At 74.6% G+C, this 56,256-nt stretch carries 46 protein-coding genes, 1 tRNA gene and 2 pseudogenes (2 of these 49 running past the window's edge); 25 read left to right on the top strand and 24 right to left on the bottom strand.

Annotation, left to right across the window (positions count from 1 at the left end; translation table 11 throughout):
- The 3 genes and pseudogenes from ACZ7C5_RS31255 to ACZ7C5_RS31245 form a co-directional block, all read left to right on the top strand.
- On the top strand, positions 1-2,292 hold the 3' portion of the coding sequence (locus ACZ7C5_RS31255) for a helix-turn-helix transcriptional regulator (protein ID WP_470323958.1). Its footprint begins 507 nt before the window's first position; only the last 2,292 of its 2,799 coding nucleotides appear in the window; its start codon lies off the left edge, out of view; the stop codon is at positions 2,290-2,292.
- 231 nt (positions 2,293-2,523) lie between these two features.
- Positions 2,524-3,111: pseudogene (locus ACZ7C5_RS31250) on the top strand (sigma-70 family RNA polymerase sigma factor); the annotation flags it as partial.
- A 185-nt stretch (positions 3,112-3,296) separates the two neighbouring features.
- On the top strand, positions 3,297-4,247 hold the full coding sequence (locus tag ACZ7C5_RS31245) for a ribosome-inactivating family protein (RefSeq protein WP_470323957.1): 951 nt from the start codon (positions 3,297-3,299) through the stop codon (positions 4,245-4,247).
- Between the two features lie 72 nt (positions 4,248-4,319).
- Here ACZ7C5_RS31245 and ACZ7C5_RS31240 read toward each other — a convergent pair whose 3' ends face one another.
- Complete coding sequence (locus ACZ7C5_RS31240) at positions 4,320-5,246, bottom strand: hypothetical protein (protein ID WP_401092312.1); 927 nt, start codon at positions 5,244-5,246, stop codon at positions 4,320-4,322.
- A gap of 178 nt (positions 5,247-5,424) precedes the next feature.
- Here ACZ7C5_RS31240 and ACZ7C5_RS31235 point away from each other — a divergent pair, with 178 nt between their 5' ends.
- Complete coding sequence (locus ACZ7C5_RS31235) at positions 5,425-6,099, top strand: arylsulfatase (protein ID WP_470323956.1); 675 nt, start codon at positions 5,425-5,427, stop codon at positions 6,097-6,099.
- A 145-nt stretch (positions 6,100-6,244) separates the two neighbouring features.
- Positions 6,245-6,751, top strand: a complete 507-nt coding sequence (locus ACZ7C5_RS31230) for a transglycosylase SLT domain-containing protein (protein ID WP_188301538.1) — start codon at positions 6,245-6,247, stop codon at positions 6,749-6,751.
- Positions 6,752-6,890: 139 nt separating this feature from the next.
- Here the strand turns inward: ACZ7C5_RS31230 and ACZ7C5_RS31225 are convergent, their stop codons facing one another.
- On the bottom strand, positions 6,891-7,094 hold the full coding sequence (locus tag ACZ7C5_RS31225; protein WP_188301537.1) for a hypothetical protein: 204 nt from the start codon (positions 7,092-7,094) through the stop codon (positions 6,891-6,893).
- 106 nt (positions 7,095-7,200) lie between these two features.
- Between ACZ7C5_RS31225 and ACZ7C5_RS31220 the strand changes: the two genes are divergently transcribed.
- Positions 7,201-8,286 (top strand): DUF5937 family protein, encoded by a 1,086-nt coding sequence (locus ACZ7C5_RS31220; protein WP_470323970.1) that lies wholly within the window; start codon positions 7,201-7,203, stop codon positions 8,284-8,286.
- Positions 8,287-8,313: 27 nt separating this feature from the next.
- On the opposite strand, the gene ACZ7C5_RS31215 is transcribed toward ACZ7C5_RS31220, so the two are convergent.
- Genes ACZ7C5_RS31215 through guaD form a run of 4 tightly spaced genes read right to left on the bottom strand, consistent with a single transcriptional unit; the run spans position 8,314 to position 13,488 of the window.
- Positions 8,314-10,422 (bottom strand): xanthine dehydrogenase family protein molybdopterin-binding subunit, encoded by a 2,109-nt coding sequence (locus tag ACZ7C5_RS31215; RefSeq protein ID WP_470323955.1) that lies wholly within the window; start codon positions 10,420-10,422, stop codon positions 8,314-8,316.
- Positions 10,419-11,423 (bottom strand): FAD binding domain-containing protein, encoded by a 1,005-nt coding sequence (locus tag ACZ7C5_RS31210; RefSeq protein ID WP_401092309.1) that lies wholly within the window; start codon positions 11,421-11,423, stop codon positions 10,419-10,421. Before ACZ7C5_RS31210 ends, ACZ7C5_RS31215 begins: the two co-directional genes overlap by 4 nt.
- Positions 11,420-11,992 (bottom strand): (2Fe-2S)-binding protein, encoded by a 573-nt coding sequence (locus ACZ7C5_RS31205; RefSeq protein ID WP_401092308.1) that lies wholly within the window; start codon positions 11,990-11,992, stop codon positions 11,420-11,422. Before ACZ7C5_RS31205 ends, ACZ7C5_RS31210 begins: the two co-directional genes overlap by 4 nt.
- Positions 11,989-13,488 (bottom strand): guanine deaminase, encoded by a 1,500-nt coding sequence (gene guaD, locus ACZ7C5_RS31200; RefSeq protein WP_470323954.1) that lies wholly within the window; start codon positions 13,486-13,488, stop codon positions 11,989-11,991. Before guaD ends, ACZ7C5_RS31205 begins: the two co-directional genes overlap by 4 nt.
- Before the next feature lie 175 nt (positions 13,489-13,663).
- Between guaD and ACZ7C5_RS31195 the strand changes: the two genes are divergently transcribed.
- Together ACZ7C5_RS31195 and ACZ7C5_RS31190 are read left to right on the top strand one after the other, a co-directional pair.
- Positions 13,664-14,233: an RNA polymerase sigma factor gene (locus tag ACZ7C5_RS31195; protein ID WP_317620508.1), complete on the top strand. Its 570-nt coding sequence runs from the start codon at positions 13,664-13,666 to the stop codon at positions 14,231-14,233.
- Entirely contained in the window at positions 14,230-15,135 is a 906-nt protein-coding gene (locus ACZ7C5_RS31190; protein ID WP_470323953.1) for an Ada metal-binding domain-containing protein, read from the top strand. Before ACZ7C5_RS31195 ends, ACZ7C5_RS31190 begins: the two co-directional genes overlap by 4 nt.
- Before the next feature lie 88 nt (positions 15,136-15,223).
- Here the strand turns inward: ACZ7C5_RS31190 and ACZ7C5_RS31185 are convergent, their stop codons facing one another.
- The 7 genes from ACZ7C5_RS31185 to ACZ7C5_RS31155 form a co-directional block, all read right to left on the bottom strand.
- Positions 15,224-16,597, bottom strand: a complete 1,374-nt coding sequence (locus ACZ7C5_RS31185) for an FAD-binding oxidoreductase (RefSeq protein WP_401092305.1) — start codon at positions 16,595-16,597, stop codon at positions 15,224-15,226.
- 174 nt (positions 16,598-16,771) lie between these two features.
- Positions 16,772-17,470 carry a LysE family translocator gene (locus ACZ7C5_RS31180; RefSeq protein WP_401092304.1) on the bottom strand — a complete coding sequence of 233 codons (699 nt, stop codon included), beginning with the start codon at positions 17,468-17,470 and terminating at the stop codon, positions 16,772-16,774.
- The gene (locus ACZ7C5_RS31175) at positions 17,467-18,804 is read right to left on the bottom strand and encodes an ATP-grasp domain-containing protein (RefSeq protein ID WP_401092303.1); all 1,338 of its coding nucleotides are present in this window, start codon (positions 18,802-18,804) and stop codon (positions 17,467-17,469) included. Before ACZ7C5_RS31175 ends, ACZ7C5_RS31180 begins: the two co-directional genes overlap by 4 nt.
- Positions 18,805-18,843: 39 nt before the next feature.
- Complete coding sequence (locus tag ACZ7C5_RS31170) at positions 18,844-19,176, bottom strand: Rieske 2Fe-2S domain-containing protein (RefSeq protein ID WP_401092302.1); 333 nt, start codon at positions 19,174-19,176, stop codon at positions 18,844-18,846.
- Positions 19,164-20,585, bottom strand: a complete 1,422-nt coding sequence (locus ACZ7C5_RS31165; RefSeq protein ID WP_401092301.1) for an iron-containing redox enzyme family protein — start codon at positions 20,583-20,585, stop codon at positions 19,164-19,166. Before ACZ7C5_RS31165 ends, ACZ7C5_RS31170 begins: the two co-directional genes overlap by 13 nt.
- A 113-nt stretch (positions 20,586-20,698) precedes the next feature.
- Positions 20,699-21,727 carry a methyltransferase domain-containing protein gene (locus ACZ7C5_RS31160; RefSeq protein ID WP_470323952.1) on the bottom strand — a complete coding sequence of 343 codons (1,029 nt, stop codon included), beginning with the start codon at positions 21,725-21,727 and terminating at the stop codon, positions 20,699-20,701.
- 336 nt (positions 21,728-22,063) lie between these two features.
- Positions 22,064-23,200, bottom strand: coding sequence for an IS701 family transposase (locus ACZ7C5_RS31155; RefSeq protein ID WP_401092299.1), 1,137 nt, complete (start codon positions 23,198-23,200; stop codon positions 22,064-22,066).
- 354 nt (positions 23,201-23,554) lie between these two features.
- Between ACZ7C5_RS31155 and ACZ7C5_RS31150 the strand changes: the two genes are divergently transcribed.
- The 5 genes from ACZ7C5_RS31150 to ACZ7C5_RS31130 all read left to right on the top strand — a co-directional run bounded on the left by ACZ7C5_RS31150 (position 23,555) and on the right by ACZ7C5_RS31130 (position 29,296).
- Positions 23,555-25,030 carry an amidase gene (locus tag ACZ7C5_RS31150; protein ID WP_188294864.1) on the top strand — a complete coding sequence of 492 codons (1,476 nt, stop codon included), beginning with the start codon at positions 23,555-23,557 and terminating at the stop codon, positions 25,028-25,030.
- Positions 25,031-25,169: 139 nt separating this feature from the next.
- The gene (locus ACZ7C5_RS31145) at positions 25,170-26,705 is read left to right on the top strand and encodes an MFS transporter (RefSeq protein WP_401092298.1); all 1,536 of its coding nucleotides are present in this window, start codon (positions 25,170-25,172) and stop codon (positions 26,703-26,705) included.
- 54 nt (positions 26,706-26,759) lie between these two features.
- A complete protein-coding gene (locus ACZ7C5_RS31140; RefSeq protein WP_401092297.1) occupies positions 26,760-27,425 on the top strand; it encodes an HAD family hydrolase in 666 nt (221 codons plus the stop codon).
- A 150-nt stretch (positions 27,426-27,575) separates the two neighbouring features.
- Positions 27,576-28,778 carry a glycosyltransferase family 2 protein gene (locus ACZ7C5_RS31135; protein WP_401092296.1) on the top strand — a complete coding sequence of 401 codons (1,203 nt, stop codon included), beginning with the start codon at positions 27,576-27,578 and terminating at the stop codon, positions 28,776-28,778.
- 77 nt (positions 28,779-28,855) lie between these two features.
- The gene (locus tag ACZ7C5_RS31130; RefSeq protein ID WP_401092295.1) at positions 28,856-29,296 is read left to right on the top strand and encodes a VOC family protein; all 441 of its coding nucleotides are present in this window, start codon (positions 28,856-28,858) and stop codon (positions 29,294-29,296) included.
- Positions 29,297-29,370: 74 nt separating this feature from the next.
- On the opposite strand, the gene ACZ7C5_RS31125 is transcribed toward ACZ7C5_RS31130, so the two are convergent.
- A complete protein-coding gene (locus tag ACZ7C5_RS31125) occupies positions 29,371-29,562 on the bottom strand; it encodes a hypothetical protein (protein ID WP_188294869.1) in 192 nt (63 codons plus the stop codon).
- 705 nt (positions 29,563-30,267) lie between these two features.
- Here ACZ7C5_RS31125 and ACZ7C5_RS31120 point away from each other — a divergent pair.
- Positions 30,268-30,939, top strand: a complete 672-nt coding sequence (locus tag ACZ7C5_RS31120) for a polysaccharide deacetylase family protein (RefSeq protein ID WP_401092294.1) — start codon at positions 30,268-30,270, stop codon at positions 30,937-30,939.
- 7 nt (positions 30,940-30,946) lie between these two features.
- On the opposite strand, the gene ACZ7C5_RS31115 is transcribed toward ACZ7C5_RS31120, so the two are convergent.
- Complete coding sequence (locus tag ACZ7C5_RS31115; RefSeq protein ID WP_401092293.1) at positions 30,947-31,768, bottom strand: hypothetical protein; 822 nt, start codon at positions 31,766-31,768, stop codon at positions 30,947-30,949.
- Positions 31,769-31,962: 194 nt separating this feature from the next.
- On the opposite strand from ACZ7C5_RS31115, the gene ACZ7C5_RS31110 reads away from it, so the two are divergent.
- Positions 31,963-32,033: transfer RNA gene (locus ACZ7C5_RS31110), tRNA-Cys, on the top strand.
- Between the two features lie 150 nt (positions 32,034-32,183).
- On the opposite strand, the pseudogene ACZ7C5_RS31105 reads toward ACZ7C5_RS31110, so the two are convergent.
- A pseudogene (locus ACZ7C5_RS31105) lies at positions 32,184-32,303 on the bottom strand (daunorubicin/doxorubicin resistance ABC transporter ATP-binding protein DrrA); the annotation flags it as partial.
- A 64-nt stretch (positions 32,304-32,367) separates the two neighbouring features.
- On the opposite strand from ACZ7C5_RS31105, the gene ACZ7C5_RS31100 reads away from it, so the two are divergent.
- The 3 genes from ACZ7C5_RS31100 (at position 32,368) to ACZ7C5_RS31090 (ending at position 37,361) form a co-directional block, all read left to right on the top strand.
- Positions 32,368-33,009: a PadR family transcriptional regulator gene (locus ACZ7C5_RS31100; protein ID WP_470323951.1), complete on the top strand. Its 642-nt coding sequence runs from the start codon at positions 32,368-32,370 to the stop codon at positions 33,007-33,009.
- Between the two features lie 99 nt (positions 33,010-33,108).
- On the top strand, positions 33,109-36,054 hold the full coding sequence (locus tag ACZ7C5_RS31095) for a DEAD/DEAH box helicase (protein ID WP_470323969.1): 2,946 nt from the start codon (positions 33,109-33,111) through the stop codon (positions 36,052-36,054).
- The gene (locus ACZ7C5_RS31090) at positions 36,051-37,361 is read left to right on the top strand and encodes an SWIM zinc finger family protein (protein WP_470323950.1); all 1,311 of its coding nucleotides are present in this window, start codon (positions 36,051-36,053) and stop codon (positions 37,359-37,361) included. Before ACZ7C5_RS31095 ends, ACZ7C5_RS31090 begins: the two co-directional genes overlap by 4 nt.
- 64 nt (positions 37,362-37,425) lie before the next feature.
- On the opposite strand, the gene ACZ7C5_RS31085 is transcribed toward ACZ7C5_RS31090, so the two are convergent.
- Positions 37,426-38,265: a helix-turn-helix transcriptional regulator gene (locus tag ACZ7C5_RS31085; RefSeq protein WP_401092290.1), complete on the bottom strand. Its 840-nt coding sequence runs from the start codon at positions 38,263-38,265 to the stop codon at positions 37,426-37,428.
- Positions 38,266-38,494: 229 nt separating this feature from the next.
- Here ACZ7C5_RS31085 and ACZ7C5_RS31080 point away from each other — a divergent pair, with 229 nt between their 5' ends.
- Entirely contained in the window at positions 38,495-39,952 is a 1,458-nt protein-coding gene (locus ACZ7C5_RS31080) for an MFS transporter (protein ID WP_470323949.1), read from the top strand.
- A 23-nt stretch (positions 39,953-39,975) separates the two neighbouring features.
- On the opposite strand, the gene ACZ7C5_RS31075 is transcribed toward ACZ7C5_RS31080, so the two are convergent.
- Positions 39,976-41,211 (bottom strand): erythromycin esterase family protein, encoded by a 1,236-nt coding sequence (locus tag ACZ7C5_RS31075; RefSeq protein WP_470323948.1) that lies wholly within the window; start codon positions 41,209-41,211, stop codon positions 39,976-39,978.
- A gap of 196 nt (positions 41,212-41,407) precedes the next feature.
- Here ACZ7C5_RS31075 and pepN point away from each other — a divergent pair, with 196 nt between their 5' ends.
- The 3 genes from pepN to ACZ7C5_RS31060 all read left to right on the top strand — a co-directional run bounded on the left by pepN (position 41,408) and on the right by ACZ7C5_RS31060 (position 47,293).
- Positions 41,408-43,915, top strand: coding sequence for an aminopeptidase N (pepN, locus tag ACZ7C5_RS31070; protein WP_470323947.1), 2,508 nt, complete (start codon positions 41,408-41,410; stop codon positions 43,913-43,915).
- A 169-nt stretch (positions 43,916-44,084) separates the two neighbouring features.
- On the top strand, positions 44,085-45,320 hold the full coding sequence (locus tag ACZ7C5_RS31065; RefSeq protein WP_470323946.1) for a cytochrome P450 family protein: 1,236 nt from the start codon (positions 44,085-44,087) through the stop codon (positions 45,318-45,320).
- Between the two features lie 134 nt (positions 45,321-45,454).
- Positions 45,455-47,293, top strand: coding sequence for a hydroxysqualene dehydroxylase (locus tag ACZ7C5_RS31060; protein ID WP_470323945.1), 1,839 nt, complete (start codon positions 45,455-45,457; stop codon positions 47,291-47,293).
- Positions 47,294-47,302: 9 nt separating this feature from the next.
- On the opposite strand, the gene ACZ7C5_RS31055 is transcribed toward ACZ7C5_RS31060, so the two are convergent.
- From ACZ7C5_RS31055 to ACZ7C5_RS31030, 6 genes are all read right to left on the bottom strand, one after another.
- Entirely contained in the window at positions 47,303-47,446 is a 144-nt protein-coding gene (locus tag ACZ7C5_RS31055; RefSeq protein ID WP_401092284.1) for a hypothetical protein, read from the bottom strand.
- Between the two features lie 127 nt (positions 47,447-47,573).
- The gene (locus ACZ7C5_RS31050; protein ID WP_401092283.1) at positions 47,574-48,317 is read right to left on the bottom strand and encodes an alpha/beta hydrolase; all 744 of its coding nucleotides are present in this window, start codon (positions 48,315-48,317) and stop codon (positions 47,574-47,576) included.
- 230 nt (positions 48,318-48,547) lie between these two features.
- The gene (locus ACZ7C5_RS31045) at positions 48,548-49,675 is read right to left on the bottom strand and encodes an FAD-dependent oxidoreductase (RefSeq protein ID WP_470323944.1); all 1,128 of its coding nucleotides are present in this window, start codon (positions 49,673-49,675) and stop codon (positions 48,548-48,550) included.
- A gap of 191 nt (positions 49,676-49,866) precedes the next feature.
- Positions 49,867-50,340, bottom strand: a complete 474-nt coding sequence (locus ACZ7C5_RS31040) for a hypothetical protein (RefSeq protein ID WP_470323943.1) — start codon at positions 50,338-50,340, stop codon at positions 49,867-49,869.
- Between the two features lie 421 nt (positions 50,341-50,761).
- Positions 50,762-51,370, bottom strand: a complete 609-nt coding sequence (locus ACZ7C5_RS31035) for a transglutaminase-like domain-containing protein (RefSeq protein ID WP_470323942.1) — start codon at positions 51,368-51,370, stop codon at positions 50,762-50,764.
- A 108-nt stretch (positions 51,371-51,478) separates the two neighbouring features.
- The gene (locus tag ACZ7C5_RS31030) at positions 51,479-53,656 is read right to left on the bottom strand and encodes an SdrD B-like domain-containing protein (protein ID WP_401092281.1); all 2,178 of its coding nucleotides are present in this window, start codon (positions 53,654-53,656) and stop codon (positions 51,479-51,481) included.
- A gap of 250 nt (positions 53,657-53,906) precedes the next feature.
- On the opposite strand from ACZ7C5_RS31030, the gene ACZ7C5_RS31025 reads away from it, so the two are divergent.
- The 3 genes from ACZ7C5_RS31025 to ACZ7C5_RS31015 form a co-directional block, all read left to right on the top strand.
- Positions 53,907-54,251, top strand: coding sequence for a hypothetical protein (locus ACZ7C5_RS31025; RefSeq protein WP_470323941.1), 345 nt, complete (start codon positions 53,907-53,909; stop codon positions 54,249-54,251).
- A gap of 273 nt (positions 54,252-54,524) precedes the next feature.
- Positions 54,525-55,022, top strand: a complete 498-nt coding sequence (locus tag ACZ7C5_RS31020; RefSeq protein WP_470323940.1) for a beta-class carbonic anhydrase — start codon at positions 54,525-54,527, stop codon at positions 55,020-55,022.
- Between the two features lie 333 nt (positions 55,023-55,355).
- A protein-coding gene (locus tag ACZ7C5_RS31015; protein WP_401092279.1) for a patatin-like phospholipase family protein crosses the window boundary here: on the top strand, positions 55,356-56,256 show its 5' portion. It continues 161 nt past the right edge of the window; the window shows 901 of its 1,062 coding nt (coding positions 1-901); it begins with the start codon at positions 55,356-55,358; the stop codon falls past the right edge of the window.

Here is a 56,256-nt window from a genome sequence, read left to right as displayed (position 1 = left end):
GCCGAGCGGGTGGCCTTGGTGTTCGCGGTGCGCGCGTCGGCGCCCGCCGCCGACGGCGACCCCTTCCGCGGGCTGCCCGAGACCGTCGTCCGGGGGCTGCGCGAGGACGACGCGCGGGCGCTGCTGGAATCGGCGGTCCCCGGGCGGCTGGACGAACGGGTCAGGGACCGCATCGTCGCCGAGACCCGCGGCAACCCGCTGGCCCTGCTCGAACTGACCAGGGGACTGACCGCCGCCGAGCTGGCCGGCGGCTTCGGGCGCCCCGACGTCCGCCCGCTGGCGAGCCAGATCGAGCAGACCTACCTGCGGCGCATCGGATCGCTGCCGGCCGCCGCGCAGCGGCTGCTGCTGGCGGCGGCCGCGGAACCGGTGGGTGACGTGCCGCTGCTGCGGCGGGTCGCCGAGCGGCTCGACATCGACGCGGACGCCGCCGGAGCGGTCGAGGCGGCGGGACTGGTCGAGTTCGGCACGAGGGTGCGGTTCCGCCACCCGCTGGTGCGCTCGGCGGCCTACCGCGCCGCCGACCCCACCGTGCGCCGGGACGTCCACCGGGCACTGGCCGAGGCGACCGATCCCGACGTCGACTCGGACCGCCGGGCCTGGCACCGCGCCCACGCGGCCCTCGAACCCGACGAGGCCCTGGCGGGCGAGCTGGAGCGCTCGGCCGGCCGGGCCCAGGCCCGCGGCGGGATCGCCGCGGCGGCGGCGTTCCTGCGACGGGCGACCGAGCTGACACCCGACACCGTCCGCCGCGGAGCCCGGGCCGAGGCCGCCGCCCGGGCCGCGTTCGACGCCGGATCCCCCGACGCGGCGCTCGAACTCCTCGCCGCCGCCGAGCTGAGCCCGCCGGACGAGGCGCGGCACGCCCGACTGACCCGGCTGCGCGCCCAGTTGGTCCTGGCCCGCCGGCGCGGCGGAGAGGCGCTGCCCCTGCTGCTCGACGCGGCCGGCCGGCTGGCGCGGGCCGGCGACGCGCACGCCCGCGAGGCGTACCTCGACGCCATCGGCTCGGCGGTCTACGCCGGACGCCTGGCGGATCGCACCGGCGTGCGGGAGGTCGCCGAAGCCGCCCGCACGGCACCGCCCGCCGCGCACCCGGCGCGGCCCACCGACCTGCTCCTGGACGGCCTGGTGGCCTGGTTCGCCGACGGCTGCGCCACCGGGGGGCCGCTGCTGAGGTCCGCGCTGGGGGTGTTCCGGCAGGCCGCCGCACGCGAGGGCGGCGACGCCATGCGCTGGCTCTGGCTGACCTGGCTGGTCGCCGGCGAGATCTGGGACGACGAGACGTGGCACCGGCTGACCGAGCGGGCGGTCGGGTCGGCCCGTGAGAGCGGCGCCCTCAACTTCCTTCCGCTGGCGCTCGGTTACCGGGCCGTCCTGTCCGTGCACACCGGCGACTTCGACCTCGCCGCGGCGCTCGTGGAGGAGGCCGGAACCCTCGGGGAGGCGACCGGCCACTCGCCGATGGGCTACCCCTCGCTCCTGCTCGCGGCCTGGCGCGGCGAGGGCGAGCAGGCCGCGGAGACGATCCGCGGCGGCGTCGCGGAAGCGACCACCTGGGGCGAAGGGCGGGCGATCGGCGGCGAGCACTACCTCCTCGCGGTCCTGTACAACGGCCTCGGCCGCTACCTGGAGGCCCTGGAGCAGGCCGAACGGGCCGTGGCGTACGAGGACCTGGCGCTCGTCGGGTCCGCCCTGGCCGAGCACGTGGAGGCGGCCGTACGGGCCGGCGCCCCCGGGGCGGCCGCTGCGTCGCTGCGCCGGCTGGAGGAACGGGCCGAGGCCGGCGGTACCGACTGGGCCCTGGGCGTGCTGGCCCGCTCCAGGGCGCTGGTGAGCGAGGGCCCGGCCGCCGAGCGGCTCTACCGCGAGGCCGTCGAGCGCCTCGGACGCGGCCGGATCGCCGTCGACCTCGCCCGCGCCCACCTGGTGTACGGCGAGTGGCTGCGCCGCGAGAACCGGCGCGCCGACGCGCGCGAGCACCTGCGCACCGCCCACGGGATGCTCCAGCGCTTCGGCGCCCGCGCCTTCGCCGAGCGCGCGCGGCGCGAACTCCTGGCCACCGGCGAGACGGTACGGCCCCGCCCGGCCGGCGCCGGGGGCGTCCGCGAGGCCCTCACCGCCCAGGAGGGGCAGATCGCCCGCCTGGCCGCCGACGGCATGACGAACTCCGAGATCGGCGCCGAACTGTTCATCAGCCCGCGCACCGTGGAGTGGCACCTGGGCAAGGTGTTCACCAAGCTCGACGTCACCTCCCGCAACAAGCTCCGCACCGCGCTGGCCGGCCCCTGACGGCCGGCACACCGAAGGCCCGGGGGACACCCGGGGGTGGACCGGGGATTTCCCGGGCGCCCCGGGGAGGGCCCGGACGGCAGCGTGTTCACCAGGGCATCGACGGATGCCGGGTGAAACGGAGCCGTGGTGACCGAGACCGAAATACAGTCCGAAGAACAGTCCGTAGAGCAGTACGAAGAGCGGTCCGAGACGTGTACGGACCTCCGGCCGCCCGCCGGTGACGGCACCCTGGACGAGGCCGCGGCCGTCTTCGAGGGCCTGCGGCCGCACCTCTTCGGCATCGCCTACCGGATGCTGGGCAGCGCGGTCGAGGCGGAGGACGTGGTCCAGGACGTGTGGCTGCGCTGGCAGAAGACCGACCGCCCGGCCGTGGTCAGCCCCGTGGCCTTCCTGTCACGCGCCACCACCCGGCTGGCCATCAACGTGGCCCAGTCCGCCCGCTCGCGCCGCCAGACCCACATCGGCCCCTGGCTGCCCGAGCCCGTCGACACCGCCGGCGACCCCGAGGCCGGCGTGCAGCGGGCCGAGGAGCTGGAACACGCGCTGCTCCTGGTCCTGGAGGCGCTGGCGCCCACGGAGCGGGCGGTGTACCTGCTGCGCGAGGCCTTCGAGTACACCTACGCCGACATCGCCGGCATGCTGCGCCTCAGCGTCGTCAACGTCCGCCAGATCGCCAGCAGGGCCCGCCGCCGCCTCGCGGCCGGGCGGCGGGAGACGGCGGACGCGGGGGAGCACCGACTGCTGCTGGAGGTCTTCCTCGCGGCGGCCAGGACCGGCGACGTCGGCTCCCTGGAGTCGCTCCTGGCCCCGGCCGCCGCCGGGTAGCCCGCCGGGCGCCCGCACGCGGTCACCCACCCGGCGCGGTCACCGGAGGCACCGTCCACCGGCGGCCACACGGACGACCGGGCAGAACCGTCCGGTGTGACGGGCCGGCGCCCCGGCAGGCCCGCCCGCACCGACGGCAGCCGTCACAATCACACGCCCTGGGCTGTCAGTTGGGTGTGAAACCGAAACCCACCACACGACGGACCGCACGCCCGGCCGCCGCGGCCCTCACCGCCGCCCTCGCCCTCACCGCCCTCGGCACCCCGCCGGCCACCTCGGCCGTACCCCCCGACAAGGTGACCTGGGTCATCCACAAACTCGACGACGACCCCGCCCACCCCGGCGGATCCGCCGGCCGGGACCAGTACTTCTCCGTGGTCACCCAGATCCGCAACTGGATGGCCGGCCCGACCGTCCGCGGCGACGTCCGGCTGAGCCAGGCGGACACCGACGGCATCATCGGGATCGACGTCCGCGACCACACGGGCGCCCGGCTCGTCACCCTGTTCCTCAACCCCCACAGCGGCTACCTCACCGGCTTCCACGCCCGCAACGAGGTCGTCTACTACTTCAGCGACGCCAACCCCGCCATGGTCGAGGAGATGAAGAGGTACGCGAAGAACATCGGCGCGCGCACCCACCAGACCCACCTGTCCGGATCCTTCGACGCCTGGTACAGCGCGGCCACCAGCGGCGGCCTGAGCGCCCCCACCGGCATCGGCACCCGCTCCTTCCGCGACGCGGCCTCCTCGCTGGGCGGCTCGCCCGAACCGGAGTACATCGACCGCTTCCTCCCGCAGACCGCCCAGTACCTGCTGACCCTCAGCCCGGCCTACGCGCAGGCCTCCCACTACACCCTGTTCCGCGACCGGATGGGCGACGCCCTCGCCAACGACACCTCCTCGGCGGTCGTCATGGACAACCGCACCAGGGAGCTGCGCGCCAACTGGGAGAAGATCAGCAACGACACCCTGCCCAACATCCCCTTCCTGGCGAACGACCGCACGGCGGGCGGCGACGCCCTGCCCTTCCCCGTCACCCTGGGGCCCGCGAACGGCACGCTGCGCACCGTCTCCGACGTGGCTGCCGCGCTGCGCATCCTCACGAACACCCAGGGGCGGGAGTAGCGGCGTCCCCGCAGAGCAACGGAGCCCGGCCGGAGACGAACTCGCCTCCGGCCGGGCTCCGTTGCCGGTGCCTCAGTGGGCCCCCTTGAGGTACACCGTCATCCGGACCTCCCGGTGGACGTCCCCCAGGGTGTGCAGCGTCCCGTTGACCGGGCCGATCTCGATGTTCTCCGGGAGCGGCGTGGAGGCCGCCGCGTCCCGGTGGTTGCGCCACCAGACCGCGTGCCGGTCCGCCCAGTTGACCCACCGTGCCCAGGCCCGGCGGACCTCGAAGGACCCCTCGTCGTAGACCGAGGTCCTCGTCTCGTACGTCGTCCGCCCCATGGCCCGGGCGACGTCGTCACGGAAGCTGGTCCACCGCACGCCCAGCTCGTAGGCGGCGGACAGGGTGCGCATGGACTCCGCGATGGACGGGATGTCGAGGTTCTCCACCGGTCCGGGCGGGAACCGCCAGAGCTGCCAGCCGGCGCTGCCGAAGTCCGCGGCGTTGAAGTTCCGTTGCAGCCCGACGCCCGACCCGGCGATCCGCTGCTCCCATTCGTTCCACGTGCCGTTCATGGGAAGTTCGACGGCGTGGCCGTGCTGCGACAGGGCCAGGGCCCGGATCTCCGACACGACGCTGGGGGCCGCGTCCCTGAAGTAGTAGTAGTAGTTGTGGGCGGTCGCGAAACCCGCGATGTAGAGCGAGTGCGGGTTGATGAGCAGCGTGCCCCGGTGCTCGTTCAGGTTGCCCTCGAGTTCGAGGACGATGAGTCCGCCCGCGTGCTCCTGGATCTCCCGGATGTCACCGTCGAACGGGTGCCCCGCCGCCTGGCGGATGGCGGTGACGATCTCCTTGTACTCGTTCTCGCCCGAGATGTTCGACGAGGCGTCCTCGATGATCTTGGTGTGCAGGTACCTCCAGTAGCCGGGCCCGATGTCCGCGGCGGCGGGCTGCGCCCCGACCCCGGTGGCGGCGACGGTGAGCACAGCGATCACGAACACCATCAGGCGGTTCACGACCCCGCTCCAGCGGGTTCTTGTCAGCACGACGTCCAGACCTCCGGTGTCCTCGGCGATGTGACAACGTGGCACACTCCACGTTCCACCGGACTGACCGGGCAGGGCCCCGATGTGTGACAGCCGGCCACCGGAACCGGCAGGACGCGCGGCCGCCGCGGTCGCTACCATCGCGCGCATGCTGGCACTGCTCCACACCTCGCCCGTCCACGTCCCGGTCTTCGACGCGCTCCGCGACCGCGAGCACCCCGGCCTGCCGCTGCGGCACCTGGTGTCCGAAGGCCTGCTGGCCAGGGCCCTGGCCGACGGGCCCGACGCCGTCGCGCGGGACATCGACCGGGCCGTGGCCGGCGCCCTCGCCGAGGGGGCCACGGCCGTGCTGTGCACCTGCTCGACGATCGGGGGCGTGGCGGAGAGCCGGGCCCCGGCGCTGGGCGTGCCCGTGGTGCGCGTCGACCGGCCGATGGCGGCGGCGGCCGTCGCCGTGGCACCCGGGGCCGACCGGACGGCCACGCGCATCGTGGTGATCGCCGCACTGGCCGCCACCGTGCGCCCGACGGTGGCCCTGATCGAGGACGAGGCCGCCCGGTCCGGCCGGCCGGTCGCGCTGACGGCCGTCGTGGCCGACGGCGCCTGGAAGCGCTTCGAGGACGGTGACCGGGCGGGCTACCTGGCCGCGATCGCCACCGCCGTCGAGGCCGTCGACGACGCGGACGTCATCGTCCTGGCCCAGGCCTCCATGGCCGCCGCCGCGAGCCGGGCCACGACCGCCGTCCCCGTCCTGTCCAGCCCGGCCCCGGGCCTGCGCGCCGCCGCTGCCGCCGCCCGCCCGGCCGCGGGCCACCCGTCCTGACCGCCCCCCGCACCTCCGGCGCGGGACGGCAGACCCCCGCGTCGACGGGCCGGCCGTCGCGTTGATCGTCCGTCTACCAGCGCCGCATAGCGTCCTTCCCCGTACGCGGCCCGACCCCCGGGCCGTCGCCGAAGGGAGAACTCCCATGCTGCGCAAGACCCGCGCCCTGCTGGCCGGTTCGGTCGCCGTCCTGGCGCTCAGCCTCACCTCGACCTCCTTCACCGCCACCGCCGCCGGAGACCAGAGCGGCATCGACGCCTGCGCCCGCGAGGCCAAGTGGGCGGGCTTCGCGAAGGACAAGTCCGGCGAGGGCCGCAACGACGACGCGATCCACGCCGTGGCGATAGCCATGGCCGAGTCGGGCTGCAACCGCCTGGCCGTCCACACCAACCTGCCCACCGACCCCGACCCGGGCACCAAGGACCTCGGCGCCTGGCAGATCAACGAGCACTGGTACCCCGAGGTCCACGGCCACGACGCCGGGGTCGTCACCGCCGAGAACTGGCAGGACATGGGCTGGTCGGCCCGCAAGGCCTACGCGATCGACAACGACGGCACCGGCCGCGGCTGGGCCTCCTGGGCGGCCTGGCACCTGGGCACCTACCAGCAGTACCTCGGCCAGGCGCGCGACGCGGTCAACCGCGTCTGGTGACGCCCCGCCACGGGTGACCGGCCCGAACGGCCCGCACCCACCCGCCCCCGGTGCCCCCACCCGGCACCGGGGGCGGCACCCGTCGCGACGGACCCCGCGGGTGCGCCCGGCAAACACGCACCGGCTCACACGCACCGGCTCACACGCAGGGGCGCAGCCAGCGGCGCAGGGCCAGACGGAGGCGGCCGGTGGCCGGGCGGCCGGCCAGGACGGCCTCGAAGCGGCGGTGGTCGCGGGCCGCCCGCAGCACCGCGACGTCGTGGGTGCCGGGCAGGGGCGGGGCGGGCTCGTCGCGCTGGGCGGCGCGGTAGCTGTCGAAGAGGTGCTGGTGCAGTGCGTTCACGTGATCACCCTGCCCCCCGGCCGCCCCGCACGTCCCGTCGATTGACGGCCCTGGTCAAACGACGCGGCAGCGCCCCCGCGCGGTCCGGCACCATAGGGGGGTGAGCGTGACCATCGACATCACCGGACTGCCGCACGAGCGGATCGCCTTCAGCCCCTCGCCGCTGGCCGAACTCGGCAACGCGCTGCACGCGCTGGCCGAGCCCGCTCACCACGCCCGGCTGCACGCGTGGACGACGGCGACCTCCGCCGCGCTCGAACCGGAGCTGGCCGACCGGCTGATCGAGGCCGACTTCATGTGGCGCTCGACACGCTCCGACCTCCTGATGCCCGCCCAGCCCCGGGAGACCCTCGCCGAGGAACTGGACGACCTCGACCGCCTGGACGACGAGAAGTTCGTCGGCGCGGCCCTGGAGATCTCCTGTAGCACCAGCCACTACCCCAAGGGCCTGCCCTCACCGCTGGTCGACGCGTGGTCCAGGCGCCGCGCGCTCGACCTGGCCGCCGCCCGCGGCCCGCGCCAGGCGGCGTTCGTCGAACGGACGCTCGCCGACCCCACCACCACGCGCGCGTGGATCCGACGCCTCCTGGAGGACTGCGACCAGGCGTTCTTCGCCGACACCTGGCGCCGGGTCCGCGTCCAGCTCGCCACCGACGCGAGGAACAAGACCGAACTGCTGCGCCGCAAGGGCCTGGCCCAGGCCCTCACGGCGGCATCACCGGCACTGAGCCTGGAGGAGGACGCGCACGGCAGCCGCATCGTCGTCGACAAGCTGGTGCACGGCCGCACCGAGACCCGCAGCGAAACCCTCACCCTGCTGCCCAGCGTCTTCGGCTGGCCGCACCTCTTCGCCATCTACGCGGCGGGCTGGCAGCCCGTCATCCAGTACCCGGTCGCCACCCACGAGGTCGGCGGCCCCGAGCCCGTCGAGACGGTCACGCTGCGCCTGGAGGCGCTGACCCACCCGATGCGGATGCGGCTGTGCCGCAACCTCGCCCGCGGCACGTTCTCGACGAGCGAGCTGGCCGACGCCTACGGCATCACCGCCCCCGAGGTCTCCCGCCACCTCGCCGTCCTCAAGAAGGCCGGGCTGCTGCTCACCCAGCGCCGGGGCCGCTACGTCCTCCACCAGCTCGACCTCTCGGTCGTGGCCCGCCTCGGCAGCGACTTCCTGGAGTCCGTGCTGCGCTGAGCCGGGCGCCCCCGGCGCCCTCCGCGGTCATCGCCCGGGCCGCTCCTCCAGCGCGCGCAGGACCTTGTCCAGCGTGATCGGCAGGTCCCGGACGCGTACCCCGCAGGCGTGCCACACCGCGTTCGACACCGCGGCGGCCGTGCCGACGATGCCGATCTCCCCGATGCCCTTGGACCCCATGGCGTTGACGTGGGGGTCGTGCTCGGGGAGCCAGTACGCCTCGACCGCGCCGACGTCCGCGTTGGCCGTGATGTGGTAGTCGGCGAGGTCGTGGTTGACGACGTGGCCGGTGCGGGGGTCGAGCACGCCGCTCTCGTGCAGCGCCATGGACAGCCCCATCGTCATCCCGCCGACGAACTGCGAACGCGCCGTACGGGGGTTGATGATCCGCCCCGCGGCGAACACCCCCAGCAGGCGCGGCACCCGCACCTCGCCGGTGTCCGCGTGGACGTGCGCCTCGGCGAACTGCGCCCCGAAGGCGTGCATCGCGTAGCGGTCGTCGGCCGGCTCGACGGAGCCGGACGCCTCGGCCCCGTCCGGCGGCTCGCTCCCGTACCTGTCGCGCAGGGCACGCGCGGCCTCGACCACCGCCGAGCCCCACGTCGCCATGCCCGAGGAACCCCCGGCCACCGACGCCAGTGGGTAGTCGGTGTCGCCGATCCGCACCTCCACGCGCTCCACCGGCACGCCGAGCGCGTCCGCGGCGATCTGCGCCAGCGTCGTCCAGGTACCGGTGCCGAGGTCGGCCGCGCCGGTCTCGGCGACGTAGCGCCCGCCCTCCCGCCGGACCGTCGCCGTCGACCTCGGCATGCGGAAGGCCGGGAAGGTGGAGGCCGCGACGCCCGTGCCGACCAGCCAGTCGCCGCGGCGGCGCACACCGGGCCGCGGATCGCGCTCCGACCAGCCGAACCGCGCCGCGCCCTCGCGCAGGCAGCCGACGAGGTCGCGGCTGGAGAAGGGCTTGCCCGACTCGGGGTCGACGTCCGGCTCGTTGCGGATCCGCAGCTCGACCGGGTCGATGCCCAGCCGCTCGGCCAGCTCGTCCATGGCCACCTCGGGGCCGAACATGCCCGGGCACTCGCCGGGCGCGCGCATCCAGGACGGCACGGGGACGTCGAGGGCGGCGAGCCGGTGCGTGGTCCGCCGGTTCGGCGAGGCGTACATCATGCGGGCCGGGACACCGGTCTGCTCGGCGAACTCCTTGATGCGCGACGTCTGTTCGACGACGTCGACCGCGATGGCGGTGAGCGTGCCGTCCCGCCCGGCGGCCAGCCGGCACCGCTGGATGGTCGGGGTGCGGTAGCCCGTGAGGGAGAACATCTGCCGGCGGGTCAGGGCCAGCCGCACCGGCCGGCCGGGGAGCGCACGCGCGGCCAGCGCGGCCAGCACCACGTTGACCCGCGGCTGCCCCTTGGAGCCGAACCCGCCCCCGACGTACGGGCTGACGACCCGGACCCGCGCCTCGTCGAGGCCGAACAGCGACGCCAGCACGGCACGGGTCGCGTGCACGCCCTGGGTGGAGTCCCACAGGGTGAGGAAGCCGTCCCCCGCCGGGTCCCACAGGGCGGTGGTGGCGTGCGGCTCCAGCGGGTTGTTGTGGCACATCGCGGTGGTGTACGTCTCCTCGACGGTCACCTCCGCGGCCGCCATCGCGGCGTCGACGTCGCCCCGGGCGGTGTCGGTGGGAAGGCCCGGGTTCACCGTCGCCGGCGCGTACAGGTCCGCGCGGTCGGCCCGCAGCCCGACGTCGTGCGCCACCTGCGCGTAGCCGACCCGGACGAGGGCCGCCGCGTGCCGCGCCACCTCGGAGCTGTCGGCGACGACCACCGCGAGGACCTGGCCCCGGAAGGCGACCTCCGCGTCCTGGAGGACCGCCAGCTCCCTGTCCCCGGTGGAGGCCAGCCGCTCCGCGGTGCCGGGGGTGAGCACCGCGACCACACCGTCGAGCGCCTCGGCGGCGGCGGTGTCCAGCTCCGTGACGCGGCCCCGGGCGATCGTGGACTGGACGGCGTGCAGGTAGGCGGGGCCGTCCAGCGCGGTCTCGTACGCGTAGGTGGCGGTGCCCAGGACCTTGACGGCGCCGTCCCGGCGGGGCAGGTCGCGGCCGACGGCGGCCGGCTCGTCCGGGAACGTCATCGGGTGTCCTCCTCGGCCAGGCCGCGCAGGGTGGCGGCGAGGGTGCGGCGCAGCAGGGGGATCTTGAACGCGTTGCCGCCGTCCGGCCCCGCGGCCGGCCGGGCAGCGGCGAGTTCCGCGTCCGCGGCGGCCAGGTAGCTCGCCTCCGACGCCGGGGAGCCGCGCAGCGCCTCCTCGGCCCGGTACGCGCGCCACGGCACGGGCGCGACGCCACCGAACGCGACGCGCGCGTCCACGATCACCCCGTCCTCGACGTCGAGCGCCGCGGCCACGCTGACCAGGGCGAACGCGTACGACGCGCGGTCGCGGACCTTGCGGTAGGCCGAGCGGCGGGCGACGGGCCGCGCCGGCAGGTCGATCGCGGTGATCAGCTCACCGTGTCCGAGCACCGTGTCACGCTCGGGGGTGTCGCCGGGCAGCCGGTGCAGGCCGACGAACGGGACGGTGCGCTCGCCGTCCGGGCCGAGCACCCGCACCCGCGCCCCGAGCGCGGCCAGCGCCACGGCCATGTCGGACGGGTGGACCGCGACGCAGTGCTCGGACCCGCCGAGGATCGCGTGGTTGCGGGTCCACCCTCCGATCGCGGAACAGCCCGAGCCCGGCTCCCGCTTGTTGCACGGCGTGGTGACGTCCTGGAAGTAGACGCAGCGGGTGCGTTGCAGCGGATTGCCGCCGACGGTGGCCATGTTGCGCAACTGCCCCGACGCGCCCGACAGCAGCGCCTGCGACAGCACCGGGAACCACTCGCGCACCCTCGGGTGCGCGGCGAGTTCGCTGTTGCCGACACCCGCGCCGATCCTGAGGGCGCCGCCGCCGAGCTCCTCGACCCCGGCCGGCAGCACACCGGTGACGTCCACGACCAGAGCGGGTTCGACGACCCCCAGCTTGAGGAGGTCCACCAGGTTCGTCCCGCCGGCCAGGAACACCGCGCCCGGATCCCCGGCGACGCCGCGCACGGCGGCCTCGGCGTCGGCGGGGGAGCGGTAGTCGAACGGTTTCACCCGGCCACCTCCGGAACGGCAGCCCCCGGATCGCCGGCCTGCCCGGCCGCCCGCAGCACGGCGGTCACGATGTTGACGTAGGCCGCGCAGCGGCACAGATTGCCGCTCATCCGCTCGGCCACCTCGGCGCGGTCCAGCCTCGGCGCTCCCCGGCCCCCGGTGACGGCGCTCGGCCAGCCCTTCGCGAACTCGTCGAGCACCCCGACCGCGGAGACCACCTGCCCCGGGGTGCAGTAGCCGCACTGGAGCGCGTCGCAGTCGACGAACGCCGCCTGCACCGGGTGCAGGCCGCCGGCGGCGAGCCCCTCCGCGGTGACGACCTCGGCGCCGTCCTGGGTGACCGCGAGCGTGAGGCAGCCCAGCACGCGCCGGCCGCCGGACAGCACCGTGCACGAGCCGCACTGCCCGTGATCGCACCCCTTCTTGGGGCTCGTCACCCCGAGCCGTTCGCGCAGGGCGTCCAGCAGCGTCGTGCGGGTGTCGACGGTCAGCCGGCGCGCGACCCCGTCGACCCGCAGGGTGATGTCCCGCTCCACCGCGCGCGAACTCCCCGTCCCGGAGCGGTTCATGACGCCTCGTGACAGGCCCGCCGGTGCCGCAGCACGGGCTCGCCGAGGACGTAGGTCTGCCGGACGGCGCGGTCGTCGCCGAGGGTGGCCAGGGCGAAGAGGCGTTCGTGGAAGTCGCGGGCCGCCTCGGTGCGGCGCCTGAGGAGCGGGGTGGCGGCCCAGTCGAGGACCACGAAGTCGGCCTCGCGGCCGTGCCGGAAGCTGCCGATGTGCCGGTCGAGGTGGAGCGCGCGGGCGCCGCCGAGGGTGGCCAGGTAGAAGGCGCGCAGGGCGGTGAGGGTCCTGCGCTTCTCCTCCGGGACACGGTCGGGGTAGGTGTTGGCCAGGGCGACGACCTTGTAGGCCTCGTTCATGGTCTGGAGCATCGAGTAGCTGGTGCCCCCGCCCACGTCGGTGCCGAGCGCCACCCGGACCCCGGCGAGGGCGGCGTCGTCCAGGTCGAACAGGCCGTTGCCGAGGAAGAGGTTCGAGGTGGGGTTGAACGCGGCGCCGGCGCCGGTGGCGGCGAGCAGCTTGCGGTCCTCGTCGTCGATCCACACGGAGTGGCCCCACATGCTGCGGGGCCCCACCAGGCCGCACTGGTCGTAGACGTCGAGGTACGAGCGCGGGTTCAGGGTGTCACGGAACTTCGCCATCACCGCGTCCACCTCGTCGCGGTTCTCGGCGAGGTGGGACTGCACCCACAGCGGCCGGCCGGTGTCCTGGGACTCCCGGTAGAGGCGCCCGGCCATCCGGAGCGCCTCCAGGGTGGAGGTCAGGGCGAACCGCGGGGAGACGGCGTAGCGCAGCCGCCCGGTGTGGTGCCACCGGCCGATGAGCTCGCGGCAGTCCTCCTCGGCCTGTTCGACGGACCGGTCCAGGTAGTCCTCGGGTACCGTGCCGCCGTTGTCGTCGTCCATCAGCAGCTTGCCGGAGACCATCCGCAGCCTCCGCAGGTGCGCCTCCGCGAAGAACGCCTCGGTGGCGTGCGGGTGGACGGTGGTGTAGACGCACGCGGTGGTGGTGCCGCACTCCAGCAGCCGGTCGAAGAAGAACGAGGTGGCGTCCCTGGCGTACTCCGGGTCGGCGAAGCGCATCTCGGACGGGTACACGTAGTCCCGCAGCCACGGCAGGAGCTGTCCGCCCGGGCTGGCGACGGAGTCCACCTGCCCGGAGTGGATGTGCGGGTCGACGAAGCCCGGCACGAGCAGGTGGCCGCGGTGGTCGACCACCCGCCCGTGGTCGACGAACTCCCGCGGGCACGCGCTCTGGTGACCGGCCCAGACCACCAGGCCGTCCCGCACCACCAGCGCCCCCGGATCGAACAGGCGGTACGCCTCCGGATCGTCCTGGCCCTCCTTGTCCGGCAGCCACGGATCGTCCAGGAAGTGCAGGACCGTCCCCAGGAACACCGTCACCCGCCGGCCGCGGCCGTGCCCCGCACCCGCGCCCTCGCCGCCGTCCGTCACGTGTCCCGTCGGCTCGCCGGGGCGTCCGGCCCGTTCGTCGCTGTCCATGTCCGTCTTTCTCGGACCACCGGACGGCCCGCCTTGAGCCCGCCCCCGGGAAAACCCGGGAAAAGCCACCCCAACGGTTCACACCCACCCGTGTCACCCGGCCCCCGCCGAGCGGACGTCCGGCACCGGTGCAACCGTTCCGCCGGCGGTGGTGTTCTCAGAGACGATGGACGAGATGCCTCCTCCGCTCCCCGAGCTGCTCGCGGCAGACCTCGACCGTGGGTTCGCCGAACTCGTGCGCACCCACGGCGGCGCCGTGTACTCGGTGCTGCTGCGCCTCAACGGGGCGTCGCGCGACGTGGAAGACCTGGTGCAGGACACCTTCCTGCGGGCCTACACGGCGCTGCGCGACTACCCGCCGGAGCGGCGGCGGGCCCTCCAGCCGAGGGCCTGGCTGCTGGCGATCGGCACGAACGTGTGGCGCAACCACGTCCGCACACTGACCCGGCGCCCGGCCGCCGCGGAAGGGGTGGACATCATGGAACTGCCGCTCGTGGACGGCAAACCCGGCCCCGAACAGCGGGCGGAGCACGCGGACGAACGGGGGAGATTGGTGGCCGCGCTCGCCGAACTGCCCGAACACCACCGGCTGCCGGTGGTCCTGCGGCACGTCGGGGAGCTGAGCTACGCGGAGATCGCGGAGCTCGTGGAATGCCCGGTGGGCACCGTCAAGGCCCAGGTGTCACGGGGGCTGGCAGCCCTGCGCGGACAGCCCAGGCTGGCGGTAGAGGAGGTGAGAGGATGAGCGGACACCCGGACCCGGCACCGGAGGGACCGGCCCCGGACGGCGCGGCCCGGCGCACGGTCAACGGCACGGCCACGCCCAAGGCGTCCACCGCGCGGATCACGGACATCCCGCCGCCCGGCGCCGACGCCGAGCCCGGCCTCGACGCCCTGCGCGTGCCGATGCCGGCCGACCTGGCGATCCGGATCCTGCAACGGGCCGGCGTCGCCGAGCGCGAGTACGACCGGTACGCCCTGGTCGGCGGCCCGGTCACCGCACTGTTCGTCGCCCACGGACGCGGCGCCGTCGTCGGCGCCGCACCCGTCGACTGGTACCCCGACGCTGCCGCCTTCGAGGAGGCACACCTGCGCCGCACCGGCCGTACCGCACTGCCCACCGGAAAGCCGCTGCCCGGCGTCGTGGGGGCGCTGCGCACCGGCCGCGACCGGATGCTGCGCTACGACTACGGCCCCCTGCCGCAGGCGCAGCGCAGCATCCTGGAAGCGGTGCGGGCCATCCCCCGCGGCCAGCTGCGGCCCCCGCGCTGGCTGGGCCGCGAGGCGGGGATCCCGGACGCGGACGCGGCGGACCTGCTGGCGGCGGTGCGCGCCAACCCCGTTCCCGTGCTGATCCCGGTGCACCGGATCGGCGACGAGGACGGCGGGCCCCTCGACTGCGGGCTGCCCGCCGGCCTGGTCGAGCGGCTGCGCGCCCACGAGGGCATCGACGGGGAACGCCTGGACCGGTTCTCCTCGGACGGCACCCACTTCCTGGGCAGCGCCACCACCCGGATCTTCTGCTACCCGACCTGCGCCGACGCCCGCCGCATCACCGAGCGGCACCGGGTGCCGTTCGGCTCGGCCGCGGCGGCCAGGGCGGCCGGCTACCGGGCTTGCCTCAGCTGCCGCCCGCTGCCCGCCTGACCCCGACCCGCCCGACCTCCGCCCGCCCGACCTCCTTACGGCTCCCCGAGGGCTCCCGCGGGCTCCCGGGGGAGCCGGTGCCGCCCGTTCACAGGGCCTGCGGGAAGTCCAGCAGCCGGTCCGGGTCGTAGTGCGCCCGCAGCCGTTCCAGCCGGGGCAGGTTGGCGCCGTAGTACGCCCGGCGCCAGTCGGCCAGCCGCGGGTCGCGGTAGTTCTGGTAGGCGTGGCCGGAGGCGTGCGGGCGCAGCGCCTCGCGGGCCTCGCCGACCCAGCGGACGGCGGCGTCGGCGGGGCCGTCGCCGGTCCACCAGGCGTAGCACTGGGCGAGGAAGCGCGCGTCGCGGTGGACGAAGGCGGTGGCGTCGGCGGGCACCCGGTTGACGGCGCCGCCGAGGACGTTGAAGGAGATCGAGGCGCACACGCCGTCGGGCGCGCGCCCCAGCACCGCGAGGGCGTCCCGGACGGTCCGCGGGTCGAGCGCGCGGTCGAAGAAGTGCGAGGCCGCGGTGAAGGCGACGCGCTGCTCGTCCGGGCGCTCGATGACGGCCGGGCCGCCGGCGTTCGACCGTACGGTGTCCAGGTACGACCGGCGGGCGACCTGCCGTTCGCGGGCGGGCCCGGCGGCGGCGGTCAGTCCGTCCAGCCACCGGTCCGCCTCCTCCTCCCCGCCGCCGCCGAGCAGGAACCCGGCGACCTCGGCGACCGGGCCGCCCGGACGGGTCTCCAGCAGGAAGTGCGACCAGAGGCGGTCGGGGGCGCCGAACGCCCGCTCCTGCCAGTGCTCCAGGGCGGTGCCCGCCTCCCGGTACGGCCAGGAGACCCGGAACCCGGTCAGGTCGGCGGCCGGGTGGGTGCGCATCCGCAGCGAGGTGACCACGCCGAAGTTGCCGTTGCCCGCGCCGCGCAGGGCCCACAGCAGGTCGGGTTCGGTCCGTTCGTCGCAGCGCACGGTCCGGCCGTCGGGGAGCACCACCTCGGCGCCGACCAGGCTGTCGCAGGTCAGCCCGTACGCCCGGCTGACCACCCCGTGGCCGCCGCCGAGGGCCAGCCCGGCCAGGGCGACGGTCGGGCAGCTTCCGGCGGGTACCGTCACGCCGTGCCGGGCCAGTTCCTCGTAGACGGTGATCAGCGCGGTGCCCGCGCCGATCTCGGCGTGGCCGGCGCCCTCCATCCGGACCCCGGTCAGCCGGGACACGTCGACCACCAGCGGCACCCGGCTGGACCAGGCCCCGTAGCAGTGGCCGCCGCCGCGCACCGCGAGCCGCAGGCGGTGGCGCCGGGCGAACCGCACGCACCGGGCGACGTCGTCGGGCCCGGCGCAGTACGCGATCGCCCCGGGGCGGGCCCGGTCGGCGTACAGCAGGTTGCGCGGCAGCCGACCCGCCTCGTACCCGGCGTCCCCGGGCAGCACCAACTCGCCTGCCAGGTCCGCTCCGAGGGAGTGCCACCCGGGGCCGTCCACCCGCCGGTCCGCCCGCCGGTCCGGCCGGGGCGTCCGGCCGCGGGCCCCGGGGGCCGGTGCCGGCCGCCGATCCGTGCCGCCGTCCTGGCCGTTCATCGCCACCAGCCCCTCCCAAGTCCGTCGCTGTCCTCGCCGCCGGCCGTCGCGCAGGCCGTCCGGGGCCCCGCCGGCAGGTCACCGAAGGAGCAGGCCGACGGCGAGGACCAGCAGGACCAGCCCCACCACGGCGCCGCCGATCCGCTCGGCGAGCGGCGGGAACGCGGCCCGGCCGTTCGCGCCGCGCGCCGTGACGACCCGTACGCCCACCTCGGTGAGCAGCAGGAGCCACAGCGCGCCGATCGACAGGTAGACCGTCGCCAGCAGCGGCAGCGCCCCGGCCGACGGGCTGCCGGCCGGCAGGAACTGCGGGAGGAACACCGTCAGGAACAGGCCGACCTTCGGATTGCCCGCGGTGGACAGGAAGCCGAGCAGCAGGTGCCGGGGCAGCCGGTGGACGCCCGCGCCCTCCGTCCCCGTCCCCTCCGCACCCTCCGTTCCCGGTCCCGCCCCGGGGCCGGCCGGGCGGGGGCGCAGCGCCTCCCACAGGGCGCGGGCGCCCGTCACGGCCAGCACGAGCGCGCCCGCCGCCTGCCAGGCGAGGAGCAGACCGGGCCGCAGCGCCACGACCGCCATGCTGCCGGTGACCGCCAGCACCGCGTACCCGGTGCCGGCGAGCAGCATGCCCGCGGCGGCGGCCAGCACGGGCGGGCGCCGGCGGGTGCGGCTGACCAGGCGCAGCACCAGCATGCTGTCCGGGCCCGGGCTGCACACCACCGCCGCGCAGCTGGCCAGGAAGGCCGGGCTGGCGGCGACGGCGAGGGCGCTCGGGGTCATCGGGCGGCGTGGTCCGGTGCCGCGGCCACCGGTGCGGCACCGGGGGAGTCGGCGGCGGATCCGCCGGGGGAGTCGTCGGGGGTGATGACCACGGCCGCCTCCATGGCGCGGACGGCGGCCACGTCCCGTTCGACCTGCGCGGGGTCGGGGTGCGCGAGCACCGCGAAGCCGAGGGTGAGGGTGCCCAGCAGGTCGCGGGTCACCTCCAGCCGGTCGCCGTCCTGGAGCTTGACCGCCGAACGGTGGTACGACGCCAGCTCCTTGATCCCGTCCAGGGCGGCGGCGCCGGACACCGTGCCGGAGCTGCGGGCGATCAGGAAGACCACGGTCATGTGCCGCAGCAGCCGGTAGCCCTTGGGGGCGGTCTCCTCGCGGGCGAACCAGCGCACCGCGCGGTGCAGCTGGCTGTCGCCGGTGGCAGTCAGGTTGAACGCCGGGTGACCGCCGCCGTGCGGACGGGAGTTGATCTCGATGAGGCGCGGGCCCTCGTCGGTCAGCATGATCTCGATGTGCGCGGCGCCGTGCCGCAGGCCGACCGCGTCGAGCACGGCCTCGGCGTAGCGGGTCAGCGCCGGCACCGCGGGGTCGTCGGGGGAGACCCAGGTGAGGCTGTCGTAGACGGCCATCTGCTCGCCGTTGTCGATCTTGCTGTAGCGGCAGATGTCGGCCACGGTGTGCCGGCCCCGGTGGCTGAAGGTGTCGACCACGAACTCGGTGCCCCGGGCGTACTCCTGCACCATCATCCGGTCGTTGAGGTTGTGCCACTGGTTGATCCGGCCCAGCTGGGCGTCGAACGGCACCCGCCAGTCGGTGCCGGCCGGCACCCTGGTCACCCCGTCGGTGCTGCCGCTCTTGGGCGGCTTGACCACCAGGTCGCGGCCGGCCAGGCCCTCCCGCTCGATCCAGGCCTCGACGGCCGCCCGGTCGTCGGTACAGATCTGACGGATCGTCGGCACGCCGGCGGCGCGCAGCGCCTGCGCCATGGCGCCCTTGTCGCGGCGCGCCGCCGACAGTTGCGGGGTGTTGGCCTGTTCCGGGAGCAGCCGCTCGGTGAGCCGGTCGGTCAGTTCGACACCGCTCTCCGCGCCCGCCAGCACACAGCGCGGCGACAGCGGGCGCAGCTGCGCCACCAGCTTCTCCAGGTCGCCGTCGAAGGCGAGCAACTGCCGGTAGCGCGCGGCGTCCCAGGAGTCCGCGTACGCCGCGGGCACCTCGGGCAGCGAGCTGACCGCCACCGACGGGATGCCCAACGAGGCGAACTGGGGCGCGTACTGGGCACCGGAGGAGAACGGGTCGACGATGACGGCGACCTGGGGGGACGACGGGGCGGTCACGGGAGCGTCCTGTCTCCGGGGGCGGCCCCCGGGGGCGGTTCAGGCCCCGGCGAGGGCCGGGGACAGCGGGAGGTGGCAGAGTTCGGTGTCGGCGTCCGCGGGGCCCGGCAGCACCGCGGTCACGGTGTCGCCGGAGCGGACGGCCGGCACCTGGCGGCGCAGCCGGCTGAGCGAGGAGCCCCGCTCGTGCCACGGGCACACCAGCCGGCGTCCGGTGGGGTCGGGGGTGCCCAGGTTCAGCGGGCCGCCCCGGTGCGGGCAGGAGGCGGGCAGCACCGATCCGCCCGCCTCGGTGCGGATGTACACGTAGGGCAGGCCGGCGACGCGGGCGCAGTTGTCCGCGCCGCCGGCCTTGAACGTCACGACAGGCATGCGCGGTAGTCCCCCACGGAGAAGATCTGGTAGACGCACTCCTCGGACTCGATGATCGCGCCGTGCAGGCGGTTGCGCTGGATCACCGTGCCCTCGCCGGCTTCCAGGATCCGGTAGGAGTTGAAGCCGCTGACGAAGCGCATCGTGCCGCTGACGATGTGGCAGAGCTCGTCGCCCTCGTGGCTGTGGGTGTTGGACAGCTCGCCGAAGGGCTCCACGATGTCCGCCAGCGGCGGGGTGATCCGGCCCTCGGTGATGGCCGCGTACACCGGCTCGTGCAGGTCCTTGTAGCGGTCCGCGTCGTCCATCCAGGCGATCTGGGTGGCGAAGTCGTCGTCCGCGATGCCGTTCAGCAGGCGGAACTCCTCGATGCCGCGCACGATCTCCGGGATGATCTGCTCGCCGTGGCGCTCGATCAGCGGCTTGACCAGCTTCTCCAGGGCCATCCGGCCGTGGTGCTGGTCGATGTGGACGTGCTCGGAGAAGTAGCGGGCGTCCGCGCTGCCCTCGAACACGTCGGCGAGCAGGCTCTCCGCGCGGCGGCAGAAGTCCACCAGGGTGCTCTCGGTGTAGAACAGTGCGCCGACGTAGCGGAAGAAGTGCTCGTGGTTCTTGCCGAGGTAGTGGAAGTAGTTGTTCAGGGCCAGGCTGGAGACCAGGTAGTACTGCCAGTACCGGTGGACGTCGGAGCCGAGTCCGACCGATTCCAGGGTGGCCTCGAAAAGGGTGCTGTGCTTCGTTCCGTGCACGCCGTAGCCGTACTCGTCGATAAGGATCTTGAACCATTCCGACTGCTCGGCGCCGTAATATCCGAGCACGTTCCTGGCCATCGGCGAGGCCTCGGACAGGAAGTCCGGCGCGAACTGGATCAGCCACATCCTGGCCGCGCGCTGCGGGTCGGAGGAATCGCGGATCGCCTTCTCGGCGGGGGAGGCCTCGCCCTTGGCGTGGACGTCGAGGTCCTCCAGGTAGGCGAGCAGGCTCTCGGTGGTCCAGTCGCCGCTGACCTCCACCTCCTGGTCGAGGAAGCCGAAGGCGAAGCGCTCCAGCGCGGGGCGGATCAGCTCGCCGCGGGCCCGGTTGCCGGGGCTGTAGTAGTCGCGCAGCTCCTGCGCCTGGGCGCCGAGGCCCGCCTTCGGGAAGAAGACCAGGTCGGCCTCGTAGATGCTGGTGAGCAGGCGCTGGGCGGCCAGGCTGCTGTACTCCAGGATCCGGTCGCGGGGCGCGACGCGGTCGAAGTCCAGGTAGGGCAGCACCTGCGGGCGCAGCTGGCGGCGGTAGGGAGTGTCGGAGTTCTCCCACTCCTCGTTGTCCTTGTAGAGCGGGTTGGCGGCGTAGGCCAGGACCGCCTCGCGGAGCGCGTCGCCGCGCAGCTCGAACGGTTCGTAGGGAACAGGTGTGTGCGACATGTTCTGGTCTGCCTTCCGCTGATGGTGGGGCGGCGGGCCGGCGGCGGCGCGCGAAGGCCACGGGGCGCGCGGCGGCCGGGCTGGGTGGGGTCGTGCGCGGGTGCGGCGGTGCGTCAGACGAGGGAGAGGCGGGTGTCGCTCCAGGCGAGGTCGAGTTCCAGCGTGGAGCCGGCCTGCGCCTCGACGGGCTCGGCCAGCGGCAGCAGTGCCTGCATCCAGTGCGAGCCGATGTTGTCCGGCGAGTTGCGCAGGGTCACGCCGCCGCCGAGGTCCAGCTCGAACCAGGCGACCAGGGCGTGCACGGTGCCCGACTCGGTGACCGGGACGGAGAGCTTGCTGGAGCCCGGGCCGAGCGGGTCCGCGGCGAAGTCGAAGGAGGCCAGCTCCACCGTCTCCGACAGGACCCGGTGGGGCCAGGTGTGCAGCCGGATCGGGAAGTGCCCGGGCGTGGCGAAGACGTTCAGCCGTGACACGTCGAAGCCGCCGGCCCGGCTCACCCGGTTCAGGTTCACCGCGTTCTCGCTCTGCACCAGTGCCCCCAGCAGGCGGCCCTGTTCGGGGAGCATCACCCCGTCCGGGGTCAGCAGTTCGCGGCGCGCGTGCCGGATCGAGGGCAGGATGCCCTCGCCGATCAGGCCGCAGTCCACGATCTCGGAGATCACCGCGTCGACCCGGCGGGGCAGCTCCCGGCCGACCGTCAGCTGGTCGGAACGGCAGGCGAGCACGGTCACCCGGTCGGCGAAGCCCTCGTCGGCCAGGACCTGCCGGGCGACCTCCGCCATCAGCGGGTTCGCCTCGCAGCTGTACACGTGGGCGGCGCCGGCCCGGACGGCCATCATCGCCAGCAGGCCGGTGCCCGCGCCGATGTCCAGCACCGTGCCGTCCCGCGGGACGATCCGCTCCAGGGCGGTCGCCAGCGCGTCGTTGCGTTCGTGGTCGTTGAGCATGGCGAAGTGCCAGCGCGGCACCGCCTCCCGGGCGAACTCGCGGAACTCGGGGTACTCCGGGGACAGGGCGTCGGGTTCGGCCAGCAACCGGGCCGTGTCCTCCGCGATCCGGTTCAGCTCCTGGGCCCTGGCGCGCAGGCCCGCCAGGGCCAGCCGGACCTCTCCCTCAGCCGTCAGGCTGGTGACACTCGTCAAGTGAGGCATGTCGTTTCGCAGGCTCCCGGTAGGAATGGCTTATCGAAACACGCTGCATGCACAGATGAACGGACGGTGCGGGCCGACAGGAAACGCCCGAATCCGCGGCGAATTCACGGGGAACTCGCCGGGCTTCGCGGCGTTCGAGCAGAAATTCTGCTCCAGATATCGGACATGTTCTGCGGTGCGGAAAGCGAAGGCCGGGTCCGCTATTCTTGCGTGCGCAAACCGCCTTCCGTCGAAACAATTAGAACATCACCTGACTCGGAGCGGCAAGCACGCCTTAAAAGGAGCGGTACTTGCCGCTTCCGGCCGGCCCTTTCGGGCGGCGCCCCGTCACGGCGGGCCGCCCGGTCCGGCCCCGGGCGGCCCCCCGGCCGCCCCCGGCGCCGTCTCCAGGTGCAAGGTGCCCTCCAGCCGCAGCGCGGCCGCCGTCATCGCCAGCGTGGTGTGCCGGTACCAGGCCACCCAGGTGCGGACCTGATGACTGCTCAACCCGGCCCGGGTGTCGGCCTCGTGGACCGCCCGGGCCGCCGCCGCGCCCGCCGCCGCCATCGCCCGCGCGGCGGGGACGTCCGGTGCGGTGCTCGGTGTGTGCAGCAGGAAGCACGAGCTGTGCCCGGAGGGCAGCCGGCGGGACAGCAGGGTCAGCCGGAAGCCCGGCGCCGGATGCCCGTACACCGGGCCCAGGCCGCGGCCCAGCAGCTGCCAGGCCTCCTCCCTGCCCGGCTCCGTACGAACCGCCGAGGCGTCCGACTCGCTCTGTGGATAGGGGAGTTGCGGAAGTTCGACGCAGAACGGCAGTCGCCGCCGGCACAGCCACTGGCGCAGCTGCGGATCGGCGAAGTCCGGGCCGCCGAACACCCAGCCGACCGGCATCGCCGCCGCCAGGGCGCGTTCCAGCATCTCCTGGCCCAGATCGGCCATGGTGTGCGGGCGCACCCGCTCCGGCGGCACGCCGGCCCTGGCGCAGCGCTCGGGGTCCGAGGTCCACCGCGAGGGCAGGTGCAGCTCGCGGTCGATCAGCGCGGCCCGGTTCCTCGACACGTAGCACAGCAGCGCAGCGACCTGGGTGTTGCGGTCCCGGCCGGCCCTGCCCACCCCGGCCGGGGCGACCGCGACCGCGCCGGTGCCCACCCGGGCCGTCTCGTGCCGGCTCAGCACCGCGCACGGGCCGGACGCCCCCAGCAGGGGCACCACGTGCGCGCGGACGCTGTCGCGCAGCCGGTCGGCGTCCCACACCGTGCGGGTGAGCAGCCGCTGGGTGCTCCAGGCGCTGTCGGCGCCGGAGCGGGCGGCGATCCGCGCGGCGCTGTCCCGGCCGGGGGCGGCCAGCAGCGCGCGGACGTAGGCCAGCGCCCGGTCCCGCGGCTCGGCCCGGGTGAAGTGTTCGCCCAGTACCCGCAGCAGGTCCGGGTACGGGGTGGCGGGGCCACCGGATCGGACAAGGGGGGAGTGGGACGCGACGGCCATGCCGGATCTCCGATAGGTCTAGACCTGTCGATTCCATGGCGAGACTAGCCGAGCATCGGGTGCGGAGTAAGTCTTGATCGTGTAACCGACGTTGAGGTATCCGCGCGCAGCAGGAGGGGTCGCGTTCAGGGCGCACCGGGCGGAAGGCGACGTCCACCCGCGCGCCCCCGCGCGCCCCCGCCGGGCCCCTTCCGTCCCACCGGCCCCACCCGCCCGGCCGGCCCCGTCCGTCCCGCGCCGCCCCCGTACCGTCCCGCCGCCCCGCGGACGCCGTGCAACCCGGAAGCCCTGCCCGGTGTTCCCTCTCACGCCCGGCTCCTGGAGCCCACCCGACGAACCAGTGCGAGGCGTGAGATGACCGAAAGCACCGAACTGAGCGCCACCAGGCTCGCCGAGGCGATCCGCCGGCGGGAGATCTCCCCGGTCGAGGCGGTCCAGGCAGCGCTGGAGCGGATCGAGAAGACCAACCCCGCCGTCAACGCCTTCGTGACCGTCTGCGGCGAGCGCGCCCTCGAACAGGCCGCCGCCGCCGAACGCGCCGTCACCTCCGGCGCCGAACTCGGCCCGCTGCACGGCGTCCCCATCGGCGTGAAGGACCTCGACCCGGTCGCCGGCGTCCGCATGGCCCGCGGCTCCCTGGTCTTCGCCGAGGACGTCCCGCAGGAGACCATCCTCTGCGTCGAACGCCTCGAACAGGCCGGCGCGATAGTCGTCGGCAAGACCAACACCCCCGAGTTCGGCTTCAAGGCCACCACCGACAGCGCCCTGTTCGGCCCCGCCTCCACCCCCTTCAACCGCGCCATGAACGCCGGCGGCTCCTCCGGCGGCAGCGCCGCCGCCGTCGCCTCCGGCATGGTGCCGCTCGCCCAGGGCTCCGACGCCGGCGGCTCGCTGCGCGTGCCCGCGGCGTTCTGCGGCGTCTTCACCCTGATGCCCACCTTCGGCCGGGTCGCCGTCCCCGCCAAGCCCAACGCGTTCCGCCGCTACAACCCGATGGTCTGCTACGCCACCCTCGCCCGCACCGTCGGCGACGCTGCCCTCGGCGTCGACCTGATGTCCGGCGAGCACCCGTACGACCCGTACTCCTACCCCGCCCCCGACAGGCTCGTCGACGCGCTCCACGGCGACCTCACCGGCCTCACCGTCGCCTACAGCCCCGACCTCGGCGGCTACCCCGTCGAGCCCGAGGTCGAGGCCCTCGTGCGCGCCGCCCTGCCCGCCCTGCGCGACGCCGGCGCCACCGTCGAGGAAATCGACTTCACCCTGCCGCTGCCGCACGCCGACCTCACCGCGATGTGGCGCCGCTACCTGTCCGTCGCCCACGCCGAATCCGCCGCCATCTCCCGCGACAACGGCCTCGACCTGCTCGGCACCTACGCCGGCTCCATCGACCAGGCCTACCTGGACTCCGTGCGCGTCGGCGAGTCGCTCAGCGCCGTCGACTTCCGGCTGGAGGACCTCGACCGCACCCGCGTCCTCTACGCCTTCGAGAGCGTCTTCGACCGCTACGACCTGATCGTCAGCCCGGTGAACGCCGTCGCCGGCATCCCCAACTCGGCCGGCCGCGACACCGTCGGCCCCGACACCGTCCAGGGCCAGAGCGTCGACCCGTTCGTCGGCTGGTCCCTCACCAGCCCGTTCAACCTGATCGCCAGCCCCGCCGCCTCCGTGCCCGTCGGCCGGGCCGGCAACGGCGTCCCCGTCGGCCTGCAACTCGCCGCCCGCCGCCGCAACGACGCCCTGGTCATCCGGGCCGCCGCCGCCCTGGAGGCCCGCCTCCCCTGGGCCGGCAGCTACCAGGACCTCGACCTGGACGCCACCACCGCCTGATCCCGGCCACCACCCTCGCCACCACCGGCCGGTCCGGGCGCAACCCGACCGGCCCGGCCGGTGTTCCAGCAGACGAACCACCCCCCTCGGCCGACGACCCGACCCAGCCCGCCGGGGGAGCGACGAAGGGGAGACACCCGTGCAAGCCACCACCCGGCAGCCCGCCGGCCGGGGGACCGGACCCAGCGGCACCGCCCTGCTGGTCCTGTTGATCGGACAGTCGATGGCCAACATCGACCTGGCCATCGTCAACCTCGCCGTGCCCGCCGTCAGCGCCGACCTCCAGGTGACCGGCTCCGCACTCACCCTGATGGTCACCGCCTACGCGCTGTGCTCCGCCGTCCTCCTCGCCCCCGCCGCCCGGCTCGGCGAACGCCTGGGCGTACGCCGCGTCTACCTGTGCGGCCTCGCCCTGTTCACCCTCTCCTCGCTCGCCTGCGGACTCGCCACCAGCGCCCCCGTCCTCATCGCCGGACGCTGCCTCCAGGGCGCCGCCGGCTCCCTGATGATCTCCCAGGTCCTGATGGGCATCCACCGCTGGTACACCGGCCCCGCCCGGGCCCGCGCCCTCGGCTGGAACGCCGTCACCCTCTCCGGCGGCGCCGCCGCCGGCCAGATCCTCGGCGGCACCGTCGTCTCCGCCGACATCCTCGGCACCGGCTGGCGCGCCGTCTTCCTGCTCAACGTGCCCATCGGCGTCCTCATCCTGCTGCTCGGCGTCTTCCTGCTCCCGCACGACCGGCCCGCCGCCGGCACCGCCCGCCGCGGCGACAACGACATCCCCGGCACGCTGCTGCTCGCCGCCGCCTCCCTCACCGTCCTCATCCCGCTCAGCCTCACCAAGCCCGACTGGATCTGGTTCCTGCTGCTCGCCGCCGCCCCGCTCGCCATCCAGCTGGTGCGCACCGAACGGCGCGTCATCGCCCGCGGCGGCACCCCCGCGCTCGACCTGCGGCCGCTGTCCACCCCCACCGTCCGCTGGGCGCTCATCACCTCCTCCGGCTGCACGCTCACCTACATCTCCATGCTCTACCTGCTCTCCCTGCACCTCCAGGACCACCTGCACCTGCCCGCCTGGCAGTCCGGACTCGTCCCGCTCGGCTGGGTCCTCGCCTTCGGCCTCGCCGGCCCCGTCATCGGCCGCGCCTCGCACGGCCTCATCCGGCGGCTGCCGTTCCTCGGCTGCACCCTGCTCACCGTCTCCTACGCCCTCGCCCCCGTCGTCCCGGCCGGCGAGGGCACCGCCATCTGGCCGCTCACCGCCGTCCTGTGCATCGGCGGCTTCGGCCTCGGCCTCAACAACACCTCCCTGCTCAACCTGCTCACCTCCGCCGTACCGTCCCGCCACGCGGCGACGCTCAGCGGCACCGTCAACACCCTCTCCACCGTGGTCGGCGTCACCGGCGTCGCCCTCTTCGGCGCCCTCTACCCCTGGCTCAGCCGCAGCAGCTGGGCCGGGCCGGGCACCGCCTGGACCCTCGCCTGCGCCGGACTCGCCCTCATCACCGCGTTCTGCGGCTACACCGCCCTGCGCGCCGTCGCCGCCGCACCCGACCCGGCGGTCACGTCCGACCCGGCAGTCACATCCGACGCGACCGACCCGGCCGACGCAACCGACCCGGCCGCCACGGTGTTCACCACCAAGGAGCGACCCGGCGCGCCCACCGCCGGCTGAACCCCGCGCACCCACCACCGCACCACGAAGACCCGACCCAGAGGACGACCCGCCATGACCGAGCTCCACCACCTCCACGCCAAGGCCGCGCTGTTCGACCTCGACGGCACCCTGGTGGCCACCGAACACCGCAGCCGCGCCGCCTGGACCCGCCTGTTCACCACCCACCGGGTGCACTGCGACGACGCGGTCCTGGCGACCTTCGTCGGACGGCGCGGCAAGGAAGCCCTCGCCGACCACGTCCACGACTTCCCCGGCCACACCGTCGACGAACTCTTCGACGAGGCCTGCGGCTACCTCATGGGCCCCGACAGCCCGCCGCCGTACGCCGTCCCCGGCGCCGCCGACCTCCTCGCCGACCTGCACAGCCGCGGCGTCCCCCTCGCCGTCGTCACCTCGGGCCTGCGCACCCACGCCGCCGAGATGCTCGACCACGTCGGCGGCGCCGACCTGTTCCAGGTCATCATCACCGCCGAGGACGTCACCGTCGGCAAGCCCGACCCGCAGGGCTACCTCGCCGCGTGCAGCGCGCTCGGCGTCCACCCCGTCGACGGCCTCGCCTTCGAGGACGCCCCGGCCGGCGTCCAGGCCGCCAAGAGCGCCGGACTGCGCTGCGTCGCCCTCACCACCTCCCACGGCGCGGGCGACTTCGCCCACGCCGACCTGGTCGTGCCCGACCTCACCCCGCTGCGCTGGACCCCGTCCACCGACGCGAACTGACCCCACCCGCAGCACCACGTCACCGCACGCACGACGTCACCACGCGCAACACGCGCGTCACGTCACCGTGCCACCATGGCATCGCACCGCCGCGCCGCCCCGACCGCGGCAACCACCACACCAGCCCGAAACCGCCGGGGAGACACCGCCATGCCCGCTGCCCGCCCCTCCGCACCCACCGTCCTGGCCGCCGCCGCCACCAGCAGCCTGATCCTCGTCCACGACCCGCTCGCGCGCGCCGTCGCCCCCGACTACTGGGACTGGTCCGCCGACGCCCACCACACCGCCGCGAACGCGCTCACCGCCCTCGACGACGACCGGACCCGCTCCGCCGGCAGACGCCTCGCCGACGACCCCGCCGACGACACCGCCGCCGCACACCTCACCGCCGCGCTCACCGACCTGCTGGGCCGCCCCGACGGCGAGGACGCGGCGGTCGACGCGCTGCGCGCCGCCGCCGCCCGCACCGAGTCGCTGTCACGGCTGATCGTCCAGCCCGGCACACCCGGAACGTCCGCCCCCGCCGGGCCCCCCACCACCACCGAACTGCTGGACGCCCTCGGCTCCAAGCCGCACCGCGGCTGCCACCCCGTCGACGCGGCCGTGGTCATCCCGTTCCGCGCCCCCGACGACTCCACCGGCCGCGTCCGCAACCTGGCCGCCGTCCTCAACGCGCTCTCCGACCAGTCCCACCCGCGCGAGCGCTACCGCGTCGTCGTGGTCGAGAACGACGAACGCCCGCGCTGGCGCGACCTGTTCACCGACGCCTGCGACACCTACCTGTTCGCGCCCGACTCCGGCCGGTTCAACAAGTCCTGGACCGTCAACGTCGGCGTGGTCCACGGCGCGAGACCCGCCGAACTGGTCTGCGTCCTGGACGGCGACATCCTCGTCGACCGCGACTTCGTCGCCCGGGCCGTCGAACGCTTCCGGGAGCCCGGCACCCAGGCCCACTGGCCGTTCGAGGACATGCTCTTCCTCGACCCCGCCTCCAGCGCCCGGGCCGTACGCACCCGTTGCCTCGACGCCGCTCCCGACCCCGGCCAGCACCGACTGCGCGGCGTCCACCTGCGCCGGCCCCCCGGCGGCTGCGTCTGGCTGCGCGAGGACCTCTTCACCCGCATCGGCGGCATGGACGAACGTTTCTGCGGCTGGGGCGGCGAGGACCAGGACTTCGTGTGGCGCGCCGAACGCTACGGCCCGATGGACCGCCACCGCGACCCCATCGTCCACCTCCACCACGACCGCGCCGCGCACCGCGGTGACGACGGCACCCCCTTCTACGAGGAGGTCGAACGCGCCGGCTTCTGCAGCTGGCCCTGCGACTCCGACTTCGGCCGCCTCGACACCTGACCGCGTCCCCGGTCCCGGCCCTGTCCCGGTTTCGTCCGAGGGGCGCCGCTGTCCGAGGCTTGCCGTACGGTCCTGCCATGGCAGCAGTGATCGATCTGACCCTCGACTGCGCGGACGCGACAGTCCTCGCGGAGTTCTGGAAGACGGCCCTGGGGTACGTCGACGAACCGCCGCCCGCCCCCTTCAGGACCCGCGCCGAGTGGCTCGCGCAGTTCGACCTCCCCGAGGACGACAGCGCGGACGACGGCGCGTGGCTCTGCGACCCCGACGGCGCCGGGCCCCGGCTGTGCATCCTCAGGGTCCCCGAGCCGAAGACCGCCAAGAACCGGCTCCACCTGGACATCCGGGTGCCGGGACACGGCGGCCCGGCCGAACGGTGGGCCCGGATCAGGGCGGAATCCGCGCGTCTGGTGGCAGCGGGCGGGAGCGTCCTGGAGACCTTCGAGGGCCACCACGTCGTGATGGCGGACCCGGAGGGCAACGAGTTCTGCGTCGCCGCGGCCCCCGCCCGCACCTGACCGGCCCCGCCCCGCCCCCGCCTGCGGGAGCGGGGCCGGGGCGGGGCCGTACGGAGGACGGGCCTACCGGCGGCTCAGGCGCACTGGACCTTGACCTTGTGCCAGACGCCCCCGTAGTAGACCTCGACGTAGCAGCTGCGCGACCGCTCGGTCGCCGAGGCCGTGGTCGCCGTCGCCACACCGAGGCCGACGAACGCGACCAGACCGGCGAGCGCGACGGCCGCGCGCCGCCTGCCGGGACGGACGGTGGTGGTGCTGGTGGCCATGGATCGGCCCCCTTCCTGACGGGCCGGCCCCCGCCCTGGCGGGGCCGGACGATGTGCGAACAGGGGCACGCCGCCCCTGCCGCCCCCGACCCGGGGACGACAGCACGAGGATGGCCGACGGCAGGGCCGCCAGGGAGGTCACGGTCTGACCTGGCAGAGCGTCGGATGCCGTGATCGGGCCTCCTGGAAGGGAGTCGGCCGTACGACGACAACCACGGACATGGACATCGCCGAGGCGCTCCGTGACTTCCTGGTATCCCGGCGGGCACGGCTGCACCCCGACGAGGTCGGGATCCCCGTCCACGGCACCCGCAAGGTCAGCGGACTGCGCCGGGAGGAGGTCGCCGGCCTCGCGGCGATGAGCGTCGAGCACTACACCCGGCTGGAGCGCGGGCACGCGTCCCGGGACACCGACCGGCACGCCCTGACGGCGTCTGACCGCGAGCGCGCCGCGGTCAGGCCGCCGATATCCCCGGGGGACGATACCGTCGGGAAAACCCTGCTCCGGCATCCGGGTGAAATGGCGCGGCGTCGCCCGGCACTGACGGAAGCCGGGGCCGACGCTGCCACAATGCAATTTCTTCGAGGTCCACCTGCACAGGCGGTGCCACCGGACGGCTGGAGCGAAACATGCAGATCATTCGACCACGCAATAGTCCGGAAAAGGAGACCGGCGCAGGAGCGGGATCCTTCCCGTGGACACTCATGTACCACTCGGTGGCGACGGCGACCGAGGATCCCTATCTGATCACCGTCGATCCCGCACGGTTCCGCCGCCAACTGCGCTGGCTTTCCGCGCGCGGGCTGCGCGGGGTTTCGGTGGGCGCCCTGATGCGCGCCCACCGGGACGGCACCGCGGCGGGCCTGGTGGGGCTCAGCTTCGACGACGGGTACCGCGACTTCGTGGAGGAGGCCATGCCCGCCCTCGCGGAGTACGACTTCACCGCGACGGTCTACGTGGTGGCCGACCGGCTCGGCGGATACAACGACTGGGACCGGCAGGGCCCGCGCAAGCCGCTGATGACCGCGCGCCAGGTCCGCGAAGCCGCCGCCGCCGGCGCGGAGATCGGCTCGCACGGGCTGACGCACCGGCGGCTGGCGGGCCTGGACGCGCCGGACCTGACGGCCCAGGTCACCGACAGCCGCCACGTGCTGGAGGACCTCACCGGCGAGGCGGTCGAGGGGTTCTGCTACCCGTACGGCTCGCTCGACGCCGCCGCGGTGGAGGCGGTGGCACAGGCCGGCTACGGGTACGGGTGCGCGGTCAGCCCCGGCGCCCACAGCGGGGTGTACGCGCTTCCCCGCTGCTACGTCGGCGACCGGGACGGGCCGCTGCACCTGACCGCGAAGCTGGTGCGCGACCGCTGGCGGCGCTGACGCCCGTTCAGCGGACGGCGGCGGGCTCCGCGGCGGGTTCCAGGCTCAGCCAGGACTCGTGCCAGAGCAGGGCGCACCGGCGGTCACAGCCGGTGGCGAGCGGCTCGCCGCCGCAGCGCAGGCCGTGGAGGATGAACCAGCGCCCCCCGGTGGGGTGCTGCCACCAGGCGAGGGACCGGTGGCGCAGCTCGGTGGCACTGTGGCGGGTGCCGGCGTGGCGCTCCATCCCCGGCTGGAAGGGGACGCCGTGCAGGCGCCCGTCCGAGCCGAGGGTTTCGTGGATCTCCGCCAGGCTGCGCACCGTCGCCCACAGGGTGACGGGCCGGGCGGCGGGGACCGGCGCGGCGGCGGGCTCCAGCCACTCGTCCCGGAACAGCAGCGCGCAGTCCATCCCGCAGCCCTGGGTCCCGTCGGCGCCGTGGCAGGTGGCGCCGGCCAGGGCGACGGTGCCCGACAGGCGCCGTACCCGGTAGTGGTCGTCGATCATGCGGCGCACGACGCGTTCGACCTGGTAGACGCCGCCGCAGAACGACCACTGGCTGCGGGTGAACCACAGGCCGCGGTGGCGGTCCCCGGCGTCGAGGGTGGAGCGCACCAGGGCCTCGTCCTTCACCCGGACCCAGTCCCCCTCGGCGAAGCGGGAGGGCCGGCCGGGCGCCGGGACGTCGGCGCGGCGCTCGCGCAGCACCTCCCGGGCGATCCGGGCGCGGCGCACGACGCCGAGCGGGGGAAGGTCGCGCAGGGGCAGGCTCTTGTACTGGCACCGGCTCGCGGCGGATTCGCCGCGCGGCTCCGTGGTACGGGTGAACCGTGATTCCTCGACGGCCATCAATGAAATCCCATCGGGTTGGAGATATCGGCACAGGCTAGCGCAAACTGACTTTCTTCGCGCCGGCCGCCGGACCATTTCGGTGCCATGTCGAGAGAAATAACACTAGACGCATTAAGGGTCTTCTTGAGTGAAGAACGGCAATTTCCGGGGAGTTCCGGTTCATACGCGTGTAATGTTTCCACCGTTGCCGGGGTGGAGTGGCCGAGTGGCGAGGCGACGGCTTGCAGAGCCGTTCAGACGGGTTCGATTCCTGTCTCCACCTTTTCTCCCGACCGTGTGCGAAACGCGAGGTGACCGCCACCCGTCCGGTGGCGGCCACCTCGCGCGTCAGTTCCCGCGTCAGCTTCCGCGTCAGCGCCCGCGTCGCCCCGCTCGGGAGCCGTGTCCGCTAGCGGCTCAGGCGCCTGAACCGGCCGAGGATCCCCTGGACGGTCCCGCTGCGGACGGTGAGGTCGAGGCCGTCGAGGGCCTGCCTGCCGCCGTATTTCTTTCGCAGTCCCTCGACGACGATCGCCGGATCGTGGTCGGTCAAAGCGTCCCCCTTCAGTCACTAATCAAACTTGACTACTCGGGGCTCGGTCAGGAAGGATCGGATCATGTCAGCGATCCGGCTCCTGGTCCTCGGCGCCGTCCGTCAGCACGGACGGGCACACGGCTACCAGGTGCGCAACGACCTGGAGTTCTGGGGGGCCCACGAGTGGTCCAACGCCAAGCCGGGCTCGATCTACCACGCGCTCAAGCAGATGGCGAAGCAGGGACTCCTGGTCGAGCACGAGGTCGCACCGAGCGCCGTCGGCGGCCCGCCCCGCGTCGAGTACGAGATCACCGACAAGGGCACCGCGGAGTACTTCGACCTGCTGCGCGAGGCCCTGACCTCGTACGACCAGAAGATGGACGTGCTCTCGGCCGGCATCGGGTTCATCGTCGACCTGACGCGGAGTGAGGCCGTCGCGCTCCTCAGGGAGCGGATCGCGGCGCTCGAACGCTGGCGGGCCGGGGTCACGGGGTACTACATGCCGCAGGACGGCCCCGAACAGCTCGGGCACATCGGCGAGATCATGAACATGTGGGTGCACTCGGCCGACAGCCAGGCGGAGTGGACGCACAGCCTGATCGGGCGGATCGAGGGCGGCGCGTACACCTTCGCCGGGGAGGGCGAACCGTTCGTCGGGGTGCTCGCGGAGGGCGAGCCGAACCCGTACGCCACCGGGCCGCATCCCGAGGACCCCCACCACTGAGGCCGGGCTCACGTACAGGGCCGGGCCCAGGCACAGGACCGGGTGAAACGCCGGGTGGACGGCGGAGCCGACCGGACGAAGAAGCAGGGGGCGGAGCAGATGGTGTGGATGTCGCGTGAGCAGGCCGGCCTGCTGGCGCAGTGCGCGGTGGCCTTCGAGCCGGGCGATCCGGCGCGTACCGGAAGCCTCGTGTTCCGGTACCCCGACGGCCCGGCCGGCCCCGGCCTCGCGGCCCGACCGCCCCTCGGGGACGCCGACCTGGTCACCGCCGACGGCGGCACCCTCGCGGTCCGCCGCTGTCCGGTGCTGCGCCTGACCGTCGCCCAGGCGCTGCCCGTCCTCACCCTGGCCCGCCGGCTCCACACCGAAGCAGCCGCGAGCGGCACGGCCGAAGTGACCGCCGAAGCGGCCGCGAGCGGCACGGCGAACGGCACCGCGGCCGTCACCCCCAGCCCGTCCGCCGCGTTCTGGGGCGCCGCCACCGCCCTCGGCCTGCACCTCGCCGCCCGCGAACGGCTGCTCCCCGGCGTCTCCGCCACCGGCCACGACACCTGGCGGGCCGGTCCGCTCGCCCCGGAGGACGTCCGGCGCCTGCGCGAACTGGCCGCCGCGGCACCGGCCGAGGCGCTCGCCGTCCCGCTGCACGTCCCGCCGGGCGGCCCGCTGCTGCTGCCCGACGCCGCCGTCCTGCTCCGCTCCTTCGTCGACGCGGTCGCCGACACCCTGCCGCGCACCGCCGCCGCACCCGCCGCGGCCGGCCGCCCGGCCTTCGCCGCCGCCGAACCCCAGTACGTCCCCCACCTGCGCGCCTGGGCCGAGGAGATCTCCGCCGGCCTCGACTCGGGCGTACGGCTGTCCCTGCGCCTGGACCTGGTGCCCGCCGGCGACGGCGGACGGCCCGCCCTGCGCCTGGTGCCCCGGGTGTCCAGCCTGGCCGACCCGACCCTCGGCGCCGACGCCGGCGAGCTGTTCGCCACGGCCGGGGCAGCCGGGTTCGGGCCGCGGGCCCAGGCCGACACCGTCCTCGCCGTCCGGCGGGCCGCCGACGTCTGGCAGCCGCTCTCCCGCCTGCTGCCGGTGCCCTCCGCCCTGGACCTCGCCGACCACGAGGTCCGGGACCTGCTCGGTGAGACCGCCGGCCGGCTCGCCGCCCACGGCGTCGAGGTGCTCCGGCCCGCGGAGGTCATCAGTTCCCTCACCAGCCGTGCCGTCGTCGGCGGCGAGCGGACCCCGCCCACCGACCTGCGGTCCTTCTTCGGCGGGAGCGGCACGGTCGACCTGCGCTGGCGGCTCGACCTCGACGGGGAAGCCCTCACCGAGCAGGAGACGGCCGGGATCGCCGCCGCCGGCCGGCCGCTGGTCCTGCTGCGCGGGCAGTGGGTGTTCGTCGGCGCCGACCTCGCCCGCAAGGCCGCCGAACGCGACCTCAAGCCGCTCACCGCCATCGAGGCGCTCGCCGCCGCCCTCACCGGGTACACCGAGATCGGCGGCACGCAGGTACGGGTCGCCTCCAGCGACTGGCTGCTCGCCCTGCGCCGGCGTCTGGCCGAACCCGACGACGGCGAACCCGTCGAGCAGCCCGCCGCGCTCGCGGCCACCCTGCGCGACTACCAACTGCGCGGCCTGGCCTGGATGGACCGCCTCACCTCGCTCGGCCTCGGCGGCTGCCTCGCCGACGACATGGGCCTGGGCAAGACCGTCCAGCTGATCTCGCTGCACCTGCTGCGCCAGGAGCACCCGGACAGCGCCGGCCCCACCCTCGTCGTCTGCCCCGCCTCCCTGCTGGGCAACTGGCAGCGCGAGGTCGGCAGGTTCGCCCCCGGCACGCCGGTGCGCCGCTTCCACGGCCCCGACCGCACCCTGGACGGCGCCGACTCGGGCTTCGTCCTGACCACCTACGGCACCATGCGCCTGGACGCCGAGCGGCTCGGCGCGCACCGCTGGAGCGCGGTCGTCGCCGACGAGGCCCAGCACGTCAAGAACCCGCACTCCGGCACCGCGAAGGCGCTGCGGCTGATCCCCGCCGGCGCCAGGATCGCCCTGACCGGCACCCCGGTCGAGAACAACCTCTCCGAACTCTGGGCCGTCCTCGACTGGACCACCCCCGGACTCCTCGGCGGCCACGGCCACTTCCGCGGCCGCTGGACCGCCGCCATCGAGGCCGAACGCAGGGAACGCGCGGAGTTCGGGCCGCAGCCGGGGGAGGAGGGGGAGTACGGCCCCACCGCACGGCGACTGGCCGAACTGGTCCGGCCGTTCATGCTCCGCCGCAAGAAGTCCGACCCGGGCATCGCCCCCGAACTCCCGCCGAAGACCGAGACGGACCGCCCGGTCTCCCTCACCCCCGAGCAGCGGACCCTGTACGAGAGCCGGGTCCGTGAGGTCATGGCGCAGATCGGGGCCGCCGAGGGCATCGCCAGGAGCGGGCTGGTGCTCAAGCTGCTCACCGGGCTGAAGCAGATCTGCAACCACCCCGCGCAGTTCCTCAGGGAGGCGGAAGGCGCCCGGCTGGCCGGCCGGTCCGGCAAGCTGGAACTGCTCGACGAACTGCTGGACACCATCCTCGCCGAGGACGGGGCCGTGCTGGTCTTCACCCAGTACGTCACCATGGCGCGGCTGCTGGAGACGCACCTGCGCGAGCGCGGCGTCCCCACGCTGCTGCTGCACGGCGGCACCCCCGTACCGCGCCGCGAGGAGATGGTCCGTCGGTTCCAGGACGGGGAGGTACCCGTCTTCCTGCTGTCCCTCAAGGCCGCCGGCACCGGACTCAACCTCACCCGCGCCGACCACGTCGTGCACTACGACCGCTGGTGGAACCCGGCCGTGGAGGCCCAGGCCACCGACCGCGCCTACCGCATCGGGCAGACGCGCACCGTCCAGGTGCACCGGATGATCGCCGAGGGCACGGTCGAGGACCGCATCGCCGCCCTGCTCGAAGCCAAGCAGGGCCTGGCGGACGCCGTGCTGGGCTCCGGGGAGCAGGCACTGACGCGGCTGACCGACGACGAGCTGGCCGACCTGGTCGAACTGAGGAGCGCGGGATGAACGGGGACGAGACGGGCGCGCGGGGCTTTCCGGCCTTCGCCGCGCGCCGGGGCAGCCGGGCACGCGGCCAGTCCTGGTGGGGCAGGGCCTGGGCGGACGCGCTGGAGGACACCTCCCTGGACGAGGAGGCGCTGAAGAGGGGCCGGGCCTTCGCGCGCACCGGCCGGCTCGGGCCGATCACGGTCGGCCCCGGGCGGATCTCCACCGCCGGCCACGAGGGTGACACCCCCTTCACGACGGTGCTCACCCTGGAGGAGCTCGGTGCGGACGCGTGGGAGGCGCTCTGGGAGAAGGCCGCCGAGCGGCCGGACGCCGCCGGGGAACTGCTCGCCGGTGAACTGCCGCCCGACCTGCTGGAGGCCGCCGAGGACGCCCGGGTGCGGCTGCTGCCCGGCTACGGCGACCTGGAGGCGGACTGCGACTGCGACGCGTTCGAGCACCCCTGCGAGCACGCGGCCGCGCTCTGCTACCAGGTGTCCTGGCTGCTGGACGAGGACGCGATGCTGCTGCTCCTGTTGCGGGGGTGCGGCGCGCAGGAGGCGCGGGAGGAACTCCGGACCGCCCTGCTGATGCAGGCGATCGGCGGCCTCGACGGTCCCGGCGGCCTCGGGGATCCCGGCGGTCCCGGCGGTCTCGGGGACGAGGACGCCGAGGGGGCGGAGGAGGAACAGCCCGGTGCGGCGCGGCTGCCGGACGGCACTCCCGCCGAGGAGGTCTTCGGCCGTGAGCCGGCGGCGCTGCCCGAGCTGCCGCCGCTGCCAGGGCCGCCCGTGCGCCAGGACGCCTCCTCGGTCGGGGCCGGGGCCGATCCGCTGGAGCAGCTGGTCACCGACGCGGCCGTGCGCGCCCGCGAACTGCTCGCCTACACCCACGGTTTCACCGCCGAGCCGCCGGCGCCGCTCGACCTCTGGCGGGACTGCGTACGGATCGCGGCGACCCGCCCCGGGGCGCGGGTCCTGGCCCGGGTGCGGGAGGCCTGCGGCAGCCCGGAGCGGCTGGACCGGGCGGCCGAGGCGTGGCGGCTGGGCGGGAGCGCCGGGCTGGACGTGCTGGAGGAGGCGTGGACGCCGCCGCGGCAGGACACCGCCCGGGCGAGCACCGCCCTCACCGCGGGCTGGGAGCGGAGCGAACTCCCCGAACCGGAGGTGCGGGAGAACCGCTGGACGCTGGCCGGCCGCGGGCTCCAGCTGCGCTACGGCCGGGACGGCCGCTGGTACCCCTACCGGCAGGAGGACGGCCGGTGGTGGCCGGCCGCCGCACCGCACCACGACCCGGCCGAGGCCCTCGCCGAACTCCTCGACGGCTGACCCGCCGCCACCCGGGCCGTACCCGGGCCCCGTTCGGACGAGAGGCGCCGCGCGGAGCCGTTGCTCAGCGCCCCGCCGCGGCCCGCTCCAGCGCCCGGTGGGTGGGGGAGCCCTCGTCCGCGGTCAGGACCACGAGCTCGAGGCCGTCGGTGCCGGGGATGACGTAGGCGGTGTAGTCCAGGTCGAGCCGGCCCGCCTCAGGGTGACGGAACCCGTGGCTCCCGGTGGCCGGGCCGCGGACGTCGTGCTCCTCCCAGATCGCGGCGAACCGGCTGCTGCGCGCGGTCAGATCGGCCACCAGCCGCCGGCCGCGTTCGTCGTGCGGATCGGCGGCCAGCGCGTGACGCAGCCGGTGCACGTTGCCGCGGGCCGTCTTCTCCCAGTCCGTGAGGAGCCGTGGCGCCCGGGGGTCGCAGAACACGAACCAGGCGAAGTTCCTCTGCCCGGCCGGGAGTTCGGCGTAGTCGAAGAGCAGCCAGGACTCGGCGTCGTTCCAGGCCAGGATGTCGCGCATGGGCGTGACCACGTGCGCGGGCCACGGGGTGAGCGAGTCGAGCAGCCGCAGGGTCGCCTCCGGCACGGCCGGGACCGCGGTGGCAGGGCCCGGCTGCCGCACCGGGCCGCCGGCGGCGAGGCGGTGGAGGTGCCGGCGGGCGTCGGCGTCCAGTTGCAGGGCGCCGGCGAGGGCGTCCGTGACATCGGGCGAAGGGCGGCGCTGACGGCCCTGTTCGAGCCGGGTGTAGTACTCGGGGCTGATGCCGGCCAGGACGGCGACCTCGGCCCTGCGCAGCCCGTTCAGCCGGCGGGAGCCGGTCCTGGGCAGGCCGGCGGCCTCCGGCGTCAGCCGGGCCCTGCGGGTGCGCAGGAAGTGGGCCAGTTCGGGGATCGCCGCTGATGGTGCCATGCCCCGAGTATCGGGCCGCGCCCGCTGCCGGGGGTAGCCCTGCCGGGGCCACCCCCGGCGGTGCCTGCCCGCGGCGGTGTCTCGTCGCGGTGCGCGCCGCGGCCCAGACTGGCTGCCGCCGGGGACCGCACGACGCGGGCGGGCCCGGTCACCGACGGGCCGGAACACCGGGCGTCGGTGCGTCCGCGCGTCCGCCTGTCCGTTCGTCCGTCGTTCCTGGAGCCCGCAGATGCCCGTCCGCCCCGGCGAACCGCTCTCGCCCGCCCGCACCCGTCCCGACGCCCCGACACCTGACACCCCGGCGCTCGCTGCTCCGGCGCCCGCCCGGTACGCGCCGCTGGCCGTGCTGAGCGCGGCGGCGGGCCTGGACGCCGGCGGCGTCGCCGTCCTCAACAGCGCCCTGCCCTCGGTCGGCGAGCGGTTCGGCACCTCGGCGCAGAACCTGTCCTGGGCGGTGACCGGCTACGCGCTCGCGTTCGCGGGCCTGCTGCTGTGCGGCGGGGCCATGGCGGACCGGCTGCGGCGCCGGCGGGTGCTCGTCGGCGGCCTGGCCCTGCTGGCGGCGGGCGCCGTCCTGGCGTTCACCGCCCCCGACTTCCGGCTGGTCGTGGCCGGGCGGGTGCTCCAGGGAGCGGGGGCGGCGATCACCATGCCGGCCGCCACGGCCCTGCTGACCTCGGTGTACCCCGACGGGCCGGTGCGCTCGCGCGCCCTGGGCGTCTTCTCCGCCGCGCAGGCGGGCTGCTACGGAGCCGGCCTGGTCCTCGGGGGAGTGGTCACCGGCACCCTCGGCTGGCGCTGGGTGTTCGCCTTCCAGGCCCTGGCCGCGGTGGTCATCGCCGCGGCCGCCGTACGGTGGCTGCCGCCGGGCGCGCGACAGCGCCGCGGCCCGCTGGACCTGACGGGAGCCGGCGCGCTGGTGACGGCCATCACCCTGACCGTCCTCGCCGCGGACCTCGCCTCCCGCCCCGGCGGCGGCCCGCTCGCGGCCGCGGTGGCGGCCGGCACCGCCGCCGCCGGCTGCCTGTGGTGGCGCCGCGGCCGCACCCGCGGCGGGGACGCGGTCCTGCTGGACCGGGACCTGCTGCGCACCCGCGGCGTGCGGACCGCGGCGGTGGTGGCCGGCGCGTTCTACTTCTGCGTCACCGGCTCGCTGTTCCTGCTGCCGCTCTACCTCCAGCAGGTGCGCGGGATGTCCCCGGCCTCCTCCGGCCTGGCGGTCCTTCCCGTCAGCCTCGCCGTCGCCGGTGCCGCGCTGGTCTCCGGGCGGCTGATGAGGACCCGCGGACCACGCCCGCTCCTGGTCCCGGGCCTGCTGCTCACCGCCGGCGGCGTGCTGATCTGGTGCGCGGCGGGGGAGCACAGCCCCTACGCCGGACCGGTCCTGGCCGGCCTGGTCGTCACCGGCGTCGGACAGGGCCTGGCCTTTCCCGCCCTCACCGCCACCGGCCTGCGCCACGTGCCGGACCGGGCCCACGGCACCGCCTCCGCGGTCACCGCCACCGCCCTGCAGATCGGCAGCGGCATCGGGCCCACCGTCCTGGCCGGCCTCGCCCAGGCCGCCGGCCCGGCCGGACCCGGCGACCTGTCCCTGCCGGGCCACCACCTCGCCTACGCCGTGGCGGCCGCGCTGCTGCTCGTCGTCGGCCTCCCGGCCACGGCTCGCCGCACGGGGCGGCGCGGCTGACACCGCCTCCCGGTGCCCCGGGCTCACGGCAGCCGGCGCACCGGGGAGGTCCGGCGGATGTGGACGAGGACGTCGAAGGCCTCGGCCAGGGAGGCGACGGCCAGGTGCTCGGCGCCGTCGCGCTCCGTGGTGTAGACACCGCTGATGACCCGGGCCTTCGCCGGTCCGTCCCACCGGCGGCGCACGTCCTCCCGGCGCAGGTCCAGCCAGCGGGCGGGCAGGTCCGTCTCGCCGAGCCTCGCGTCGACCAGGTCCGCGGCCGGCTCCGGGGCGACGGCGACGCCGAGGTCGCCGTGGTGGAAGCCGATCGCCGCGGAGACGTACCCCCGGCCGTAGCGCCCGCGCAGCAGGCTGCCGACGGTGGCCTGCGGACCGCGATCCGGCACCAGGCCCAGCACCGTGTCGGCCGCCGACGTGTGCGCGATGCCGTCCCAGTAGACGGTGCGCAGAGCGGTCCTGCGCCGGAAGCCGGCGACGACGTCGGCCCACACCTCGGCCTCGCCCGCGTAGGTGCCCCGCCCGGCGACGCTGCGCTCGTGGTACTCCACGATCAGGCGCATCCTCGCGACCGCGTCGCCGGCACCCGGGAGGGACTCGACCAGCCGGAGTGCGTCGCGGGCGTGCTCGGCGAACGGGCGGCCCGGGTGGACTCCCCGCGCCCGCTGCACGTGCTCCTCGGTCCCGTGGGCGGTGCGGGCTGGCTCCAGATGGTCCGCCACCCGCGCGAGCAGCTCCGGCGCCGCCGCGCGCACCTGCTCCAGGACGGCGTCGTAGTCGGCGGGCCCCGCCTGGACCGGCTTCACGCCGAAGATCCGGACCCGATCGCCCGGGTGGTCCCGGTTGAACGCCCGGATCCACTCCAGGGCGGCGGCCATCCCGGCGGTGCGCCACGGACGCCAGGCACCGGCCAGCGCGGACGCGGCCGAACCCCCGCCGCCGGACACGTACGCGTCCAGGGCGGCGGCGGCACCCGCGCCGTCCTGGACGGCCAGCGCGCGGAAGCCGTGGTCCCGGACCAGCCGGCGGAACAGCTGGTCCCGCACCCCGAAGGTCTCCCGCGAGAAGCGCGTGGACTCCCCGAGGCCGACCACCGCCGGCCGCCCGGCGGCCAGCCGTCCGGCGATCTCGTCGAGCACGGCGGCGGACAGCGGGAGGGCATCGGGACCCCGGCCGTCCTGACTGTCCAGGCTGTCCTGACTGTCCGTCAAGAGCCGGTCGGAGGCGGCTTGGTGGCGGGTGACTGCGGTGTCGTTCGGCATGCCCCGCAGTCTGGTACCTGAAGCCGACTTGAAGTCAAGCGTCGAACGCCCGGCCGCCGGTGCGTGGACGTCCCGGTGGCCGGGCTCTGTGCGGTGGGCGGCGAGCCCGGACGGCGGACCCCGAGGGGAGAGGACGGCGCCGTCCGGGCCTCCTCTGCCGAAAAGCGGGTGTCGCCCGCCCGCCGGATGGAGCAGCATGATCCCCGTGTCCGATACCTCAGTACTCACCCGCACCGAGGCCGCCGAGCGCCACCGACAGCTCGACGTCCGCACCGTCCACCTCGATCTCGACCTCACCCTCGGCCGGGAGGTGTTCGGCTCCACCACCGTGATCCGCTTCGGCTGCACCACCCCCGGCGCCGACACCTACGTGGACATCAAACCCGCCACCCTCCACCGAGCGGTGCTGAACGGCCGCGAACTGGACGCCACCACGCTGCGCGCCGGGCGCCTCCCGCTGACCGGCCTCGCGGCCGACAACGAACTCACCGTCGAAGCCCACATGGCCTACTCCCACACCGGCGAAGGCATGCACCGCTTCACCGACCCCGCCGACGGCGAGGACTACGTCTACACCCAGTCCTTCCTCGACGACGGCCCACGGGTGTTCGCCTCCTTCGACCAGCCCGACCTCAAGGCCCGGTACACCGTCACCGTCACCGCGCCGCCGCAGTGGACCGTGGTCGGCAACAGCACGGGCCGCCAGGTCACGCCCGGCCGCTGGGAGTTCGCGACCACCCCGGCCATCAGCAGCTACCTGGTCTCCGTGGTCGCCGGCCCCCTGCACTCCGTACGCGCCGAGCACGACGGGATCCCGCTCGGCCTGCACTGCCGCCGCTCACTCGCCGCCCACCTGGACACCGACGCCGCCGAACTGCTGGAGATCACCCGCCAGGGCTTCGACCACTACCACCGGGTCTTCCGCCACCGCTACCCCTTCGACAGCTACGACCAGTGCTTCGTCCCGGAGTTCAACGCCGGCGCGATGGAGAACCCGGGCTGCGTCACGCTGCGCGACGAGTACATCTTCCGCTCCGCCGTGGCCGACACCAAGCGCGAGGAACGCGCCCTGGTCGTGGTCCACGAGATGGCGCACATGTGGTTCGGCGACCTGGTCACCATGAAGTGGTGGGACGACCTCTGGCTGAACGAGTCCTTCGCCGAGTACATGGCCTACAGCGTCACCGCCGCCTCCACCCGCTTCACCGGCGCCTGGACCGGCTTCGCCGCCGACCGCAAGCCCTGGGGCTACGACGCCGACCAGCGCCCCTCCACCCACCCCGTGGCACCCGGCACCGTCGACGACACCGCCCAGGCACTGCAGAACTTCGACGGCATCTCCTACGCCAAGGGCGCCGCCGCACTGCGCCAACTGGTCGCCTGGCTCGGCGAGGACGCCTTCCTCACCGGAGTCAACGACTACTTCGACGAACACGCCTTCGGCAACGCCACCCTCGACGACCTCCTCCGGGCACTGGCGGCGGCCTCCGGCCGCGACGTCCACGGCTGGGCCGACCGCTGGCTGCGCACCACCGGCGTGGACACCCTGCGGCTGACCGACGGCCGGATCGAACACACCTCGCCCGACGGCACGCCCCGCCCGCACCAGCTGACCGCGGCCCACTACCGGCGCACCGCCGAGGGCACCCTGGAACTGGCCGGCCGCGTGCCGCTCGACCTGACGGCCGACGCCACCGCCGCGCCCGTGCGGCCCGCTGCCGCCACCGAGCTGACCCTGCTCAACGACACCGACCTCAGCTACGTCAAGATCCGCCTCGACCCCGGCTCCTGGAAGACCGTGCGGTCCTCGCTCGGCGCCGTGCCCGAAGAACTCGCCAGGGCGGTGCTCTGGAGCGCCGCCCGGGACCAGGTGCGCGACGGGGAACTGACGCCCGGCGAGTACCTGGAGCTGGTCGCCGCCCACCTGCCCGGCGAGACCTCCGTCCACCTGGTGGACGCGGTGCTCTCCTTCGCCCGCGACTTCGTGGCGGACTGCGCCGTACCGCCGGCCGCCCGCCCGGCCGCCCTCGCCACCCTGGCACAGGTCTGCCGCACCCTGCTGCGGCGCACCGAGGGCGAACCGGACCGCACCGGCCTGCGCCTGGTGGCCGCCCGCGGCGTGATCAACACCGCCGCCGACCGGACACAGGCCACCGAACTGCGCGACTGGCTGGCGGCCGGCACGGTGCCCGGCGGACCGGTGCTCGACCCGGACCTGCGCTGGCACCTGCTGCTGCGACTGTGCGTGCTCGGCGCGGCGGGAGAACCGGACATCGCCGCCGAACTCGCCGCCGACCCCAGCGACACCAGCGAGGAGGGCGCCGCCCGCTGCCGCGCCGCACTGCCCGACCCGGCCGCCAAGGAAGCCGCCTGGCAGACCCTGTTCCACGGCGAACTCTCCAACTACCTGGCCACCGCCACCGCCAGGGGCCTGTGGCAGCCCGAGCAGGCCGAACTGCTCGACCGGCTGACCACGCGCTACTTCGAGGAACTGGGCCCGGCCACCGCCCGCCGCGGCCCCGCCCTGGCCCGGGTGCTCGCCACCGCGGCCTTCCCCGCCTTCGCCGCCACCGAACGGACCGTACGGGCGGCCGAGGCCTGCCTGGCCGACCCGGACCTCACCGCGGCGACCCGGCGCGGACTGGTGGACCAGCTGGACACGCTGCGCCGCGCCGTCCGGGCCCGGGCACTGACCGGCCAGTAACCCGACAGGCAGTAACCCGACCGGCAGTAACCCCCGGCAGGGGGAAAGCAGGGGCCGCGCATCCGAACGGAGCGCGGCCCCGTTGACGACCGCGCCGCACCCCACTAGAACGGAGCGCAGGCCCCGGTACGGCCTGACGGGGCACCCCGAGATCCCGAGGAGCAACACCATGGCTCCCACACCCCAGGACCACAGCGGCTGCCCGGTCCTGGACATGACCGCCCGCACCCTCCACCAGCAGAACGCGCAGCTGCGCTCCGCCGGACCCGCCGTACGGGTCGAACTCCCCGACGGCATCATCGCCTGGTCCGTCACCCGCAACTCGGTGATCCGCGCCCTCACCAGCGACCCGCGCATCTCCCGCGACCCGCGCAAGCACTGGCCCGGCCTGGCCTCGGTACCCGAGGGATGGCCGATGGGACCGATCGCCTTCCAGCAGAACTTCTTCAACCTCTACGGCGCCGAACACCGCTCGGCCCGACGCCGGATGGCACCCTCGTTCGCACCCCGCCGGGTGTCCGCGCTGCGCCCCGGGATCGAGGCGACGGCCGCCGCCCTCGTCGGCGCGCTCGCCCCCGGGGAGGCCGTGGACATCCGCCGCGCCCTCGCCCTCCCGCTGACCATGACGGTGATCTGCGACCTGTTCGGCGTACCCGCCGACCTGCGGCCCCGGATAGACGGGGCGATGGGCACCCTGCTGACGACGACGGCGACGACCGAGCAGATGACGGCCTCGCGGGCGGACATCAACGTGGTGCTGACCGAACTGCTGGAGCTCAAACGACGCGAGCCCGGGCCGGACCTCGCCAGCGACGTGGCCGCCGTCAGCACCGGCGGCGAGACGGGCCGCAGCGAGGAGGAGTCCCGCGACGTCCTCTTCCTGATGCTCGGCGCCGGGTACGAGACCGCCGTCAACCTCATCACCAGCGCCGTCCAGGCCCTCCTCACCCACCCCCGCCACCTGGCCGGGGTCCGCGACGGCACCCTCGGCTGGGCGGACGTCATCGAGGAGACCCTGCGCTACGAGAGCCCGGCGATGCACCTCCCGCTCCGCTACCCGCTGGAGGACGTCGACCTCGGCGACGGCGTGGTCATCCGCCGGGGCGAGCCGATCCTGCTCGGATTCGGCGCGGCCGGCCGGGACCCGGAGGCCCACCCGGACCGGCCGGACGACTTCGACCCGACGCGCCCCGACAAGGAGCACCTGTCCTTCGGCCACGGCCCGCACTTCTGCCTCGGCGCGCCCCTGGCCCGACTGGAGACCGAAGTCGCCCTGGACGGCCTCTTCGGCGCCTACCCCGACAGCGTCCTGGACCCGTCCAGGACGCCGCCGGCCCGGCTGGAGTCCGTCATCATCAGCGGCCCGTCCGAGCTCTGGATCGTTCCGACGCCCGCCCCGGCGTGACACCCCCGGACCGCATCGTCGCGGCCTTCCCGTAGCGCCCTCGGCCCGGACCGGTGACCGGAGCCGGGTCCCGTCGTTGCACACCGGGGTCGCCCCGCCGTTCGGGTGACCGGGGAGTCGGAGGTGCGCGCATCATGGGATCGGCCGAGGGTTCGCGGGACGCTGCGGTGAGCGGCCGGACGCGGCGTCAGTTCCTCACCGGTGCCGCCGTGTTGGGCGGTGCCGTGGCCGCCGGTCCCGCGGCGGGTGCCGCCGCGCTCCCGCGCGGGGCGGGCACCGGCGCCCGCGGCGGCTCCGGGCGGAGCGTGGCGGTCCTCGGCGGCGGGGTCTCCGGGCTGAGCGCCGCGCACGAACTGGCCGAGCGCGGCTACCGGGTGACGGTGTACGAGTACCACGCCGCGCTCGGCGGCAAGGCCAGGAGCATGGACGTGCCGGGCAGCGCGACCGGCGGCCGCCGGGCGCTGCCGGGCGAGCACGGCTTCCGGTTCTTCCCCGGCTTCTACCGCAACCTGCCGGACACCCTGCGCCGCATCCCCTGCGCCGGCAACCCCGGCGGCGTCCACGACAACCTGCGCGACGCCACCCAGGCGCTGCTGGCCTACGACGCCCCGCGCCCGGGCCTGCTCCTGCCGTTCCGGACCCTCACCACCCGGCCGCTCGACCTGGGCGACCTCGCCCCGGACGCCCTGCGGCGGACCCTGACCGGCGCGCTGGACGAGGTGCTGCACCTGCCCGCGGACGAGCTGGCCTACTTCGTCGACCGGGTCCTGGTCCACCTGACCAGCTGCGACGTGCGCCGCGAGCAGCAGTGGGAACGGGTGCCGTGGTGGGACTTCATCAGGGCCGGGCGGATGTCCCACGACTACCAGCGCCTCCTCGGCGTCGGCCTGTCCGGGGACCTGGTCGCGACCCGGGCCGAGCAGGCCAGCACCCGTACGGTGGCCCGCACCGTCGTCGAGGCCTTCCTGCTGAACGGGCTGCTCGGGCGGGGCGTCGACGGACAGCCCGACCGGGTGCTCAACGGCCCCACCAGCGAGGCCTGGATCGACCCGTGGGCGGCACACCTGTCGTCGCTGGGCGTCGTGTTCAGGACCGGGACCGAGGTCAGGGAGGTGCTGTACGCCGACGGCCGGATCACCGGGGTCCGGGTCGCTCCGGCCGGCGGCGGGGCCCCCGAGACGGTGCGGGCCGACCACTACCTCAGCGCGCTGCCGGTCGAGCACGCCCGCGCCACCTGGGGTCCGCGCCTGCGCGCCGCCGATCCCCAGCTGGCGCGCTGCGACGCGATCGGCACGGACTGGATGACGGGCATCCAGTTCTACCTGCGCCGCCCGGTGCGGCTGGTGCACGGCCACGCGGTCTGCCTGGACTCCCCGTGGGCGCTCACCGCGGTCGGCCAGGCGCAGTTCTGGGACCGGGACTTCGCGGCCGGCTACGGCGACGGAACGGTGCGCGACTGCCTCTCGGTCTGCGTCTCGGAGTGGGACCGGCCCGGGATCCTCTACGGCAGGACGGCCAAGGAGTGCACCCGTGAGGAGGTGGCCCGCGAGGTCTGGGCGCAGTGCCGGCGGGCCCTCGAACGGCCGGGCGCCGGGTGGCCGGCGGACGCGGACGTGCACTCGTGGTTCCTCGACCCGGCCGTCACCGGTCTGGGCGGGCCGGCGCCGGCCAACCGCGAGCAGCTGCTGGTCCACCCCGCCGGAACGCTGTACCACCGGCCCTCCGCCACGACCGCGGTGGGCAACTTCTTCCTGGCCGGCGACTACGTCCGCACCGACGTCGACCTGGCCACCATGGAAGGGGCCAACGAGTCCGCGCGGCGCGCCGTCAACGCCCTGCTGGACGCGGACGGTTCGACCGCCGAACGCTGCCGGATCCGGCTCCTCTTCCGGCCCCCGGAGCTGGAACCGCTCAAGCTGCTCGACGAGGCCCGCTACCGCCTCGGCCTGCCGAACACCTTCGACCTCGGATGACCGCCGCCGCTACGCGGCTTCCGGGCCCGGGCCCGCGGTGGCGGCCTTCGCCTCGCCGTCCTGCTCGCCGAACTCGCGGAACCGGCCGAGCTCCTGCCGGGCGTTGAGCCAGAAGTCGACGGTGTACGTCCCGCCGCCCTTCCTCAGGGCCATCTCGACGTGGGGCGGGATCCCCGGTGAGGCCGGGGATCCCGCCCGGCACGACGGCGACGTCCCACCGGCGGGGGAGTGCCGTCGGCCGGTACGGGCTACCGCCCGCCGGCGGCCCGGCGGCCCGGTGTCACTTCAGGTGCCGGGCGAAGAACCGGGCCCCGGCGTCGAGTTCGAACTGCGGGACGCCGGTGTGCCCGCCCATGTTGGCGTGCAGGGTCTTCTCCCTGGAACCGAAGGCGTCGAAGAGGTCCAGGGCCGCCTGCCGGGGGTTCCCCTCGTCGTCCCACTGCAACAGGACGTGCAGCGGGATGGTGACCTGCCGGGCCTCCTCGAAGACGGCGGCGGGCACCAGACTCCCGGCGAACAGACTGGCGGCCGAGACGCGCGGCTCGACCACCGCCAGCCGGACGCCGATGGAGATGATTCCCCCCTCGTATCCGACCGGGCCGCCGATCCCGGGCAGCGCGAGGAGGTTGTCGAGCGCCGCCCGCCATTCCGGGACGGCCTTCTCGACCAGCGGGAGGATCAGGGCATCGACGATCTCGCCGCTCACCGGCCCGCCGGCCTCCATCACCCGGCGCAGGTCGGCGCGGGCCCGGTCGGCGGCGGCCCAGCGGGGACGGTCGCCGCTCCCGGGGAGCTCGATGGTGGCCGCGGCGAAGCCGTACTCCGCCGCGTAGTACCGGGCCCGCCCCGCCAGCCGGGGGTACATCCTGCCCAGTCCGAGCGGCGGGGGGCAGATCAGGATCAGCGGAGCCGGTGCGGACGCGGAGGCGGACGCGGGCGTCCACAGGGTGCCGGGGATCTCGCCGAGGGTGAACTCGCGTTCGAGGATGCCGTCGTCGAGGCGCTGTTCGGAAGTGAATCGCATGATGGTCATGCCTTTCGGGAGTGCTCTGAACGGCGCTCCCGGACGACCTATCGCCCGACCGTGACCCCGGAGGGGAGCACCCATGTCGAAACTGCGTTCACGGGTACCACCTCCTCGTTCTCTCGCACGGCCTTCGGAAGGCTAGCAGACCGGCGCGGGACCGGTCCCGAGGAAATCCGCCGCCTCCGGGGCCCGCCCGGCCGTCCCGGCGGGAGCCGGAATCCGGCTCGTCACCGGCCCTGCCCGGTGATGAACTCGATCATGTCGGGGGTCATGCCGCCCTCCGACCAGCCCTCCGAGACGCGCTCCGGGAACGAGACGGCGGCCTCCGCGCTGCGGGGGAACATGGCCCGCTCGTACGCGGTGAGCGCCGCCTCGACGTCGTCGGGGTGCGCGGCGAGCGCCCTGCCGAGTTCGGCACCGTCGAGCATGGCCAGGTTGGCGCCCTCGCCGTTCGGGGCCTGGAGGTGGGCGGCGTCGCCGATCAGGGTCACCCCCGGCACCCGGTCCCACCGGTGCTCGTCCGGGAGGGCGTAGAGCGAACGCAGGACCGGCGCGGTGCCCTCGGTGATCAGCGCGACGAGCTCCGGCGCCCAGCCGGTGAACTCCCGCGCGATCCGCGCGGTGGCCGCGGCGGCATCCGTGAAGTCGATGCCCGAGAACCAGTTCAGCGGCTCGGTGATCCACACGTAGGCGTGCAGGGTGTCGCCGCTCTCCCGGTGGGCGAAGATCTCCCTGCCCGGCGACGACGCCATCATCGACCCGTCGCCGACCGCCCGCGCGGTGGCCGGGTACCGGGTGCGCGCGTCGGCCAGGTACGTCTCGACGAGGGACTTGCCGACGTACTCGGGCCTGGCCGCGGAGAGCAGCGGCCGGACGCGTGACCACGCGCCGTCGGCGCCGACCAGCAGGTCCGTGGTGACGGCGGTGCCGTCGGAGAACACCACCTCGTGACGGCCGTCGCCCAGGGCCCGGACGACGGTGGCCTTCCGCCCCCACCGGACGGTGCCGGCGGGCAGCGAGTCGAGCAGGATCCGCCGCAGGTCGCCGCGCTGCGCCTCGGGGCGTCCGCCGGTGCCGTCGTCGGGCACGTCGAACAGGACCGTCCCGTCGGTGCCGAGGACCCGCATCGCCTGGCGGCCCTCCAGCACGATGGCGCGGAACTCGTCCAGCAGGCCGGCCGCCCGCAGGGCGGGCTGCCCGGTGTCGTCGTGGATGTCGAGCATCCCGCCCTGGGAGCGCGCCGACGGGGAGGGCTCGGCCTCGTGGACCGTGACCGGGATTCCGTGGACGTGCAGGACCCGGGCCAGCGTGAGGCCGCCGAGCCCGGCGCCGATGATCGTGACGGGTGTGCGCATGGGTGACTCCTTCGGGATCGAGCCGCCCGCTCGATCCGGGCCGGCCGCTCCCTGGACGGTGTCAGGCACCGCCTTCGTGTCACCGTCATCCGGCCGTCGGCCCCGCCGGACGACCGGCAGGCCACCTGTATAGGTCTGTCAGACGGCCGACACCGCAGGTCGTTCGGCGATTCGCCGACCGGGCCGGCCGGCTACGGCCACGGGTAGCCCACCTGGTCGGGGTCGGAACCTCCGCAGAGCTCGGCCGTGGCACGGGGGTCGCCCGCGGTCAGCCGTGCTTCGAGGCGCCCGGCCTGGTCCGACGGGTCGTCCGCGGAGATCGGAAGGGTCATCAGGAACTGGGCCCAGGGCAGATCCGTCTCCTCCCTGCCAGGGGGATGCCGCAGGACGACGCTGATCCGGTCCGGTTCCTCGCGGGAGGCCCAGACGGCCTCCAGCTCGCACTCCCACCGGGCGAGCCAGTCCTCGCGTTCCCTCAGCCCCGCCTCCAGCAGCGTCGCGACCACCGCCGCCGGCCACTCCCAGCCGCGGTCCTCCTCGGCCCGCCGGACCTCGGCCTCGTACCGATCGGCGGCGAACCGGAGCTCCGGCAGGTCGAAGTCCTGATCGGCCGGGTCGCGCCAGCCCGCCCAGACGACCTGCTCCCCGTCCCGCCTGACCGTCACGTACAGAGCACCGCAGCACCGCTCCAGACCGCACCCGGCCCCAGCGAGACGAACCTCGTGGGGCGTCGCCGTGGCACGCGGCGGCCTGGTCCGGCGCAGCAGGTACCGGGGCCCTGCTCCCACGAACCGGGGGCCTCCCTCCCCGCCGCGGGGGGACAGGCCGGCCAGGAGGTCCCGGCCGTTGACGATCGGGCGGATCTCGGTGCCTCCCTCGCCGGGCGGTGGGCAGACGATGTCCAGGCTGAGAAGGTCCGGTTCCATGGCCACCGGCCCATGATCGCGAAGCCGGCCGCGGCTGTCATGCGAATCGCGCGGCCTCCGCTCACGGCGGTGGTCCGGACGCCGCAACCCGAGGTGCGGACAGGGCCGGCCGGTGCGCCGCCCGCTGACCGGCGGGCACGACTCGAACACGCGCCGCAGCCTACCGAGCCGCCGCCTCACCCGAACCGGCTGCCGCCTCGCCCGGCAGTTCCGCCGGCAGGTAGCCGTAGCCCTGCCGGCCCGGCACGGCCCGGGCGAGCGCCAGGACCAGCGGGGCCGGCGGTGCGGCGAAGACCCCAGGGTAGTCCCGCTCGCCCAGCTCCGGCCGGACCGGCCAGGCCAGCCGCTCCCGCTCCAGGTCATACCGCGCGTCCACGCCCTCCCGGTTTCCCCGGGCGTCCAGGCGGGACCAACGACCGTGCAGGAGAACGGCGTTGAGGGCGTGCAGCACGAATCCGCCCGAGCCGTCCGCCAGCCGCTGGTAGCACAGGCCGGCCGGCACCCCCTGCGCCCGCAGCAGCGCGGCCAGCAGATGGGACTTGCCGTGGCAGATCGCGTTGCGCGCCGCCAGCACCCCGGAGGCGCGGAACGCCCCGCTGTACGCGCCCGCGTCCGCGGAGTGGGCGACCCGGTCGCGGACGTGGTGGAACGCGGCCTCCGGCGTGGCCAGTTCGGCGGCCAGCCGGCGCAGCTCCGGGTGCCGGTGGTCGATCACCTCGTCCGCCGCGAGGTAGGCGGCGGGGTCGTCGGTCTTCGGTCGCAGGATCATGCCGTCCACGGTGCCGCGCGCACCGTCCGCCGCGGGCGGGATTCCACTCCTCGGACAGGGGCCCCGGGGCACCGAAGCGCCCCGGGGCCCCGTCCCGCACGACCGGGGTCAGTGCCCGCAGCCGCAGCGCCGGAACCCGAAGTCGAGGGAGTGGTCGTTCTCGCCCGGTCCGCCGGTGGTCAGCGCCCGCTCGGGATATCGTCCCCCCGGCGGGGCGACGCCGTCGGAGTCGATGAGCGGATCGTCACCGACGCCGTGCCTGGTGGGCACCCACCGGTACAGCGGACCGCCCTCGGCGTAGTCGGCCGGCTCGTCCAGCCGGAGCGTGTACGCGGTGCGCGGCGTGAGGCCGCCGTCCACGTTCGAGTCGTCGAAGTAGTACTCGCCGCGCGCCGTCGTCCTCGCCGTCCCGACGAGCGTGCCCGCCCCGTCGTACAGGTGGACGGTGGCACCCGCCACGGGGAGCCCGCCCGGCTGCTGGACGCCCGTGCGCCCGGCGTCGTACCAGACCCGGTTGCCGATCTGGAGCGGTGCCCGGTCGCAGAGCACCTCCAGGTCGCCCATCGAGGCGCCCTTGCCGAACGGCGCGGGGACGTCCGCCGGGTTGAGCCGCAGCCCGGACACCGGGTCCTGCCCGCCGTCCGCCCGCCGCAGGAACGACGTGCCGTAGCCGAAGGCCGTGCTGTTCGGGTCGAACCCGGAGACCGCGACGGTGGACTCGACCTTGGACAACGCCATCCCCGCGTAGGACGCGTTGTGGTGGAAGCCCATCCGGCTGGTGTCGAAGAAGCGGGTGCCCCGGGGCGAGAGCCCGCAGCCGTTGTCGGTGTCCATCACGTAGCCGCCGTCCGCCGCGCAGGCCTTGTTCAGGTCACCGCCCGACAGGACCTCACCGACCGCGCCGCCCGCCGCCGCCTGCCCCGTCGCCCGGTCGGCGAGGCGGTCGCGGAAGGCCAGCAGCATCGAGCCGTCCGTCTCGAAACCGACCTCGGCCAGCTCCGGCTCCGGCTGGGCGCGGTAGCCGGAGCAGACCTGCCCGTTCTGCGTCGCCGGGTAGGTGTCCGTCCACGGGAACCAGCCCGCGCCGTCGCACGGGCCCGCACCGACCGTCGACTGGCGCGGGTAGTCCAACGGCTGGTCCAGCACGGCCTGCCGGAACCGGCCGGTGGCCGGGTCGAAGGGCAGCACGACCGCCCGCAGGTCCGACGCCCGGCCCGTCGACTCGCCCGAGCAGACACCGCCGAGGTACCCGGTCCCGTCCTGGAGGCCCAGACCGAAGGGACGCCAGTCCCCGGCCGCGGGACAGCCCGGATCCGGGATGGCGTAGACGGCCTTCGGCGCCGACGCGGTCGCCGCCGTGGCGTCGTAGCGGTACAGCCGGCGGTCGTTGAGGTTGACGACGAACAGGTCCCTGCCGTCGTCCGTCACCCTCAGCCCGCCGAGGCTCTCCCTGCCCGGCACCGCCAGGAACGCCTCGTCCGCCCCCGGCCCGTGCGCCGTGCCCCCGGCGTCCGGGACGGTGGCGAACAGCGTGGTCCGCTTCCGCGCCAGGTCCGTCACGTAGATCCCGCCGGCGCCACCGGGCCCGTACCCCGTGGTGCGCTTGGCCGCCGCCGAGGAGAACACCCGCCGGTCGGCCCGGTTCCACGCGATGCCGAACAGCGTGCCGGTCTGCGCGTCGGTGGCGATGTCCGTGACGTTCACGTCCACCCCGTCCTGGCCGCGCGCACCGTACGGGAACGACACCAGCGTGCGCTGCGCACCGCCCTGCCAGGTGGTGTTCTGACAGGTCGTCACCAGGGTCGCGTTCTTCTGGCAGTAGTCGCCGGGGCTCCACAGCCCCGTGGTGTACGAGACGTCGGCGCCGCCGGAGAGGTCGACGAACTCCTCGTTGGAGCTCAGCCGGTCCGGCGCGCCGTCCAGCCCCTGCCGCGAGGCGAAGGCGGGGAACAGCACGCCCGGCCGCGGATTCACCACCCGCACCCGGTACCCGCCGCCGTGCTCCCTGCTGCGCGCCGGCGGTGCCAGCGTCACCGTCCCGTCGGCCGCCGTGGTGCCCTCGACGCGGACCCGGTCCCCGCCGGTGAGCGTCACCCTCACACCCGGCAGCCCCGGTTCCAGCGCGGGCGTCCACACCCCCGAGGCGTCCACCGCCCGGACCACCCGGACCGTCACCGTTCCTTCCGCGCTCTGCGGGAACGCCTCCGGCGCCGTCAGCGACCCGCTGCCGGCCAGCGCGACGGCGAGCACCGCGGCCCGCGCGACGCCCGTCCTTCGTCTTCTCATCCCCACCTGGGCCCCACTCTCGTGATCGGCGGGCGGACGCCCGATCCGGACAGGACCCCAGGAGAGCGGCAACCGGCCGACCACGCCCCCGCTTCGGGACAGGTTCACCGGTGTGTGTGACGGAGAAGGCGCCGGAAATCGCATCAAGTTCGGATACGACCTCATGAGTTCGCAGCCGATCCGGGTGGGCGTCGTCCCCGGCGGCGAAACCCGCTCGACCGGGCCACCTCCCCGACGGGACCACACGATCATGGAATTCCTCTGCTACCACCGCGACCGTCCCGGCTCCCCGCCGCTCGGCACGGCGGTGCTGGTCCCGGCGCCGGACGCGGAGACGGCACACGCCGTCCTGACGGCGGACCGGTACGCCGACGTCGAGGTGCACACCTGGCAGTTCGGCGGCCGGCCGGCCGTACCGACCCGGTGCCGCCGCCGGCGTCCCCCGGGGTGCGGTCACCCGGGGGAGTGGAGAACGGGCGATTCCCGCCCGGGCGGCTCCGCCGGGCAGTACGGTGCCCGCATGACCGTGCTCGTCCGCCGTCGTCACATCGACTTCGGCCGCGTCCACTCCACCGGCTGTCCGGTCGGCGTCTGATCGCCCGGCCGGTCCGGCCGCGCCGTTCCGCCCCCTGCCGGACGGCGCCGCCGTGACGGCCGCCCGCCTCCGCCGCGCGGACCCGCCGTCGCTCCGGCCGGCGGCCCGTCCGCGCCGCGCCCCGGGGCACACCCGTCGCGAAAGCGGCTGCCGAGAAGCGGCCGCCGCCTCGTGCCGCCCGCGCCTCGCGCACCCACCGGTCCGCGAGGACGGGGGCTCCCGGGTGCCCCGGCCCACCACGATCCGACCGCACCGAAGGGACAGCCGTCCACCATGACCGACACCGTCACCGACCTCTACCTGCGCAACAACGCCGACTACGCCTCGGCCTTCGACGGGCCGCTCCCGCTCCCGCCGGCCCGCCACACGGCCGTCCTGGCCTGCATGGACGCCCGGCTCAACGTCTGCGGCGCGCTCGGCCTCGCCGAAGGCGACTCGCACGTGATCCGCAACGCCGGCGGGGTGGCGACCGACGACGCCATCCGCTCGCTGGCGATCAGCCAGCGGCTGCTCGGCACGCGGGAGATCATCCTCATCCACCACACCGACTGCGGCATGCTCACCTTCGGCGACGACGCCTTCCGCGAGTCGATCCGGGAGGAGACCGGCGTCAAACCCCCGTGGGCCGCCGAGGCCTTCACCGACCTGGAGACGGACGTCCGGCAGTCCGCCGCCCGGATCCGCACCAGCCCCTTCGTCCCGCACACGGACTCCGTCCGCGGCTTCGTCCTCGACGTCGCCACCGGCCTCCTCAAGGAGGTCGTGCTCTGACCCGACGGCGCCCCGGTGCGGCGGGCCCGTCCGGCCCGGCTAGGACCTGTCATCAGGGGGCCGGCCCGGAAGGCGGCGGTGGTCTTCCCCCAGCGGCCGACCGCCGCTGCCTCTCCGCATTCGACTTCGGCGCCAGGAATTCCCGAGCCCGGTTTCCCGCTCGGTAAACGGAATTGCCGCCCCCCGCTTGCGAAAGCGGTGGCCGGCGCTCCGCATCTTCGCCCCGTCGTCCCGTGAAAAAACACTGCCGGGCGCGTTCCGCGTGTGGCACAGTACGTCACTGTGACCGACGGGTTCATATCTGGACAAGGGTATTGGGATCCCGATCATCCCGTGCTCGAAATCCTGCGGGCCAGGCGCGACTCCGGCAGCCTGCCGGGGAGCCGCGCCGACGGTGCGCGGGTCGCGCTCGCGGTCGAGGGCGGGGGCATGCGCGGGGTGGTGTCGGCCGCCATGCTGTGCCAGTTGGAGGACCACGGCTTCAAGAACGCCTTCGACGTGGTCTACGGGTGTTCGGCGGGCGGGATCAACGGCGCCTACTTCCTTGCGGGGAACACCTGGTATTCGCTCTCGATCTACTACGACGACCTGACGACACGCAGGTTCGTCGACTTTTCCAGGGCCTTGCAGCGAAAGCCCATTCTGAATCTCGACTACTCCTTCGAGCACGTCATGGAACGGGTCAAACCGCTGGACTACGCGGCGGTGATCGACTCTCCGGCCCGGCTGGCCGTTCCGGTCACCGATGTCGACGCCCTGCGAACGGTCGTGCTGCGCGACTTCTCCTCCAAGGAGGAACTCAAGACGGCGCTGCGCGCCTCCGCCTGGCTGCCGATCGCGGTCCCGGGCACCGCGCGCACCTCCGACGGGAGACGAGCGGTGGACGGCGGCGTGCTCACGGCGCTCCCGTTCCGGCTCGCGCTCGACGACGGCTGTACGCACGTGCTCTCGCTGAGCACCCGTCCGATGCGCGAGCGCGTCGGCGGAAGCGTGTCCCCGATGCACCGCTTCACCTACCTGCACCTCGAACGGCTCCGTACCGGACTGGGACGCGGCTACCTGGCGGCGATCCGGCAGAAGTACCGGGACCAGGAGTGGCTGCGCGGTGAGCGGCACTCGTCCGGCGGGGTCGGGCCGCACGTGCTGGACCTCGCTCCGCTGCCCTGGATGCCGGAACTGAAGCGGCACGAGATGGACCGGCACCTGCTGCTCGAACATGCCCGCACGGCCTACG

It is taken from the genome of Kitasatospora sp. NPDC036993, from assembly GCF_055607525.1.
This window is presented reverse-complemented; position numbering and strand designations above follow the sequence as displayed.

Excerpts from the sequence above, each read along its gene's own strand:
- ACZ7C5_RS31235 (WP_470323956.1), top strand. The coding sequence starts at position 5,425 with ATGCTGGCACTGCTCCACACCTCGCCCGTCCACGTCCCGGTCTTCGAC.
- ACZ7C5_RS31230 (WP_188301538.1), top strand. The coding sequence starts at position 6,245 with ATGCTGCGCAAGACCCGCGCCCTGCTGGCCGGTTCGGTCGCCGTCCTG.
- ACZ7C5_RS31215 (WP_470323955.1), bottom strand. The coding sequence starts at position 10,422 with ATGACGTTCCCGGACGAGCCGGCCGCCGTCGGCCGCGACCTGCCCCGC.
- ACZ7C5_RS31205 (WP_401092308.1), bottom strand. The coding sequence starts at position 11,992 with ATGAACCGCTCCGGGACGGGGAGTTCGCGCGCGGTGGAGCGGGACATC.
- guaD (WP_470323954.1), bottom strand. The coding sequence starts at position 13,488 with ATGGACAGCGACGAACGGGCCGGACGCCCCGGCGAGCCGACGGGACAC.
- ACZ7C5_RS31195 (WP_317620508.1), top strand. The coding sequence starts at position 13,664 with ATGCCTCCTCCGCTCCCCGAGCTGCTCGCGGCAGACCTCGACCGTGGG.
- ACZ7C5_RS31190 (WP_470323953.1), top strand. The coding sequence starts at position 14,230 with ATGAGCGGACACCCGGACCCGGCACCGGAGGGACCGGCCCCGGACGGC.
- ACZ7C5_RS31180 (WP_401092304.1), bottom strand. The coding sequence starts at position 17,470 with ATGACCCCGAGCGCCCTCGCCGTCGCCGCCAGCCCGGCCTTCCTGGCC.
- ACZ7C5_RS31170 (WP_401092302.1), bottom strand. The coding sequence starts at position 19,176 with ATGCCTGTCGTGACGTTCAAGGCCGGCGGCGCGGACAACTGCGCCCGC.
- ACZ7C5_RS31165 (WP_401092301.1), bottom strand. The coding sequence starts at position 20,585 with ATGTCGCACACACCTGTTCCCTACGAACCGTTCGAGCTGCGCGGCGAC.
- ACZ7C5_RS31155 (WP_401092299.1), bottom strand. The coding sequence starts at position 23,200 with ATGGCCGTCGCGTCCCACTCCCCCCTTGTCCGATCCGGTGGCCCCGCC.
- ACZ7C5_RS31150 (WP_188294864.1), top strand. The coding sequence starts at position 23,555 with ATGACCGAAAGCACCGAACTGAGCGCCACCAGGCTCGCCGAGGCGATC.
- ACZ7C5_RS31140 (WP_401092297.1), top strand. The coding sequence starts at position 26,760 with ATGACCGAGCTCCACCACCTCCACGCCAAGGCCGCGCTGTTCGACCTC.
- ACZ7C5_RS31135 (WP_401092296.1), top strand. The coding sequence starts at position 27,576 with ATGCCCGCTGCCCGCCCCTCCGCACCCACCGTCCTGGCCGCCGCCGCC.
- ACZ7C5_RS31130 (WP_401092295.1), top strand. The coding sequence starts at position 28,856 with ATGGCAGCAGTGATCGATCTGACCCTCGACTGCGCGGACGCGACAGTC.
- ACZ7C5_RS31125 (WP_188294869.1), bottom strand. The coding sequence starts at position 29,562 with ATGGCCACCAGCACCACCACCGTCCGTCCCGGCAGGCGGCGCGCGGCC.
- ACZ7C5_RS31120 (WP_401092294.1), top strand. The coding sequence starts at position 30,268 with ATGTACCACTCGGTGGCGACGGCGACCGAGGATCCCTATCTGATCACC.
- ACZ7C5_RS31115 (WP_401092293.1), bottom strand. The coding sequence starts at position 31,768 with ATGGCCGTCGAGGAATCACGGTTCACCCGTACCACGGAGCCGCGCGGC.
- ACZ7C5_RS31100 (WP_470323951.1), top strand. The coding sequence starts at position 32,368 with ATGTCAGCGATCCGGCTCCTGGTCCTCGGCGCCGTCCGTCAGCACGGA.
- ACZ7C5_RS31095 (WP_470323969.1), top strand. The coding sequence starts at position 33,109 with ATGGTGTGGATGTCGCGTGAGCAGGCCGGCCTGCTGGCGCAGTGCGCG.
- ACZ7C5_RS31090 (WP_470323950.1), top strand. The coding sequence starts at position 36,051 with ATGAACGGGGACGAGACGGGCGCGCGGGGCTTTCCGGCCTTCGCCGCG.
- ACZ7C5_RS31085 (WP_401092290.1), bottom strand. The coding sequence starts at position 38,265 with ATGGCACCATCAGCGGCGATCCCCGAACTGGCCCACTTCCTGCGCACC.
- ACZ7C5_RS31080 (WP_470323949.1), top strand. The coding sequence starts at position 38,495 with ATGCCCGTCCGCCCCGGCGAACCGCTCTCGCCCGCCCGCACCCGTCCC.
- ACZ7C5_RS31075 (WP_470323948.1), bottom strand. The coding sequence starts at position 41,211 with ATGCCGAACGACACCGCAGTCACCCGCCACCAAGCCGCCTCCGACCGG.
- pepN (WP_470323947.1), top strand. The coding sequence starts at position 41,408 with ATGATCCCCGTGTCCGATACCTCAGTACTCACCCGCACCGAGGCCGCC.
- ACZ7C5_RS31065 (WP_470323946.1), top strand. The coding sequence starts at position 44,085 with ATGGCTCCCACACCCCAGGACCACAGCGGCTGCCCGGTCCTGGACATG.
- ACZ7C5_RS31060 (WP_470323945.1), top strand. The coding sequence starts at position 45,455 with ATGGGATCGGCCGAGGGTTCGCGGGACGCTGCGGTGAGCGGCCGGACG.
- ACZ7C5_RS31055 (WP_401092284.1), bottom strand. The coding sequence starts at position 47,446 with ATGGCCCTGAGGAAGGGCGGCGGGACGTACACCGTCGACTTCTGGCTC.
- ACZ7C5_RS31050 (WP_401092283.1), bottom strand. The coding sequence starts at position 48,317 with ATGCGATTCACTTCCGAACAGCGCCTCGACGACGGCATCCTCGAACGC.
- ACZ7C5_RS31045 (WP_470323944.1), bottom strand. The coding sequence starts at position 49,675 with ATGCGCACACCCGTCACGATCATCGGCGCCGGGCTCGGCGGCCTCACG.
- ACZ7C5_RS31035 (WP_470323942.1), bottom strand. The coding sequence starts at position 51,370 with ATGATCCTGCGACCGAAGACCGACGACCCCGCCGCCTACCTCGCGGCG.
- ACZ7C5_RS31030 (WP_401092281.1), bottom strand. The coding sequence starts at position 53,656 with ATGAGAAGACGAAGGACGGGCGTCGCGCGGGCCGCGGTGCTCGCCGTC.
- ACZ7C5_RS31025 (WP_470323941.1), top strand. The coding sequence starts at position 53,907 with ATGGAATTCCTCTGCTACCACCGCGACCGTCCCGGCTCCCCGCCGCTC.
- ACZ7C5_RS31020 (WP_470323940.1), top strand. The coding sequence starts at position 54,525 with ATGACCGACACCGTCACCGACCTCTACCTGCGCAACAACGCCGACTAC.